This is a genomic window from Halomonas sp. TP35 (assembly GCF_052375975.1).
Lineage (GTDB): Bacteria > Pseudomonadota > Gammaproteobacteria > Pseudomonadales > Halomonadaceae > Vreelandella > Vreelandella citrativorans.
Map to the genome: position 1 here is coordinate 112,913 of NZ_JBQSUZ010000007.1, position 57,196 is coordinate 170,108.

Below are 57,196 nucleotides of genomic sequence, written 5' to 3' on the forward strand. Positions count from 1 at the left end.
AGTTTACCGCGGCGGGGCTGACAGCCGGTGAAGACTATCTGTGTGCAGCGGCACCCGGCACTGAAGACGCATTTACCTTCAACATTGATAGTCTAGCCATGTTCCGGGTGACGGATGACGGCGAGCGTGAGGCACAACAGGCATTGGCACGTTTGGTACTTGAACCTACTTTCCAGGAAGCCTTCAACCTGGCGAAAGGCTCAATCCCAGCGCGTCCTGATCTGGAGATGAGCGAGTTCGATAGCTGTGCCCAGCAGTCGCTGGCCGATTTTCAGCGCACCGCTGAAGAGGGCGGTTTAGTGCCCAGTATGGCGCACGGCATGGCCGTTCGTGCGGATGTACAAGGGGCTATTTTTGACGTAGTAACTAACTACTTCAATAGCGCTGATATGACCGCTGAAGAAGCCGCTGAACGTATGGTGAGCGCAGCGCAAGCGGCCTCATTCTAACGCACTTTTCGCTTGGCTTAGCCTGACTCAGGTAGGGGGCAGGCAATACCGCCAGGAAATGCTGTAGGGCGCCGCCGCAACGGCGGCGCTTGAGTTTACGGGTAAGCCACTTCTTTTTATAAGAGTTACCTCCCCATGAAAAATACCTCTGCGCTGCGCTTAGGGCCTGGTGCCAAGCGGTCAACATCTTCTGGTGGTTTGCAGGCGTGGCTTCCGCGCCTGGTGTTGGCGCCGTCGGTAGCGATTTCGCTGTTTTTTGTTTACGGCTTTATGCTGTGGACCTTCGTGCTCTCGTTGACCAGCTCGCGCATGCTGCCCAGCTACGATTTTGTAGGTTTTGGCCAATATGCCCGTTTAATGGCGAATGATCGCTGGTGGGTTGCCTCCACTAACTTGATGATATTTGGCGTGCTGTTTGTGGCCATTTGTCTGGTGATCGGTGCGTTTTTGGCCATTTTACTGGATCAAAAAATTCGCCAGGAAGGCGCACTGCGCACCATTTATCTCTACCCTATGGCGCTGTCATTCATCGTCACTGGCGTGGTGTGGAAGTGGTTGCTTAACCCGCAGCTGGGTATTCAAGCGATGGTGCAGAGCTGGGGTTTTGAGTCCTTTCGCTTTGACTGGATTATTGACCCGGATATGGCGATCTACACGCTGGTCATTGCTGCCGTATGGCAGGCATCCGGGTTTGTCATGGCGTTGTTCCTGGCCGGGTTGCGCGGCATCGACGACAGCATTGTCAAAGCGGCTCAGTTAGATGGTGCAAGCCTGCCGCGCATTTACTGGCGTGTGGTGATGCCCTGCCTGCGCCCGGTGGTATTTAGTGCCGTAATGATTTTGGCGCATATTGCGATCAAAAGTTTTGACCTGGTAATTGCACTGACCGGCGGCGGGCCTGGGTACGCGACCGACTTACCGGCCACCTTTATGTATGCCCACGCGTTTAATCGCGCCCAGATTGGATTGGGGTCTGCGAGTGCCATGCTCATGCTCGGGGGCGTGCTGGCGATTTTGATTCCTTATCTCTACTCCGAATTAAGGAGCCGTAAGCATGGATAATGTCATTCGTCGCCAAACCTTCGCGGCACGGTTGGGTCGTGTTGTGCTGTATGGCGTGCTGATTCTTGCTGCCCTGTTTTATATCCTGCCGCTTATCGTGATGCTGATGACCTCGGTGAAGCCGCTAAGTGAAATCAGCGCCGGAACACTTTTATCGTGGCCACAAAATCCGACGCTCGCGCCCTGGACAAAAGCCTGGGGAGAAGCCTGTACCGGCATGCGCTGCGATGGCGTCGGCGGTTATTTCTGGAACTCCTTTGCAATTGTTATTCCCGCGGTATTGATCTCAACCACCGTCGGCGCCCTTAATGGCTACGCGCTCACCAAATGGCGCTTTAAGGGATCCGAATTGGTGTTTGCGTTAATGCTGTTCGGCTGCTTCATTCCCTTCCAGGTGGTGTTGCTGCCCATGGCGCAAACCCTGGGTTGGCTGGGCATTTCCAGCTCACGTGCTGGCTTGATACTGGTGCATGTGGTGTTTGGTATTGCGTTTACCACGCTCTTCTTCCGTAACTTTTATGTGGGTATTCCCAACGAGCTTGTGTCGGCTGCGAAGTTGGACGGCGCCGGATTCTTCCGCATTTTCTGGCGAATCCTGCTGCCGGTTTCTGCACCGATCATCGTCGTCTCGGTGATTTGGCAGTTCACTCAAATCTGGAATGACTTTTTGTTTGGCGTGGCCTTTTCGGCCCACAACACTCAGCCCGTGACCGTAGCGCTTAATAATCTTGTCAACACTTCCACCGGCGTACGTGAATATAACGTCGATATGGCAGCAGCGATGATCGCAGCGCTACCCACCCTGGTGGTGTACGTACTGGCAGGCAAATACTTCGTGCGTGGGTTAACCGCTGGCTCCGTCAAAGGCTAGTTCTGAGAAGAGCCTGATAACAAAACAGGGTGTTTTTTATGTCGACATTAGAAATTCGCAACGTTCGTAAAGAATTTGGCAGCGAGCGAGTGCTGAAAGACGTCAGTATTTCGATTAATTCCGGTGATTTTTTGATTCTGGTCGGGCCTTCTGGCTGCGGCAAGTCCACGCTAATGAACGCGATTGCCGGGCTTGAGCCGGTGACCAGCGGCCATATTTTGATTGATGGCGAAGACGTCACCTTTAACACGCCTGCCGAGCGCGATATCGCCATGGTGTTTCAGTCCTATGCGCTTTATCCCAGCATGACCGTGCGCCAGAACATTAGCTTCGGGTTAGAGATGCGTAAAGTGCCCAAAGCCGAACGCGAAGCCTCGGTAGAGCGCGTGGCAGACTTATTGCAAATCACTCACCTGCTGGAGCGCAAGCCTGCCCAGCTTTCCGGGGGGCAGCGCCAGCGGGTGGCGATGGGGCGGGCGCTGGCGCGGGAGCCCAAGGTCTATCTGTTCGATGAGCCGCTTTCTAACCTGGATGCCAAGCTGCGCGTTGATATGCGCACTGAAATCAAAAAGCTCCACCAACGGCTGGGCACTACGATTGTTTACGTTACTCATGACCAGGTAGAAGCAATGACGCTGGCCGACTGCATTGCCGTCATGCGTGATGGCAATATCCTCCAGCTTGGCAGCCCTGATGAGGTTTATAACAATCCGGTCGATATGTTCGTGGCGGGCTTTATGGGGTCGCCCTCCATGAACTTTATTCGCGCGATGCTGGAAAAAGAGCATGACCGCTACCAGCTGCGAATTGCAACACCAGGTGAGACGGACTTGCTGCTTCCCTGGCCTGAAAACCGTGTGACGGCCGATATGGCCGAGCGTCTAAATCAACCGGTCATTCTTGGCCTACGCCCGGAACACTTCAGCGAAGAGGATGTACGTTTAACGGCGCAGGCTGAGGGCACACTGCTCAACGCAAATATCAGCGTGGTAGAGCCGACCGGCGCGGATATCCTGCTGCGGTTGCCGCTGGGCGAGCAGGAAGTTACTGCCCGCGTTGGTCCTAAATGCCCGGTTGTCGCCGGAACGCGCCTGGCGCTGCGTATTGATATGGAACAAGCCATTCTGTTTGATGCGGTGAGCGAGCAGCGAATCGCTTAGCCAGTGGCTACTCCCTGGTCCGTGTGGCCGGGGCAGGCTCTTTATCCAGCCGTTTGATCTGGCGCCAGAGGTCCTGGCGCAGGTCGGCCATTCTGGGTTGCTCTTCGGGTATGAAGGCTACCGGGCGGCAGAGGCGCTGGGCGCGTAGCCCCAAACGGGCGCTAAGCAGCCCGGTGGCCAGGCCTTGGCTTGCGCGAGTGGAAATTCGGCCAGCCAGGTGCAGCGAGAGCATATCCATACTGGCATCGGCGGCGAGTTCGCTTACGCCTGCAAACGCCATGTTGCGCAACACATTTCTAAACAGACGTAAGCGGCTGGCGTAACCAAGTTCCAGGCCGTAAAGCCGGCATAACCTGTCGACCATGGCGAGACTGCGCCAGGCTACCAGCGCCATATCCACCAGCGTAAGGGGGCTGATCGCCACCATAATGGCGGTTTCCCCAGACATACGGGTTATCAGACGCTGCGCCTCACGATCGCGGGGTGCCAGCAAGTGGTGGCGCAGCAGCGCCTGAACTTCCTCTCCGTTATGATGCGGCTCACAGGCGCGCTCAAACGCTTGCCAGTGAGGGTCGTCCGCTGAAAGCTTTAATTGCTGGCGAAGCGCTTCGGCCATTTTCTTTGCCTGATGGGGCGAGCGTTGGGGCAGTTCAGCTAAATCGCTACGCAGTCGATCATGGCGTTTCAGACGCCTTAATCGGCCGAGTTCTCTGATCAGTGACATGCCCCCTAAGCCAATCAGACTGATGCCAAACAGCTGCCACGCCAAATTCATCCACGCTGACTGGGAAAGCGCATCGGGAATGCCGGTGGCCAGTTCGATGATGCCCAGCGTGGCTCCACCTGCCAAGGCAAACATTAACCCCCAGCGGCGTTTGCGTGGGGCGCCCAGGCTGGTAGCGGGCAACGCCTGTTCCTCGGCCGCCGTTATAAGGGGCTGGTCATCGTCGGTTGCTTCAAAGCGCTGCTGCTGGCGTAGGCGGGTCTCCTGCTCGGTAGCCGTGTCGGGCGTATCGTGCAGGCGAAAATTACGCCGTGGCTGTGGGTCAGTCATGCGAGTTTATCTCCAATCAGCCAATCAATGGCGGCGTCCATTCGAATATGTGTCAGTGCATCCGATGTCGATGGCATGGGTCGAAAGCTGGGGAAGTCAAAGCCCTGGTGCTGCCAGAAGTCGGCATTGGGCAGGCGGGTCGGGACATCGCCTGGGTAAACCAGCACGTCTTCGCCCTCAAGCGTTGTGCCGCGTAGCGCCGAGGAGCGTTTTCCATCCTGCAATACTTCGCGTGCCTCGGTGGCCCGAATAGCCGCAAGCGACAGCGCTTTTACCGGCACGTTGGCAAAGCGTAAATCCTTCAGCGGTTCGGCTAGCAGCGCTTCCAGTAACTGTACAACATGGCTGTGCTGGTCTGGCGTTACGTGATCCGCTTTGGTGGCGGCGATGGCCAAACGGTCAATTTTGGGTGCGAACAGACGCGATAGCAGGCTGCGTTTGCCGTAGTCGAAGCTTTGCATTAATTGACGCAGTGCACGGGAAAGGTCCTCAAACCGTTCAGGACCGGCGTTCAGTGCACCCAGTACATCGACCAGTACAATCTGACGATCAAAACGCCTGAAATGATCACGATAGAAGGGCTTCACCACCTGTTGCTGATAGTAGCGAAAACGGGCAGCAAGTGTGGCGTAAAGGCTGCTTTGGGGCAGGTTGTTGAGCATTTCCCTGGAAGCATCAAGATGGGGCAGAGGGAAGAACTGCAGTACCGGGGCGTCCGCCAGCTCACCGGGAAGCAAAAAACGCCCTGGTTGAAGGTCCGAAAAGCCCGCTGCCTTGGCACGACGAAGCCCTTGCGCATAGGCATCAGCCAAGTGCGCCAGTTGCGCTTCGTCCGCTTCAGCAGCGGGGTCTAAAGCTTTCACCGCGTCTAACCACTCGCTGAAGAGTGCGCGCCGCTGCTCGCCTTCCAACAAGGGCTGGGCCTGGCACCAGCTGTAAAAATCGTGCTGCAGCAGCGGTAAATCGAGCAGCCATTCGCCCGGGTAATCAAACAGGTCCAGAGTTAAATGGGCGATATCCGGTGACAGCCAGCCGTTTTGCGCAGGCCGATAGCGCAACTGCAGGCGTAATTCGCTGATGCCCCGTGTCGGTTCGGGCCAGCGCGGCGGCGTATCGCGCAGTGCTGCCATGCCCGGGTCGTAGGGGAAGCGGGGGACGCCAAGATCGGGTTGATTAAGCCGCTGTGCGCCCAGTAAGCGGCCATCTCGGGCGGCGGGCAGTAAATCCAGCCTTGCCTCGACGCCCGCATGACGTAGCTGGTTCACCAACGAGGTTAAAAACGCCGTTTTGCCCGCTTGTGATAGCCCTGTTACCGCTAAGCGCAGCTGACGGTCTCGGCCTCGTTCCAGTAAGTTACTCAGTTCGCGGCTTAACGGCTGGCGCATCCTGGCGTTCCTTTTGTTAATCCTGAATTCAGAAGTCATGGGGCCGTGGCCGTAAGCGGCTCACGTAGTGAGCGAACATTAGTGGCTGGCGGCGTTGCAAACGTAATGGCTAATTTGGTTGCTAGCATAGTGAATAGCATAGCCAAGGGTTGATGAACCGTGCATTAACCGCGACTTAGCGTTGTCCCCAGCAGGTGCTGGGCGCCTGGTACCAGCCACACCGGGTCAAGGCGCGTGTTGGCGGCTTCAATGCACAAAAAATGGCGCGCGGCGTCAGCAGGTGTGTCGCCGGGAGGGTTCGCACCGGGGTGCCACACCACGGTTGAATCACTTGACTGCTTGGCAACGCGCAAGCGGCGCACGCCATCATCTAGAAGCACGGCTTCATTGCTGTGATAAATTCGGTCGATGCCGCCACGGATAGCCAGCGTGCCTTGTTGCTCGGACTCCGCAAAATCACGCAGCTTGTCCAGGTAACGGGCGCCCGCAAGACCTTCCACACGACACTGATGCACGTCATCAACGGCTAAATAGGTGTGCAGCGCACCGCTGGTTTTAACCGGCGTATCGCCGATATTTTCACTGATAAGCTCAACATTTAAGCGTTGCGCGTTGGCCTGAACCACCACGCGTGCGGTGAGTTGGTTGTGCAGAGGGTGCTCGGGAGAAAGGTGCACCTCAATTCCCTCTGCGTGCTCATCAACGGCGTCCAGCCGCCAACTGGCTTGGCGAGCCAAACCGTGGAATGGGCCGTCGCGTTCAGGACTTTCGTCGGCGTAGCGCTCGTCTGCAAACCAGGGCCAGCATAATGGGATACCGCCGCGTATAACGTCGGGCGTTGCGGGCGGTGTCGGTGTTACCCAAAGCCAGCCGGTATCATTGGCAGGTTTGAAGTGAAGCACTTGAGCGCCTTGTAGGCTAATGGCAAGCTCGCCCCAGGGCATATTGAAAAGAGCGACATTGCGTCCTTCCCACGTCGCTATTTGCTGGCCGTCTACGCTAGCCATAAGAGTTACGAGTGAATCAGGGGTCATCAGCGTTCCTTAAAAGGGTGTGTATCAAATCAGGCAGGATTGTCGCGCTGTGTGCTATGGTAGGACAAGCATAATGAGTAGGTAAAACGCCTAGGTTGGCAGGTAAGAGACATAGGTAAAACCCTGAAAAGTGGATATCAAGGAGGCACTATGGGCTTTATTGCGTGGTTAATTATTGGTGGTTTGGCTGGCTGGATCGCTGGCAATATCATGCGCGGCGGCGGTTTCGGCATCCTGGGCAATATCGGTGTGGGTATCGTTGGAGCCGTGTTAGGTGGCTTTTTGTTTAGTTTGCTAGGCTTGCAGGCGGGCGGCTTTATTGGCTCGCTAGTGACCGCTACGGTAGGGGCTGTCGTACTGCTGTGGGTTATTAGTAAAGTGCGAAGCGCGTAGCGTTAAATAAAAGACGTCGTGCTTAAGCGGCGCACTGGTTCGATATCATTTGCTGCCCGGCCTTGTGTCGGGCAGTGTCGTTTTGCACCAATCGGTCAGTTTAGCTATCGGTCTTGCCACCACTTTCCGTTACACTAAGGCGCTTTGCTCTAGCGCACTGCTGGTAGATTTTTTGTTTCGAGGTGTCTCTTGGTCGACGCGTTAAACGCTTGGTGGGCCCAACAGCTGGTGCTGTGTGATTGGGCATTTACCCCGCATCCGCTCTCGGTGGATACGCAAGCTGCTGAGCAGCGTTTGCTGCAACTGGGTATTACCAGCCGTAACGAGCTGGCCGAACAGCTTTTTCATGCGTTAGGCGCTTCGACAGGAGAAGCGGACCGCTTATTGGGCGCGCTTGAGTGGTCGGCGTTGGCCGGGGCAGCAGGGTGGTTAAATGCCGATCAGGCTCATGCCTGGGCGCACCATGTTATCCGCCGTATTACCGCTGACTACAGCGATTTACGTGGCTGGCTTTCAGAGCTGCGCCGGGTGCTGGGCGCCAAGGGCTGGGAAACCGGCGCGGATGATCGTTTTATTGACGCCTGCCAGGCACTCTCAGCACTGGAAAGCGAAGACGAAGGGATTACCTGGCAAAGGCTTGAGCATACGCTGGCACAGTTGCCCGCACCGGCGCCGTTATGGCCCCAAGCGGCAGAAGCGCAGGTGTGGCGTTTATGTGCGCTGTTTCGCCCCGTTATTAGCTACCCCGCAGACCGAGCCGATTGGCCGGAAGCCGGCCAATGGCTTGAACGCATTTGGCAGATCAATGACCGCGAGCAGCTACTCGAAGTGGCGCTATGGCTGAGCGCTCAGGGAGAGCGTCAGCGCTGGGATATTGAAGCCCGTGAGCTGCTGGGGATGGATAACGCCCAACGGCTTGCTTGGCAGCAGGATGAAATAGAAGACTCGCCCTACGCGGGTGTCCTCAACGCGTTTGTAAGCCAAGGGGAGCCGCTTGAGTGGGCCGCGTGGGACTGGCTACGGCTGGTGGAGATTGCCTGGGCCGGTGCTTGCTGTGGTTGGTTAAGTCAGGCAGAAGCGGATGATCTTGCATGCCACGCAGCGGACCTGATGAATCATCGCTACCACGACTGGCGCGCTATTCTAAAAGCCTATATGCGCGGTCAGAGCCTTTTTGAGGGTGTCGACCGACGCGATATGACGCCCAACCCTCATCACGTCTTACTGCTCAACGCCGCGCATAGCCCATGGGCCTGCCCGCCCTCTACACTGTTGAATGAGACGAGTCGCCAAGCATCACAACAGCGTGTCAAAGCGTGGCGCAATACGTCCCATCACTGGCTGCTGGCGTTAGCGGGGGTACGTGAACCCGATGTCATGCTGCGCCAGCTAAACCCCGGTGCACCCATTGCCGAGCAGCGCCGAGCAGATGCCGCGCTTTACCTTCAAGAGTCGCTTGGCCTGCATGCGGATGAGGGCCCCGCTGTTCTCGCCCGTTACTGGTTGCCTGCCCAGGCACATCATCTTAATCAGTTAGCGGCCGATGCGGTGCACGGCGTGTTGCCGCCATCACACACGCTGTTTGGTCAGCCCGCGTCAGACGAGTTGAAGCAGCGTAATGCGGTGAAGGGTGTCAGCCGTCATGCGGCAACGATCCATATGGCGGAAAAGTTTGCCTTCTATTTGCACATGTCGCTGGATAGCGGGTTATTCGAGCGTGAGCCGCTGCTTGCTTATGCCCGTGAACTGCGTAGCTGTTTGTGTCGTTTTTACCCTAACCCCAAGCGGTTGCTGGAAGCCTGGTTTGCCTGGGAAAGCTGCTTACCGGAGCCTGAGCATACCTCGTTAATTAACGAGATTGCTTGGCACCTGGAAGATCCAGGGAGCCTCTTTTACTGGCTGGACTGGCGCCCCGATGCCTGGTGCGAGCCAGGCGGACGGCCAACGCTTACCCATTTTACGGCCATGTCACTGGTTGGGCCGCTTAATAGTGCCGTGTGGAGTGAGCCTCAGCCAGAAAGCGCGCGCGAGTGCGCGGACATTAAAGAGTGGGTGGAGAGTCACTATCACTTGAGCAGTGCCGCCGATATGCAAGAGTTTCTAACCTTTATGTTGGAAGCTGGCGACCGCCAGGAGTATCAGATCAACTATGCGCCCTATACGCTGAACCCGGAGCGTCTAGAGGCGGAAATCGCGATTCTGGAATCGGGAGACTGTGCCGAAGAAGATCGTCACCATCTGCTTCGCCTACGGCGTGTGCAGGGTAATGAAGATAGCTGTAATGATGTTGACATGGCCGCATGGGATATTGCTCAGCTTGTCGATTTGGCGATCGCTGCCCGGCAGTTGGGTTGGCTGGAAAGCCAGGCATTTGCCGAGGTTCTTGACCGTGCGTGCCATTTGGCGGCTGATCACTATGCTGGCTGGCAAGAGTATGCCGCAGGAATGTATGCTGGATTCTCGTTTTTTATGGGTGAAACACCCGAACGTGACAGCTTTTTAGCCGGGTTTCGTCAAGCCATGGTGGCTTGGGTATGCGGTGCACCGATCCTTGCGGGCCCTTGGGCAAGCCTCGATTTTCCGGGTAATAAACCGCGCCATTTTGCGCCGCTGCATATCGACACCTTACCCGGTGATTCACGAACATTACATTGAGACTCGCCAACCATGCATTGTCTAGCTTATAGTTTAACGCGTGTTAATTACCCTACCTTCACCATAATAGTACGAGGTTAAGCGCATGGTTGCGTTGCCACACCCCGCTGTGACCGCTGTGACCGCTGTCCGTGTTGTAAGTGTTTGTGTTGTCATTGCTTTTCTGACTGGCTGTGCAGGCTCTTCGCATCAATCTATCGAGCCGCCCGAGGACTATTTCTCGATGACGCTGCCAGGAATGGCGAAAGGCGTTAGTCCTCAGATGTCACCCGTCAGTAATTCGTTAGACCAGTTACGTAGTTTTCAGACACCGCCACCGACTCTGGTGCGCCAGGCACTACTGGAACAGCACCAGCGATGGTCGGGGACGCCTTACCGCATCGGCGGGACGTCAGAACGAGGAATCGACTGTTCGGCGCTGGTACGTAATGTTTATCGCGATACGTTTAATTTAGAACTACCCCGTTCCACTTCGGGCCAGATACATGAGGGACGCTCGATCGACCGCCAAGAGCTGCAGGCGGGCGATCTGGTTTTCTTCCGTCCGCCAGGGCGTTATAACCATGTGGGCATCTATGTCGGAGATGGCTACTTTCTACATGCCTCTACCTCACAAGGCGTCATCATTTCCAGTTTGGATAACAGCTACTGGCAGCGTTATTACTGGCAGTCACGTCGGGCGCTGGAACCCACCAACCTTGCTTATTTAGGCAGTAACTTCACGCCGTGAAGGGGCAGGGCTGTTGGTGTTTCGCTTCCAGCCCCGCAAGTTGTCTACTCCTGGGAATGGCATGATTGAAGCCAAAACACGCGCTTGGTGGCGAGCAACAATGGCCCTGTGTTTAGGGTCATTTCTGGTATTTATTAATCTGTATGTTCCTCAACCGTTACTGCCCGAGCTTAAAACGGCCTACGAGGTGTCTACCTTAGGTGTCAGCCTGCTGATGTCGGTTGCTACGCTGTCGCTTGCCTTGTCCCTGTTGGTCTTTGGACCGCTTTCCGATGCGATAGGCCGTGAAGGCATTATGCGCATCACGCTACTGCTGGCGGGGGGCTGTTCGCTGGCGCTGGCATTTGCCCCGAACTTTGAAAGCCTGCTACTGCTTCGCTTAGTTCAGGGATTTGTATTAGGCGGCCTACCCGCCGTTGCCATTGCCTGGATGGGCGATGCCTTTGAAAAGTCTGCGCTGCTAAGCGCCGTAGGGCTCTATATTGGCGCCAATACGTTGGGCGGTATTAGCGGTCGGGTCGTAGGGGGTGCCGTCGCGGAGATAGGTGGGCCCTCCGCTTCCTTTATTGTGGTTGGGGCGATGACGCTGGTTGGCTGCGCAGTATTTTGGCGCTTATTGCCTAATAGTCATGCGTTTGAGCCCAAGCGTTTTCAGCTTCGCCGCGCGCTGGTAGACCTGGCTGGGCATTTGCGCAACCCGGTGCTGCTTGCAGCCTACTGCCTGGGCGGCATCAATTTTCTTATCTTTATCAATCAATATAGCTACATCACCTTTCGCTTGGCCGCTACACCTTATGCGCTGGCAGCGAGCGGGCTGGGGCTGATTTTCCTGACCTATTTGGGCGGCACTTTTGCATCGGCTATTTCTGGCCGACTGGCCGAGCGCACGTCTCCGGCTACCTGCATGATGGCAGGCGTGGCGATTCTGATGACAGGTACCGCCGTTACTCTGCATGATTCGCTGGTACTAATTATTGTCGGTCTAACGATTAATGCGTTTGGTTTTTTCTTAACGCACTCACTGGCGTCCAGCTGGGTGGGGCGTTATGCCCAAGGCGCGCGTGGCAGTGCGTCAGCCCTTTACCTGGTGTTTTATTACGTGGGCGCAAGTCTCGGTGGCTTCTGGCTGGAGCCTTTTTGGCAGGGAGCTGGCTGGCTTGGTGTGACCTGGGCTTCGTGGATTCTGTTAACGGTTACGTTAACCATCACGCTAGGAATGCGCTGTTTCGAGCGCCGTTGCTGCCTTTAATGAAGGCATAAAAAAGGCAGCCCGCAGGCTGCCTTTTTAGCAAACGTGGGCACTTAGTGCTCAACGCCACCTTCACCGTGCACATGGCCGTGCTCGGTTTCTTCCTGGCTTGCTTCACGTACGGTTGCAATCTCAACGTCAAAGTTAAGTTGCTGGCCTGCCAGCGGGTGATTACCGTCAACGATGACGGTATCGCCTTCGATGTTCTTAACGGTCACCATCAGCGGGCCACCTTGAGTCTGGGCTTGGAACTGCATGCCCGGCTCAATGTTTTCAACGCCCTGAAAAGCATCACGCGGTACTTCTTGTACCAGCTGCTCTTGGACTTCGCCGTAGCCCTCTTCGGGGGATACTTTAACGTTCAGCTTGTCGCCCGCTGCGCGGCCTTCCAGCTCTTTCTCCAGGCCCGGGATGATGTTGCCAGCGCCATGAAGATACGTGAGCGGCTCACGGCCTTCGGAACTGTCGAGCACCTCACCTTCATCGTTGGTCAGGGTATAGTGGAACGCGACAACCGAGTTTTGCGCAATTTGCATTGGATAACCTTTCGGTGAGTGCATGTCCCAATATGGTAACGCGTGAGGCGTGGCTTGTCAGGGGGTAAGCCGGGTTTTTACGCCTGATCGTTAATAGTGGTGTTGCGCCTTGCAGTCACCGGGGATACTCTAAGCCAACAACTTTTCCCTTTTTAAGATCACATTCACTGGAGCTTGCATGACAATCTTCTTTATTTGGCTTATTGCATTTGTCCTGATTGCCTACTTTGCCAATCAGAAGTGGAGCAATGGCCTCAGCCAAGGCCTGGACCGGCTTTTGCCTGGCGTGATGAAAAGCCACGGCGATAACCGCTACTTGTGGGTAACGACGCTGGCTGTATTAGGCGCAACAACGCTGGTTCGTCCGGTGGATATTTTGCTTGTGACTATTTTACTGGCGTTGGTTGGTTGGGTCATTGTGAAACTGGCCGGTTGGGCGAGCAATATGTCCCACTAATTAAGCTATCAAGCGGCGAATGTCATTGCCGCTATGAACATAAAAATGCCCGGCTAAAGATAGCCGGGCATTTTTTTGCGTTAAAACGAATAGCTCACTTAACGTGGTAAATGTTCATCTTACCTGGCGACAAGCCCGAGACCTGTCAACCCGAGCCTATCGGCGAAGCGCTATTAATACGGAGCGACGCTTACGTTTGAGCCACTACCGATCAGGCGAACACGCTGGCCTGCCTGGTAGGCGTGATCAGCTCCTTGTACCACCACCACGTCGCTGCCATCATCAAGGCGGATTTCCATTTCCAGTGCGCTGATGCGGTTGGCGCGGTCTTCAGCAGCGGTGCCCGCAATCGTACCACCCAGAGCACCGGCAACGGTTGCCAACTGACGACCTGAGCCGCCACCCACTTGGCTACCCAACAGGCCACCAATAATGGCGCCGCCGCCACTACCCAGCAAGCCTCCCGCACGGCTATCTGCCTGAATTTGTACGGGCCTTACCGCTACGATGGTTCCATAGGTAACGCTTTGGCTGGTTTTAGCTTGGTTGCCGCGATACACATCACCTGAGTAGGGGGCAGTGTTGGCACACCCGGCCAAGGTCAGGATGCTTAACGCAGCAACAGGTAGTAAACGTTTCATTAAAACCTCCAAGGTATGCAGCTTAAAAAAGTATAATCAGGTGCTTCAAGGGTAGTGCAATGTTTATAAAAAGTAACTGAATTGACTAATTAAGACCAGAGAATATCAAAAGGCCGTAAATCCCAGTGTAGACAGAGAATAAGAAAACAGTGTGCATATCTAACAATAAAAAAAGGAGGCTAAAAAGCCTCCTAAGATAAAGATACTTCGTCGTGGAGTGCGGGTACGGCTACATTAGCCAAACTGGTTCATTGTATTATCTTTGCCGCCCGCTTTAAGCGCTGCGTCGCCGTGGAAGAACTCCTTATGGTCATCGCCAATATTAGAGCCTGCCATATCTTGATGTTTTACCGTGGCAATTCCTTGGCGAATCTCTTCTCGCTGAACACCTTGTACGTAGGCCAGCATACCCTCTTTACCAAAGTAGCCCTTGGCCAGGTTGTCGGTTGAAAGCGCCGCAGTGTGGTAGGTGGGCAGCGTAATAAGATGGTGAAAAATACCCGCTTCACGGGATGAGTCACGCTGGAAATTGCGCGTCCATTCATCCGCCAACTGGCCAAGCTCGGTAGTGTCGTACTCGACACTCATTAGCTTGTCACGCTGATAGGCGGACACATCCTTACCCTCGGCTTGCCAGGCATCGAACACCTGCTGACGGAAATTTAGCGTCCAGTTGAAAGAGGGCGAGTTGTTGTAAACCAACTTGGCATCGGGCACTACTTCGCGGATACGGTTGACCATGCTGGCAATTTGCCCAACGTGGGGCTTTTCCGTTTCGATCCACAGCAAGTCGGCGCCATTTTGCAGGCTGGTAATACAGTCAAGAATGACGCGGTCTTCACCCGATCCAGCTTTAAACTGATAAAGGCCTGATGCCAAACGCTTGGGTTTGACCAGCTTGCCGTGTTGCTTGATAACCACATCGCCATTATTGATATCGGCAGCATTCTCGATAACGTCACCATCCAGAAAGCTGTTGTACTGATCGCCGAGGTCGCCTGGCTCATGGGTCACAGCAATCTTCTGGGTCAGCCCAGCGCCCAACGAGTCCGTACGAGCAACGATAACGCCATCTTCCACGCCGAGCTCAAGAAACGCGTACCGGACAGCGTTAATTTTGGCTAGAAAATCCTCGTGCGGAACCGTGACCTTGCCATCCTGGTGGCCGCACTGTTTCTCGTCAGACACCTGGTTTTCGAGCTGAATGCAGCATGCGCCGGCTTGAATAAACTTCTTCGCTAGCAGATAGGTGGCTTCCGCATTACCAAAACCGGCATCAATGTCGGCAATAATAGGCACGATATGAGTATCATAATTGTCGATTTTGCTAATGACTTCCTGCTCTTTGGCGCTGTCACCGCTGGATTTTGCGTCATCCAGCGCGCGGAAAAGATGATTAAGCTCCCAGGCATCAGCCTGCTTCAAAAAGGTGTAAAGCTCCTCAATCAGGTTAGCGACCGAGGTTTTCTCATGCATGGACTGGTCGGGAAGGGGGCCAAATTCGGAACGTAGGGCAGCGACCATCCAGCCCGAAAGGTAGAGGTAGCGGCGCTTGGTGGTGCCGAAATGCTTTTTGATGGAGATCATCTTCTGCTGACCAATAAAACCGTGCCAGCAGCCTAGCGACTGCGTGTACTGTGCCGTATCGGCATCGTAGGCAGCCATGTCATTGCGCATTATCTTGGCGGTATAGCGCGCAATATCGAGCCCTGTATGGAAACGGTTTTGAGCACGCATTCGCGCTGCATGTTCAGGCTTAATCGCCTCCCACTTGCCGCTTTGGGCCTCACGTAATTGAGCGATGGCTTTAATATCGTTGAGCAGTCCAGACATGAGCAATTCCTCCAGGGTTAAACAGCACTTCGCAAGGTTGTGTTTGTGCTGCGCTTGCGAAAACGTTATCAGCGTCTACCGGCGGTAAGGCGTGGTTTCTGTCTAGGCAGAGATACCTGGTAGCGCTGCAGTGCAATAACTATTGACGACAAGGAGGGATTCAACAATTGACACTTGGAGGCAGACGGGGTTGTAACTTGACGACAGAGGGTTAACAAAATGGCGTGTTTGTGTAGTCGTTTTTCGTCAGGCGCGTCACCGGCCCATAAAAAAACGCCATCCGAAGATAGCGTTTGGTGCTCAATATTGAGAGACGTTGGGTAGGTGTTGGATCTACTCTTCGTCCTCTTCTTCATCCATAAAGCCCATGCTGCCAGTGTTAACCAACTGGGTAAGTAACGCCGCCGCACCGTCAAGCTCAAGAACGTCTTCATAGAAGGGAGCCGATTCTGATAGGCGCTTGGCAAGTGCTTCAGAGCAGGAATGACCATCGCCATCGACAAACAGCGTGGTACCGCGCGAATCGCTGCGCCAGGCAAAGCGTGAACCGGGCATTGCAAAAAGCGGCTCACCCGCTTGCAGGTGCGCAACCAGCGCTGCTTCATCCAACGGCGACTCCAGCGGAGCGACCTGATCCATGTATTTGGGTTGCGTCATCACGCGGCCAAACCACTGTGCCATTTGCTCAGGGTTGTCCAGCGTTGACAGCATAAACTGGCGCATGCGCTCGATAGCCGCATCATCCAGCTCACCGGCCTGGCTTGCGGGCGCCATGCCCGCATCGCTGTAGCGCTTTGACGCGGGCAACTGCTCGCCCAGGTAATCCGCATAAGAGGTAATGGACTCATCGGCAGAGGGTGCGCGAAAGCCTACCGAAATCGTCATGCAGTCATCGGTCTGGCTGACGCCGTGATGTGCCCAACCCGGCGGAAGATACAGCATATCGCCTGGTGCCAATGTCCAGTCTGAGTCTGGTTCAACCTCAAAGGTTTCCAGGATACGCAGGTCAATGCCCTGAATAATCGGGGCGTCATCGGACTGCTTACCCCCCAGCTGCCAACGGCGGTGACCGCTGGCTTGTAGTAAAAAGACATCGTACTGGTCGATATGCGGGCCGACGTTGCCACCTGGCGGTGCATAGCTGATCATAATATCGTCTAACCGCCAGCGTGGCAGAAAGTCGAATTCATCCATCAGCGCAGCAACCGCCGGTACATAGTGGTCAACCGCCTGCACTAACAGGCTCCAGTGGCCTTCAGGCAGGCGCTCAAACGTAGCTTCATCAAGCGGGCCATGAGAAACCTGCCAAGCCCTGTCGGGGCCTTTCTCTTCTACCAGGCGCGCTTCTACACCCGGTTCACAAGCAAGGCCCGCCAGTTCATCAGGATCAATCGGGCTTAGAAAGTCAGGTATAGCGCCACGAATCAGCAGCGGTTTCTGTTGCCAGTAGTGGGCCAGGAAGTCCTCGGGCGTTAAATCGCCCAGCAGGGTAAGTGGCTTATCGTGTTGGCTCATGGCGGTATCCTAATTGAGTGGCCGCAGCGCTTATGACAAGCTGCCCAGGCGTTGAGTAAGTGCTTCAGCTTGCGCTTGTGCATTACCAATATAGCTTGCCGGGGAGAGCTCTTTAAGCGCTGCTTTAACGTCGTCTGGCAGCTCAAGGGTATCAATGAAGGCGGCAAAGCCTGCCTGATCAATACGCTTGCCACGTGTCAGCTCTTTAAGTTTTTCGTAGGGTTTTTCAATACCGTAGCGGCGCATAACGGTTTGAATCGGCTCGGCCAGCACTTCCCAGCTGTTATCCAGGTCGGCGGCCAGGCGCTCAGGGTTGGCTTCCAGTTTGCTGATGCCTTTTAAGCTGGCGTGATAGCCAATCAGGCCATACGCCAAACCTACACCTAAATTGCGCAGCACGGTGGAGTCGGTCAAGTCGCGTTGCCAGCGGGAAATGGGCAGTTTTTGCGCCAGGTGAGCAAGCACGGCGTTCGCCAGGCCGAGATTGCCTTCCGAGTTTTCAAAGTCGATCGGGTTAACCTTGTGCGGCATCGTAGACGAGCCGATTTCGCCTTCAACCGTGCGCTGCTTGAAGTAACCCAGCGAAATATAGCCCCAAACGTCACGATCAAAGTCGATCAAAATGGTGTTGAAACGGCATACCGCATCGAACAGCTCGGCAATGTAGTCGTGCGGCTCAATTTGCGTCGTGTAGGGGTTGAAGCTTAGTCCCAGCCCTTCGACGAAGGTGCGCGCATTGGCTTCCCAGTCGATGTCGGGGTAGGTGGTTAAGTGAGCATTATAGTTGCCAACGGCGCCGTTGATTTTACCCAAAATTTCAACGCGTTCGATCTGCTTGAGCTGGCGCTTTAAGCGGTAGGCCACGTTAGCCATCTCTTTGCCAAGCGTGGTGGGGCTTGCCGTTTGGCCGTGGGTGCGCGAGAGCATCGGCTGAGCAGCGTGGGTAATCGCGAGCTTGGCCACTTCATCGGCTACTTCGTGCATGGTGGGCAACAGTGCTTTAAGGCCATCGGCCAGCATTACACCGTAAGACAGATTGTTGATGTCTTCCGAGGTGCACGCAAAGTGAATGAACTCGGTCACTGCGTTCAATTCGGCGTTGCCAGCAATTTTCTCTTTCAGGAAGTACTCGACGGCTTTCACATCATGATTGGTCGTCCGCTCAATCTCTTTGATACGTTCGGCATCAGCAATCGAAAATTCACTCACTAACTGCTCAAGAAAGGCGGTCGCCTCGGCGGAGAGAGGCGGCACTTCAACGATTTGATGGTGCTCCGCCATGCGCTGCAACCAGCGTACTTCCACAATTACGCGGGCGCGTATCAGGCCAAATTCACTGAAGTGTTCGCGCAGCGCGGACGCTTTGGCGCTGTAGCGACCGTCAACAGGAGAGAGAGCAGTCAAAGCGGAGAGTTGCATGGCATCGTTTCCAAGTAGTTCAAGAACAGGTGAGTCGGGAAAAAGTAAAGAGGCGCAATATCCGCCATTTAAAAGCGTTAACCGAGGCTATCCAGCGCACGGCGCAGAGCTTTGCGCTGAAAAATCAACTTCCAGCGGCGTCCACCCTGCTGATGCCATAAGAGCCCAAACCGAATGCCTGACAATAAGCAGGCACGCACGCGTTCCGGCATCATACGGCTTTGCAGTAATGAGGGGTCACCCTGCACTACAATGCGCGTTTTAAACGTGGAAACCGTCTCCTTGTAAGCTTCGCCGAGGCTTGAGATGACGTTTTCATGGGTAGCGCTAAAGTGTTCGGCCTGACCCTGAATACGGGTAAGGTGCTGGCCCAGAGAATCCATCATGTCGTTGTTGGTGCGCAGCTTATTCATGACCAGTAAAATCGTAAAACCGTAGCGCAGCACTACCGGGTTGGCCTGCTTACGGCCTACCAGCGCCTCAAGCGTTTCAAGGCCACGGCGCAGGTTGTTGGGGTGGCCGCCATAGATCGCTTCAAAGCTTTCCGGGTTGGTATCCACGGTCGCTTCAATCAGCGTGTCCCAGGAGCGGGTATCCACTTGGCCGGTGCGCGCTAGCTCATCCACCAGGCTGGCTGCTTGAAACACACCGGCCAGGGCAAGTGCCTGGCGTATAGCGGGTGAGTCAGGCGCCCGGTGAATGGGAGTGGGGGTGCTCATGCGGCAGTCTCCGTGGCATTCCATGTCGCGCGAATAACGCCGCCGCCCAAACAGATATCGCCATCGTAAAGTACCAACGATTGGCCGGGCGTCACCGCCCACTGCGGGTCATCGAACGTCACTTCAACGCCGCCATCGGGCAACGTGCGCATTTCGCAGGGGCAGTCGCTCTGCCGGTAGCGGGTTTTGGCGGTAAACCGGCCTGACGCTGCGGGTGGTTCGCCTGCGACCCAGTCCATGGCCTCGGTGGCCAACGTATCCGAAAAAAGCAGCGGATGATGCTTGCCTTGTACCACGACCAGTACGTTGCGCTCTAAATCTTTTGTCGCTACGTACCATGGGTCTTCAGAGTAGTTGGCCAGCCCGCCAATCCCCAGCCCTTGGCGCTGTCCCAGGGTGTAGTACATCAGCCCCATGTGGTCGCCAATTACATCGCCTTCAGGTGTCTCAATCTTGCCGGGTTGCGCGGGTAGATACTGCTGTAAAAAGTCACGGAAGCGCCGTTCGCCGATAAAGCAGATACCCGTGGAATCTTTCTTTTTGGCGGTGATCAGGTCGTGTTCTTCGGCAAGCGCACGAACGGCGGGTTTTTCCAGCTCACCCACCGGGAATAGCGTGCGGGCGATAGCCGCTTCGGGCACCGCGTGCAGGAAGTAGCTCTGATCCTTGTTACCGTCCAGCCCTTTAAGCAGGCGCGGGCGAACACCGCTGGTGCCTTGGCGAACTCGTCCTTCACGCACATAGTGGCCGGTGGCGATCTTCTCGGCGCCCAGCATTTCGGCGTACTCAAGAAACACCTTGAACTTGATTTCCCGGTTGCACAGGATGTCGGGATTGGGCGTACGCCCGGCCTTGTACTCTTCCAGGAAGTGCTCAAACACGTTATCCCAGTACTCGGCGGCAAAGTTAGCCGTATGCAGCTTGATGCCCAGCTTGGCACATACTGCTTCGGCGTCGGCAAGGTCTTCCTTTGCCGTGCAGTATTCAGTGCCGTCGTCTTCGTCCCAGTTCTTCATGAACAGGCCTTCCACCTCGTAACCCTGCTGCTGCAGGATAAGAGCGGAGACAGACGAATCGACGCCACCCGACATGCCGACAATTACTTTGCCTGCGGCGGGCGCCTCGGTAGTGGGCGAGCCATTGGTGGATGTCATTGGCATCCTCGGTTGAAGTGGTATGCAATTAGGCGGTGATTATACACGATGGGGGGTTGGTGCTTCGAGTGCTTCACTCTTGAATGACGCTTAATGGATAGCTGCGTTCGCAGATAGCGTCCTCAATGCGTTTGAGTACCAAGGGGCTTCTTAAGCGGTTTTCGTCTTTTAATGCGCGAATTTCGTCAAGCGTTAGCCAGTGGGTCGCCACAATGTCACGGTCCAGTGGGGTGTTTAGCTGCTTAAGCGGCTCGGCAAGAAACCCGTGGCTGTGAAAGGTCTGGCCATTCTTTGCGTGAAAAACATATAGCCCCAAATAGCCCGTAAGCGTCACCTGCCAGGCCGTCTCTTCTTGCACTTCCCGTACTATTGCCGCCATAGGGCCTTCGCCCAACTCAATATGTCCCGCCGGTTGGTTAAAAACGGTATTTGGACCGCCCTTGGCTTCTTCAACCAGTAAAAAGCGGTCGTGACGTTGAATAACACAGGCGGCCGTGCTGTGAATGGCACTGCTTCGAGTAGCGCTCATGAGGGCTTTCGCTGGCGCGAGGCAGGCGGTTTGCCCGAGCGCTGGGGGCTTGGGGCATGCAGGGTTTCCTTGCGCCATTCACCAGGCTGTAAATCACCCAACTGCCAGGCGCCTATCGAGGCACGAATCAAGCGTAGCGTGGGAAACCCGACGTGGGCGGTCATTCGGCGTACCTGGCGGTTACGGCCCTCGCTAATGGTCAGTTCCAACCAGCTAGTGGAGGGGTGGCGCTTGGGGTCGATGGCCGGTTCGCGGGGGGCAAGTGCCGGTGGCGCTATTAGTCGAGCTTTGGCAGGGCGGGTAGGGCCATCCTTCAGCGTAATCCCGGCCCGCAACGCATTAAGCGCGGCGTCGTCGATCAGGCCTTCAAGCTGTACCCAATAGGTTTTGGGTTGCTTGTGGCGAGGGTGCGCAATTCGATGGATGAGCGCGCCGTCATCACTGAGTAACAGGAGACCTTCAGAGTCATAATCAAGTCGCCCAGCCGCATAAATACCGGGCACGTCAATAACATTAGCCAGGGTGGCTCGCCCTTCGTTATCGGTAAATTGGGAGAGCATGCGGTAGGGTTTGTGGAGTAAATATAGGCTGCTCATAAAGTCTCTTACATCGTGCGCCAGATTTGTCGACAATCTCTCATGCGGTTAAAGTGCAGCGCTGGTATACTCCTGCGTGACCGCTGGAGTCGTCGTCAACACCACCGAAGTGATATCAAGGCAGCCAGATTGAGCTGCTCAGCGCGCTTCGCGGCACGGTCTATCGTCGAATGAGCCGCGTAGCTTAGGATTTTATAACTAAAGCGACAGAGAAAAGAGGTTAACGCAAAAATGTCCCAAACGCCGAAGATCATTTATACGCTTACCGACGAAGCCCCTGCGCTCGCGACATATTCCCTGTTACCGATTATCGATGCTTTTACAGACCCGGCCGGGATTGAAGTCGAGACACGCGACATTTCATTGGCGGCACGTGTTCTGGCCCAGTTCCCTGACCTGCTTAACGACGAGCAGCGCGTTAGTGATGACCTGGCAGAACTTGGCAAGTTAGCGACTACGCCTGAAGCCAATATTATTAAGCTGCCCAATATCAGCGCCTCTGGCCCGCAGCTGAAAGCCACAATCAAAGAGCTTCAAGGCCAAGGCTACCCGCTGCCGGAGTACCCGGAAGAGCCTAAAAACGACGAAGAAAAAGCTATCAAGGCGGCTTACGACAAGGCCAAAGGTAGTGCGGTAAACCCGGTGCTGCGTGAAGGTAACTCTGACCGCCGTGCGCCGAAGTCGGTCAAGAACTACGCGCGCAAGTACCCGCATCGCATGGGCGAGTGGAGCGGCGACTCTCAGTCTCACGTGGCTCACATGAGCGAAGGCGACTTCTACGGCAGCGAGCAATCCGCCGTCATGGAAAAAGCGGGCAAGCTCAAGATCGAACTGCAGCAAAAAGATGGCACTAAAACGGTCTTGAAAGAAGGCCTGGCCGTTCTTGAAGGCGAAGTGATTGACGCTGCCTGCATGAGCAGCCGCCGCCTGCGCAGTTTTATCGACAGCGAAATCAACGATGCCAAAGTGCGCAACGTGCTGTTCTCGCTCCACCTGAAAGCCACCATGATGAAGGTTTCCGACCCGATCATGTTTGGCATCGTGGTTGAAGAGTTCTACAAAGCCGCACTTGAAAAGCACGCCGATGCGCTGAAGTCAGCTGGCTTTAACCCTAATAGCGGTATTGGCGATCTCTACAGTGCCATTGAGTCGCTGCCAAGTGACCAGCAAGACGCTATCAAAGGTGATATCGAAGCGCTTTATAAAGAGCGTCCGCCGATGGCAATGGTGAACTCCCACAAGGGCATTACCAATCTTCACGTACCTTCTGATGTGATCATTGACGCCTCCATGCCGGCGATGATTCGTGATTCCGGTAAAATGTGGGGCGCTGACGATCAACTGCACGACACCAAAGCGGTTATTCCGGATCGTTGCTACGCGACTATCTACCAGGCGGTGATCGAAGATTGCAAAAAGCACGGTGCGTTTGACCCGACCACCATGGGTAGCGTGCCTAACGTGGGCCTGATGGCGCAAAAAGCCGAAGAGTACGGCTCCCACGACAAAACCTTCCAGATCGCTGCCGACGGCACCGTAGTGGTTACCGACGAAAACGGCAATACGCTGTTTAGTCATGACGTTGAAGCGGGCGACATCTGGCGTATGTGCCAGGCCAAAGATGCGCCGATTCAGGATTGGGTGAAACTTGCGGTGACGCGTGCGCGCGAAAGCGGCGTTCCGGCTATTTTCTGGCTGGATGCTAACCGCGCTCATGATGCGCAACTGATCAAGAAGGTAGAAGCGTACCTTAAGGATCACGATACCAACGGCCTGGATATTCGTATCCTGGCGCCGGTCGATGCCATGGCCGTATCGCTTGAGCGTATCCGCAAAGGCGAAGACACCATTTCTGTCACCGGCAACGTACTGCGCGACTACCTGACCGACTTGTTCCCGATCATGGAGCTGGGCACCAGTGCGAAGATGCTGTCTATCGTTCCGCTGATGAATGGTGGTGGTCTGTTTGAAACTGGCGCGGGCGGTAGTGCTCCCAAGCACGTTCAGCAGTTCCTGGAAGAGAACCACCTGCGTTGGGACTCGCTGGGCGAATTCCTCGCGCTGGCGGCATCGCTTGAGCACCTGGGCAGCACCTTCGGCAACGCACGTGCCACCGTGCTGGCGAAAACGCTTGATGAAGCCAACGGCAAGTTCCTGGATAGCAACAAGTCGCCTTCACGTAAGGTAGGTGAGCTTGATAACCGTGGTAGCCACTTCTACTTGGCGCTTTATTGGGCAGAAGCGCTGGCCGCTCAGAATGACGATGCTGAACTGAAAGCACTGTTTGCTAAGTTGGCCGAGAAGCTGGAAGCCAATGAGCAAACCATCGTTGCAGAACTTAACGATGTTCAAGGAAAAGCCGTTGATATTCAGGGCTATTTCCGTCCGAACGGTGAGCTGGCAAGCCAAGCCATGCGCCCGAGCAAAACGCTGAACGATGCGTTAGCCGTGGTGGCAAAAGGTTAAGGCCAAAATGCCCTCGTTAATGGGGGCGTGAAAGCGAAACCCTCGTTCCAATAAAGAACGGGGGTTTTTGACTTTTGAAGTATGATATTTTGGATGCCATGTGAACCCTTGTAGAACTTAAGCGTCATAGTCTTTGACGGGTTACCCTTGCGGCTGCAAAGGTGGAGTCGTTCCGACTAGGTCGTTTTATGCGTCTTGAGAGAACCAACAGTGCGATCTATGTCTATTCCAATGTTTGATATGACAATGTTCGGTATGACGACGGTTGATGTAACCGCAATGTCATATGCGATGGCTGGCATGACGCGGCCCGAAATGCCTGATGATGGGGATGTAGCGACTCAGTCTGCTGAGCCCGCTTTAGCGCAACCGCCTCTTTACAAGGTCGTGCTGCATAACGACGACTACACGCCCATGGATTTTGTTATTGAAGTGCTGCAAGAATTTTTCAGTATGGATAGCGAAAAAGCGGTGCAAACGATGCTGGCGGTGCATACCCAAGGAAAAGCGACCTGTGGTGTCTTTACGCGAGACATTGCAGAGACCAAATGTCATCAGGTTAATGAGTATGCACGTGAGTGCGAACACCCGTTAATGAGTGATATTGAAGCCGCAAATTGAAAGGGTTGATAAAAATTTGTTGGTGAGGCTTGCAACCCTGCCATTTGTACCCGATGTTGAAAGTGCCGGTCGACTAAATTGATCCGACGCAAGTCCTAGGTGGCGAAATGCCCTAGGTAGTAGCGAAAAGGGGACTGCCATGCTGAGCAAAGAACTTGAACTGACCCTGAACACGGCTTTTACCGTGGCACGCTCAAAGCGCCACGAGTTCATGACCGTTGAGCACCTACTGTTAGCGTTGCTGGATAATGCCTCAGCAGTTGATGTCTTAAAAGCGTGTGGGGCAAACCTCGACAAGCTGCGGTCCGATCTGCAGGATTTTATTAATTCAACCACACCGCTTATTCCCGAAGGCAGTGGGGACCGTGAAACGCAGCCAACGCTTGGTTTTCAGCGTGTGCTACAGCGGGCGGTTTTCCATGTTCAGTCGTCAGGCAAAAGCGAAGTTACCGGCGCCAATGTATTGGTAGCCATTTTTTCTGAGCAGGAAAGCCAAGCGGTCTATTTCCTCAAGCAGCAAAGCGTTGCCCGTGTCGATGCGGTTAACTACATCGCCCACGGCATTTCCAAAGTAGCAGGCCATGGCCAAGCGCAGCCATCATCACCGCAAGAGGGTGAGGACGTTGAAGAAGGCACAAGTGAAGGTGGTGCACATCCGCTGACGGGATATGCCACTAACCTGAACGAGCAAGCCCGGCTGGGAAAAATTGACCCGTTAATTGGCCGCGACCACGAGCTTGAGCGCGTTGTACAGATTCTGGCGCGTCGGCGTAAAAACAACCCGCTGCTAGTGGGTGAGGCTGGCGTGGGCAAGACTGCTGTGGCCGAAGGCCTTGCCAAACGTATCGTTGAAGAAGATGTTCCAGACGTTATTGCAGACGCCGTGGTTTATTCGCTGGATATGGGCGCGCTGCTTGCCGGAACCAAGTACCGCGGCGATTTTGAAAAGCGTTTGAAAAGCCTGTTGAGCGAGCTGCGCAAGCAGCCCAATGCTGTACTGTTTATCGATGAAATTCATACGATTATCGGTGCGGGCGCCGCGTCCGGTGGCGTAATGGATGCCTCTAACCTGCTGAAGCCGTTGCTCTCCTCGGGCGAGCTGCGCTGTATTGGCTCCACGACGTTCCAGGAATTCCGCGGTATTTTTGAAAAAGATCGTGCATTGGCGCGTCGCTTCCAGAAAGTCGACGTACTCGCGCCCTCGGTTGACGATACGATCAAAATTCTTAAAGGCCTGCGCTCACGCTTTGAAGAGCACCATGAGCTTAAGTACACCGATGGTGCGCTGGAAAGCGCGGCACGCTTGGCTGACCGTTACATCAACGACCGTCATTTGCCGGATAAGGCCATTGACGTCATTGACGAGGCGGGCGCTCACCAGCGGCTATTGCCACCTGAAGTGCGCAAAAACACCATTGACGTAGAGCAAGTGGAAGCCATTGTGGCCTCTATTGCGCGTATCCCGCCGAAGAGCGTTTCAAGCTCGGACCGCAAACTGCTTGAGAAGCTCGATCGAGACCTGAAAATGCTGGTGTTCGGTCAGGACGAAGCCATTGATACGCTCTCTGCCGCTATCAAGCTTTCGCGTGCAGGGCTTAAATCCCCCGATAAGCCGGTAGGTAGCTTCCTGTTTGCTGGGCCGACGGGTGTAGGTAAAACCGAAGTGGCCAAGCAGCTTGCCCATATCATGGGTATCGAGCTTGTGCGCTTTGATATGTCGGAGTACATGGAGCGTCACACCGTATCGCGCTTGATCGGTGCGCCTCCCGGCTATGTCGGGTATGACCAGGGCGGGCTTTTAACCGAAGCAGTGACCAAACAGCCGCACTGCGTACTGTTGTTGGATGAAATTGAGAAAGCGCACCCTGAAGTCTTTAACCTGCTGCTGCAGGTAATGGATCATGGCCGCCTGACCGATAACAACGGACGTGAAGCCGACTTCCGCCATGTTATTGTCATCATGACGTCTAACGCAGGTGCCGAGCAGGCCTCGCGTCGCTCTATCGGTTTCCAAAGCCAGGATCACTCAACCGATGCGATGGAAGTCATCCGCCGTACGTTCTCGCCGGAGTTCCGTAACCGCTTGGACGGTATCATTCAGTTCCATGCGTTACCGACGTCTGTTGTGCGTAACGTGGCCGACAAGTTCTTGATTGAGCTGCAGGCGCAGCTGGACGAGAAGCGTGTACAGCTCGAGGTTGATGATGCAGCTCGGGATTGGTTGGCCGAGAAAGGCTACGATCCGGATATGGGTGCTCGCCCCATGGCGCGCTTGATTCAAGAGAAGCTGAAAAAGCCGCTTGCCGAAATGATTCTGTTTGGCGAGCTGGCCGATAATGGCGGTATTGTGCATGTCAGTCTGGAGGAGGGGGAACTGCATCTCTCCACCGAGACTGAGATGGCGGATGCGCCCTGAAAAGGGCGCTAAGATCGCCTTAATGTGTAGCGCCTAATCATACCGTAATGCACAGCGCCCTGTCTTCGACGGGGCGTTGTCGTAAACAGGTAACGGCGCCGTACTGCGTGCTGGCTGAAAAGGCGTTATAAAGGCTTAGCGCGAACGGTAGACAATGCGGCCTTTGGAAAGATCGTACGGCGTTAGTTCCACTTTCACTTTATCGCCCGTCAGAATGCGGATATAGTTTTTACGCATTTTTCCGGAGATATGAGCGGTTACAACGTGACCGTTCTCAAGCTCAACACGGAACATGGTGTTGGGAAGGGTATCAACGATAACACCTTCCATTTCAATATGATCTTCGCGTGCCATATAGGCAGATCCTCACTTATTTAACGTAGTTAGCAAACCAAAACCGTTTCAGGTTTTAAGGGCCAAAGGGCTGGCACTTAAGAAACAGCGCTATATTGTGCCGTAAGCCCGTCGTCAAGGCAAAAAAGCTGGCTTAATTTGCTCGCTTTAGCGAATTAAAGGCCGCCAATAACGCCCATCCAGTACTTCAATGGGAGAAAAATCCTGCTTGTAGCGCATTTTACGACACTCTTCGATCCAGTACCCTAAATACAGGTGGGGCAGGCCTTTTTCACGCGTCAGCGCAATGAGCTGAAGGATAGCAAGTGTGCCTAACGAGCGCCTGTCTAGAGCATCGCCAACGCCAAAAAACGTGTAAATGGCCGAAAGACCATGCTCTAGCTGATCAAATGCCGATACGGCCACTAGCTCCGAGCCTGCATACAGCTCCAGCAGGTAGGCATACGGCTCCTCCAGGGTTAAAAACGTGCGGTACTGTTCACGATTGGGTGGGTACATGTCACCATCGGCATGGCGATGGCGAATATAGTGTGCATAGAGCTCATAGTGTCGCGCCTCATAGCGTGCAGGAACGACGCGGGTGGTGATATCTGCGTTACGTCGCCATACCTTGCGCTGGGAGCGGTTGGGCGCAAAGGGCTCAACAGGAATACGCACGGACTGGCAGGCATTACAGTTTTCACAGTGGGGCCGGTAGAGATGCCGACCGCTGCGCCGAAACCCGAGTAGCGCAAGCGAGTCATATACGCCCCGAACGGGAGACTCTTGCGGGTCAAGAAAAAGCGTTGTCGCTTCTTTGCCGGGTAAATAGCTACAGGCATGAGGCACGGTAAGGAAGAAGCGCAGATCCCGCACCGGTCGACGCGGAGTATTACTACTCAAAGCTTGCCCTCCTTGATAAATTAACCCAATCCAGCCAGCATCACGGGGTGTTATAGCGCGATATCGCTTCGAGCCAAGGTGATGCAGGCACTGACAATGCCTCATGTGATGACACATTAAACGCCGCTTCGGGCAACCACTGTTCAAGATAGTTGATGAACGTCTCTCGGGCGACTGTTGTCGCACCCATGCTTGCAAGGTGCGGTGTGTGCATTTGGCAATCAATCAACTTGCCGCCATGTGCCTGCATAGCGCCCGCCAAGTGAGCAAGGGCCACTTTAGAGGCATCGGCGATGCTCGAAAACATCGATTCGCCGAAAAATACCGGTCCCATCGCTAAACCATAAAGACCGCCTACCAATTGGCCGGCGTGGTGGACCTCAATACTGTGTGCAATCCCTAGACGGTGAAGCGCTACGTAGGCATTGTACATATCAACGGTGATCCAGGTGCCTGCGTCTTCATCGCGTGGCGCAGCACAGGCATTAATGACATGTTCAAATTGTTGATTAACGGTGACGTCAAAGCCCCCATTGCGCAGTCGTTTTGCTAAGCTACGCCGCAGCTTGAACTGTTCAGGACGTAGTACCATGCGCGGATCGGGGCTCCACCATAAAATGGGGTCGTCATCGCTGTACCATGGGAAAATACCGTGCCGGTACGCTTCCACCAACCAGCACGGAGAAAGCTCACCACCTGCTGCCAGCAGCCCATTGGGCGAGTCCATGGCAATGCGGGTAGGCGGAAATGTTGGGTATGGCGAAGAAAGCCAAGGTAGCATTACTTGCTCCTGTTACTGAGCACTTGATGAGAAGCTCTGTGACGGCGCAAGGATGCTCGGTATGATGCAAACTCGCAAGTGGATTAAAGACACCATTGAGGTGTAAAGGGAGAATCGCTTGAAAGTGAATAAGGCGGTAGACAAGCGAACGCAGCGTAATTCGCGTCAAGCACCATCTTCGGCCTCTTCTACGCGGGTTAAAGCCGCGAAAGATAAAGCTCGCCGGTTCGGTCTGCGCTTGCAAGGCTCGGTGCGTGAAGGTGTAGTAGTGGTACTGCTGGCGCTGTGCGTTTTTTTATTATTAGCACTGTTTAGTTATCACCCGGAAGATCCTGGTTGGTCTTACCAGGGGCCTGAATCGGATGTTCGTAATTGGATGGGGCCGGTCGGCGCTTGGCTTGCGGATGTACAGTATTCGCTGCTGGGGGCAAGTGCTCTGTGGTGGCCTGGCATGTTTGGCTTTTCCGCATGGTGGCTAATGCGCTCGCGCCAGGTACGCTTTGAGCTCGACCCCGTGGCGGTTGCCGTGCATGCCGGTGGTCTGGTGCTGCTTATGTTTGGCACGACCATGCTGGGTGCGCTGCACTTTTATCACCCTGCCAGTATTTTACCCTATGCCTCCGGCGGTATTTTGGGGGAAGGGTTAGTCAATACCCTCAAACCACTGGTCGGCAGTGGTGGTGTGGGGCTAATCGCTGCGGCCTTGATACTGATAGGCTTCCCGCTGTTTAGCGGTACGTCCTGGCTGCAGGTGGCGGATGAAGTAGGTCGCCGCTTATGCCGTATTGGTGGCTGGTTGAGTGCCCGCCGGGAGAAAAGTCGTGAGAAACGCCGCGAGCGCGCTGCGCTGCGCGCCTCTTTAAAGCCTGCGCCAAAAGCGGAAGAGCCCCCACGAGCACCTAAAGCCAAAACCAGCCGCGATACGCATCGTGAACGTCGCGAGCCCGAGTTCTCGGCGCCGTCTGCCGCGCAAGAAACGCCTGAGGCGACCACAAACGATACGTCGATCCCTTGGGAAGCGAGCGCTTTTTCAGCGGCAACGACGGCTGCCGAAACACAGACCAAGCCAGCGGTGGTAACGGCCACTGAGCCTGACTCTGTACCGCAGCCAAAAGCCGCACCAGAACCCGCGCAAGCGCCAACGCCTGAGGCGGTGAGCCCAGCAACAGCGGAGAGTGATGAATCAGTATCGATCAACACTGAGCGCACTTCGGGGCTATCCAAAGCGCTTGAACCTGAGATCATCCCTGAACCAGCGCCTCACAACGACGCTGCTCCAGCCGTTGAGTCATCAACACCTGAATCGCCGATGTCGTTACGCGCTTCTCGTGAAGACGATACCGCAGTGCCCGCTGCCTCACCCTTCTTTCGCCAAGAAGAGGACGCCGACGAAGCGAGAGACGATGAGCAGGGCAGCGCGCAAGATGATGAGCGGGGCAGTGAACAGGGCTTGAAAACAGAGGACTCGAAAACAGAGGGCTCGAAAACGGAAGAGTGGCAGTACGATGGCTGGGATGAGAAAGAGCAGGCGGTTCAGGAAGACACGCCGCTGCGCCCTGAGCCCAGGCTAAGCGCGTTTGATCAGCCTGAGGCGGCGCCTCAAAGTGAGCCTTCACTTACCGCTACGCCTTCGGTGAATCCCGTGCCGCGCCAAGAACGGGTGCCTGAAGTCGTTCCTGAGCCGGTATGGGAAGAGGATGAAGATGAGCCTTTGCTTAGCCCTACGCCTTTGCCAGCCAGTGCCGCACGCCATGAGCCGACCTTCTCTGCGGATAACGTGGTCAATGAAGCTGACAGCGGGCCAACGCTCTGGACCGTTGAGCACCTCCAAAATCAGCGGCCTGCCTTTGAGACGTTTCCAGAGCCGGAAGGCGATGTGCCAAGTCTTCAACTGCTAACGCCTGCTGAGCCACATCAGCCGAACTACACAGACGAACAGCTGGCCAATATGGCAGAGCTGCTGGAAGTGCGGCTGCGTGAATATGGTGTAAAAGCAGAAGTAGTCGATACATGGCCAGGTCCCGTCATCACGCGATTTGAAATCAAGCCGGCGGCAGGGGTGAAAGCGTCCAAAATCAGTAATCTTTCCAAAGACCTGGCCCGCTCGCTAATGGTAAAAAGCGTGCGCGTGGTTGAAGTGATTCCAGGGCGGCCTACTGTTGGGATCGAAATTCCCAACCCGCATCGGGCAATGATTCGCCTGCGTGAAGTCATCGACTCCGAGCGCTATCAGCAGGAAACCTCGCCGCTGACCATGGCGCTTGGCCAGGATATCGGTGGTGGGCCCGTGATTGCCAACCTTGGCAAGATGCCCCACCTGTTGGTGGCGGGCACCACCGGTTCAGGTAAATCAGTAGGCGTTAACGCAATGCTGATTTCGATGCTGCTGAAGGCCACGCCAGATGAGCTCAAGCTCATCATGGTGGACCCTAAAATGCTGGAGCTTTCGGTCTACGACGGTATTCCGCATCTGTTGGCGCCGGTCGTGACCGATATGAAAGAGGCCGCTAACAGCCTGCGTTGGTGTGTCGCTGAAATGGAGCGCCGCTATAAGCTGATGGCCGCCATGGGCGTTCGTAATATTGCCGGCTTTAACGGCCGATTGGATGAAGCCGAGCGCGCAGGAGCTCAGGTAGCCGACCCGCTTTGGGAGCCGCAACCCTGGGAAATGCACCAAACGCCACCAGTGCTTGAGAAGCTGCCCTATATCGTGGTGGTCATCGACGAATTTGCCGACATGTTTATGATCGTCGGCAAAAAGGTGGAAGAGCTGATTGCCCGCTTGGCGCAAAAAGCGCGGGCAGCCGGTATTCACCTGATCCTGGCCACCCAGCGCCCCTCGGTGGACGTGGTAACGGGCTTGATCAAGGCGAATATTCCTTCGCGCATGGCATTTCAGGTCTCTTCACGGATCGATTCTCGTACGATTTTGGACCAGGGCGGCGCTGAAAGCCTGCTGGGGCATGGCGACATGCTATATTTGCCTGCGGGCTCCGGTCCGCCTAATCGAGTGCATGGCGCGTTTGTTGATGATGACGAAGTGCACCGTGTGGTAGAGGATTGGAAGCGCCGCGGCACTCCTGAATATATTGAGGAAATTTTGTCGGGCGGCGTCTCGGCTGATGCGTTAACGGGGCTTGAGGCCGAAGGCAGTGACGGCGACGATGCTGAACAGGACGCCCTTTATGATGAAGCGGTTCAGTTTGTGACCGAAACCAAAAAAGCCTCGATTTCTGCGGTACAGCGGCGCTTCAAGATTGGTTACAACCGAGCCGCGCGCTTGGTCGATGCCATGGAGGCGGCACAGATCGTTTCTGCTATGGGCAGTAACGGCGCCCGCGAAGTATTGGCGCCACCGCCGGTGGGGCATTAATGCCGCAATTAGTAATCCTGCATTTAGTAATCATGCAAGAAGCGTGAAAGTCGCGCCGCGGATGAAACCCCGTGGCGCGTTTCGCGTCTGAAAAACCACATGGACGTTGTTGAAAGTCCTCAGCACTGGTTTATCTGTACTGGTTTATCTGTACTACTTTTATCAGCTTCAATCCGGCAGCGTATGTCTATTCAACCCGACAACGTATGCCCAGGGAGAACACTATGCGCGACACGCAAACACTGCTTTCTTCACCCTTGTCATTGGCAGCGGCCGCTCTTGGATTGACGTTTGCTACCCCCGCCGCATGGGCCAATGATGCCGCTGAGCGTTTAACCGAGCGCCTGGAACCCCTGGAAAGCTATCAGGCGACCTTTGAGCAGCAGATTCTTGATGGTAGTGGCCAGCGATTGCAAAGTGCGCGTGGCGAAATGTGGCTCTCACGCCCAGGTATGTTGCGTTGGGAAGTCGAAGCGCCTTATACGCAGGTCGTCGTGTCCGACGGCAACGATGTTTATCTCTACGATCCGGACCTTGAGCAGGTAACGGTTCAGCCGATGGATGACCGCGTAACGCACACGCCTGCGCTTCTGCTCTCTGGCAGTATCAGTGACCTGACGGCAAGTTATGATGTGGTTTATGAACAGGAGAGCGGTGAAGATGTGTTCACGCTGATCCCAAGCTCGGCAGACACGCTGTTTGAAGAGTTGAGCATGGTGTTTGACAATGACACGCTCACTGAGCTTTGGATGATGGACAGTACTGGTCAAAAAACGCTTATTCGGTTTAGCGATATCACCCAGAATGGGTCTATTGACCGTGGCCTGTTTAACTTCGAAATTCCGGAAGGCACCGACGTTATTCGTGAAGAGCTCTAAAACGTCGGCGGTTTACCCGTGAATGATCAGGCGCCTTAGGGCGCCTGATCTGCTTCCTGGTCACGATTTTCCCGCCATGCCATTATCTCGCCGAAGCGCTTCTCCTGGCCAAACTGGCTAGGCTCAAAAAAGCGTGCTTTGGGCAAATCCTCTGGCCAGCAGTCGTGAGCGCTACCAGCGGGATAGCCATCAGGCTCGTTATGCGCGTAGCGGTAGCCTTCGCCATGGCCTAGCTGCTCCATAAGCTTGGTGGGCGCATTGCGTAAATAAGTGGGTACCTCTATTTGGGGCTGCTGACGCGCGTACTGTTTTGCAGCGCTCCAGGCGCGGTCAATTCGGTTACTTTTGGGCGCCACGGCCAAATGGATGGCTGCATGGGCAATGGCACGCTGGCCTTCGTAGTCCCCCAGGCGAAGGTAGGCGTCCCAGGCAGCAATCACCAGTGGAAGCGCACGTGGGTCGGCATTACCAACATCTTCTGACGCAATGGCGCTAAGCCTGCGAACAACATCCAAAGGATCACCACCGCCCTGAATAAAGCGCGCCATATAAAGTAGCGCTGCGTCAGGGCGTGAAGAGCGTATGGATTTATGAATTGCCGAGAGCAGGTCGTAATAAGCGTCGCCCTGCTTATCAAATGCGCTTGCCTGATGGCCGACAACGTCTGCCAATACCGACATGTGAAGCACCTCTTGGCCATTCTCTGGCTGGGTAAAGTCACAGGCGGTTTCTAAAAGTCCCAGCGCGCGCCGGGCATCGCCCGCACTTGCGTGCGCCAGGGCAGCAAGCACATCGTCCTCCACGGCAATCGTACGTTTGCCAAGGCCGCGCTGCTCGTCAGTCAGCGCTTGGCGCATGACGGCTATCAGCTCCTCTTGCGAGAGTGCTTTCAAAACGTAAACTCGAGCGCGAGATAGCAGGGCAGAGTTGACCTCGAAGGAGGGGTTCTCCGTGGTGGCGCCAATCAGGGTTAGCAGCCCCGACTCTACGTGAGGCAGCAAAGCATCCTGCTGGCTCTTGTTTAAGCGATGGATTTCATCCAGAAACAAAATAACTGGAGAGGCATGCTGCTGGGCGCGCTCAACCACGGCGCGTATCTCTTTGACGCCTGCCATCACCGCGCTTAAATGCTCCAGATGTGCGCTGGATGCGCGCGCGAGTAGCTCGGCCAGTGTTGTTTTGCCAACACCTGGAGGCCCCCACAAAATCATTGAGCGTACCAGGCCTGCTTCGGCCATGAGACGAAGCGGCTTGCCTTGACCCACCAGCGCCTGCTGCCCGACGTAGTCCTCAAGCGTCTGCGGGCGCATCCGGTACGCCAACGGCGCGTCATCGCTGGGTGTTGCACGCTGAGAGTCGAAAAGATCCATGTATACTTCCGTTGTAAATTGAGACATTGAGTAACGAGGTAATCATAAGTGCGTATGGCAAATGGCGTATTGCCCGACTACCTTTTGCATAGCTCCCATAAAAACTGATACAAACGATATGCTTGTCAGGGTGGCGCCTTAAGCGCATGGTGATATCTAATTATAATACGTAGCGGTACCTTCTTGACGATAGCGCTTAGCCATCGCCCATAGGCGTAGTGTAGTAATACCCGCTTATGATTGCGTGCCCAACGCCACTTCAGGGTTAAGGCGGCAGGCATGACACCACAAAGGAGACGGCACGATGTTAAACCAACTGCGTCTAGATCATGCCAACATGGCACGAATACTTCATGTCTTGCAGCTTAAACAAAAGACCCTGGCTCAGGGTGAACGACCCAATTTTCAGCTGATGCGTGAAGTCGTGGATTACATTTTGTCTTACATGGAAGGTTTCGCGGCCCCGTTAGAGCGTATATGCGTTGATCGTTTGGAAACCCAAGCGCCCGAGCATCTGGAATTAATGGAGAAAATGACCAGCGATTATCTTGAGCTCAAGCCGCGCCTTCAACTTTTGTCCGACAACATCGATACGATTCTGATGGACAACATCTTGCCGATGGATCGTTTTGCCGAGGATTTAAAAGCTTACCTTGAGGCGCATAGGGCGTATCTACGCCAAGAGCGAGAAGGCCTTTTCCCTCTTATTGATCAATATTTTAGTGAGGAAGATATGCAAGAGCTGCTGCACGCGCTGCCAGAAGGCGCTGAGCAGGAGCTTGAGCGCCTGCAACAGGATTACCCAGAGCTTTACGCTGAACTACGCGGCGCGGAAATACCCGCGATCTAATCAGCAGAGCGTTCCTTTGGCTGCCAGCGGGGCGTGTTAAACTAGCGCCCCGTGAACGAGCGGCTGATGGAGAAGCAGGTGTGCTTATCAAAGCAAACGGCAAAGGGGCAGTAATGGCTGGCCCCGTGCTGATTTTTGACTCCGGCGTGGGTGGGCTTTCGGTCGCCCGGTCACTGCGTCAGTATTATCCTGATACGGCGATGTGCTACGCCTGCGATAACGCGTGGATGCCTTATGGACTGCGTGATGACGTAACGCTTTCTGCTCGTATCGTGTCGGTTTGCCAGGCCGCCGTTCAGGCCTGCCAGCCAAGCGTGCTGGTCGTTGCCTGCAATACGGCCAGCACACTCGCGCTGGATGGTTTGCGCAACGCTTTGACGATCCCTGTGGTCGGCACGGTGCCCGCCATTAAACCCGCCGCCGCCATTAGCCAAACGCGCCATATTGGCCTGCTGGCTACTCGCGCTACTGTGGGTAGGCCCTACACGCAAAAGTTGATTGAAAACTTTGCCAGCGACTGCCTCATCACCCGGGTAGCCGCCGATGCGCTGGTGCTGGAAGCCGAGGCGCTACTTGGCGGCGGCCAGCCTGACCGCCAACGGCTTCAGCAAGCCCTGGCGCCTCTTTGGCAAACGTCGAGTACTCAGCCGCCAGTGGATACCGTTGTGCTGGGCTGTACGCATTTCCCCCTGTTAAAACCCTGGCTTGAAGCACTCGCCCCCACACCCGTGAATTGGATTGACTCCGGTGATGCTATCGCTCGGCGCGTAGGCCAAATCGCGCCGCCGTTAGAAAAAGGGCAAGATGGCCGATTTTTTACCACTGCTTCTGCCGATGCGCTAAGCCCAGGTTTTGCGCAGTTTGGATTTTTTGTTCCTGGCCGGTTGGCGTTAAGCGCTTAGGGCGCGTATTTTCAGCCTGAGCTGACACGACTGTTATTAGCATCGATATTAATACCGTTTATGAAAAAAGAGGCGCCGACTTGGCTATCCCCGTGATACAACCCGAACGTTATGACGAGCAGCTTGCCGAGAAGCGTGCTTACCTGGAAAGCACCTTTGCGGTGTTTAATCCGCCCGCACTTGAGGTCTTTGCCTCACCGCCCAGTCACTATCGCCAGCGCTGTGAGTTTCGTATCTGGCATGAAGGCGATGATCTTTACTACGCCATGTTTGAGGTTGACCCAGCCGATCCTAAAAACAAGCAGGTCGTGCGGCTTGATCAGTTTGACGTTGCAAGCGAGTCCATCAATGCGCTAATGCCGCGTCTGCGCGAGGCGTTTCTGGCCAGTGACGAACTGCGTCGGCGCCTATTTCAGGTGGAGTTTCTCACCACGCTGTCAGGCGAGGCGCTGGTAACGCTGATTTACCACCGCCCGCTAGGTGACGCTTGGGAGCAAGAAGCTCGCGCCTTGGAAGCTGAGCTTGGCATTATGATCATTGGGCGCTCACGCAAGCAGCGCCTGGTGCTTACCCGTGACCACGTGTGGGAGCGTTTAACGGTTGATGGGCGCCCGCTTGACTATCAGCAGGTCGAAAACAGCTTTACCCAGCCAAATGCGCATATCTGCCAAACAATGCTGAGCTGGGCGCGGGAAGTGACTGCCGGACGTCAGGATGAAGACCTGGTCGAGCTTTACTGTGGCAACGGCAACTTCACCATAGCCTTGGCTGATAATTTTCGGCGCGTACTGGCCACTGAAATTTCGCGCACGTCGGTCGCCAGCGCTAACGTCAACCTTGAAGCCAACAAGGTCACTAATGCCCATGTAGCCCGTATGTCAGCCGAAGAGTTTGCGCTGGCGCTTAAAGGCGAAAAAGGCGGGCGGCGCGTGGCTGAAATGGCATTGGACGAATATCGCTTCTCCACGGTGTTGGTTGACCCGCCCCGCGCTGGGTTGGATGCGCAGAGCTGTCAGCAAATCAGTGAATACGATCAGATCGTCTATATTTCATGCAACCCGGCAACACTTGCCGAGAATCTGGCGCTGCTCACCAAAACGCACCAGATAGAACGCTTTGCCCTATTTGACCAGTTTCCATTCACCGACCATTGTGAATGTGGCGTATGGCTCACGCGGCGCAAGAATGGTCAATAGGGCGCATAATGCGAAAGAGGTATACACCATGAAGAACATGTCAGATGGATAGAGTGATGATCCTGGGTGGCGTAAGCTAGTCGTTATATTGGCCTAAAGGCCTATCGTTCCACGTTTTTTGGCCAAGTGTGGCCCCGGCAGTCGAGGTGATGGATGCAATACGTTGCGAGTGAAGAGAGTCGGCAAGACCTTTTGAAGCAGCTATTTGAGCGCTTGGAAGCGCGGCTGGAACCGGAGCGAGCAACGGCGATAGAGACGTTTGCACGACGTTTTTACGCGAGCGTGCCGTTAGAGGATCTTGTTGATCGCCGTTTGGACGATCTGTACGGCGCCACACTATCCATTTGGCAGTTTCTACAGCACCACGATGCGAAGCGCCCTAAAGTGCGCGTTTTCAACCCTGACTTTGAAGAGCATGGCTGGCAGTCGACGCATACATTTGTGGCGGTACTGCATGAAGACATGCCTTTTTTGGTCGACTCGATACGAATTGAACTGAATCGCCAAGGGCTTACCGTCCATGCGATCCAAAATACCGTGTTTGCTGTGGCCCGCAATGAGCAGAATCAGCTGCAAACGCTGGCCTCACCTCGTGATGCCAACGCCCCAGAGGCGCGTGAGTCGCTCATCGTTATCGAGGTTGATCGTCATACTGATCCTGACGCGCTGTCGAATATCGAGGAAAAGCTCTATCAAGTACTGCGTGATGTACGTACCGCGGTTGATGACTACCACGCGATTACCCGCCAGATCACCGCCGCGATCCAGGAACTTGAAAAGAACTGCCCCCCGCAAATCGACCCGGACGATCATGAAGAGGCCATCGCCTTTTTAGAGTGGCTTGTTAAGGATAATTTCACCTTCCTGGGGTATGACGAATACCTGTTGGAAGGCGATGAGCTGCAGCGCGACCCGAATAGCTTACTTGGGGTCTTCCGCCTGGATGATCCGCGCTACGATGAGCGCATTCGTGCCGAAGAGGGCATTGACGAGCACGGCAATTATGAGCTGGTTCCTCAACTGCTCACGTTTGCCAAAAGCGCTCACCATTCGCGGGTACATCGCCCGACCTACCCGGACTACATTACCGTTGACCGCTATGACGACGACGGTAATGTGATTGGCGAGCGTCGCTTCTTTGGCCTGTTCACCTCGACGGTGTACAACGAGTCACCGCGCAATATTCCGCTGCTGCGCCGTAAACTAAAAGCTGTCTCGGATGTCGCCGGGTTTAATCCCCAAGGGCATAACGGTAAGCAGCTTCTACAGGTGCTGGAAGTTTATCCTCGCGATGACCTGTTCCAGATCAGTACGGATTCACTAGCGCATACGGCGCTGGGCATTCTTGATATTCGGGAACGCCGCCAGGTACGCCTGTTTATCCGTGCCGATGTTAGCGGCAAGTTCTACTCGTGCCTGGTGTTTGTGCCTCGCGATGTGTTTTCGACCGATCTGCGTCAACGCATTCAAAACCTGCTGTGTGACGAGCTTGACGCGCACTTTGGCGATTTTAATACCTACTTGTCAGAGTCGGTTCTGGCGCGTATTCAACTGATTCTGCGCTTTAACGGCGATGCACCCAGCCAGTACGACCTTAAGCGCCTGGAAAGCAAGGTTGCCCGCTTGGCACGCAGCTGGCGTGATGAGCTGATGGCCGCGATGATTGAGGGTTTTGGAGAAGAGCGCGCCAATCATCAGATGGAGAAGTTCCAAAGCGCCTTCTCGGCAAGCTATCGCGAAGACTTCAATGCGCGCACCGCAGTATTCGATGTACAGCACTTGCTGGCATTGGATAACGGTGAGGCGCTGTCGCTGTCGCTTTATCGGCCGCTGGAAGAGCAGGGCAGTGGCGTAAACCTGAAGCTTTTTCATCGTGGTTCGCCAATCCCGCTATCGGATGTGTTGCCCATGATGGAGAACCTGGGGCTTCGGGTTATTGGTGAGCGCCCCTACGACATTAATGCGCCGCAGCAGCATTACTGGATTCACGACTTTGAGCTTGAGCACAGCAATAAAGATGTCAGCCTGGGTGAAATGCGTGAAACCTTCAGTGACGCGTTTAAACGTATTTGGGCGGGCGAAGCGGATAACGATGCCTTTAACCGGCTGATTATTGCGGCAGGGCTGGATTGGCGCGAAGTCGCCATGCTGCGTGGATACGCACGTTATCTCAAGCAAATCCGCTTTGGCATGTCTCAAAACTACATTGCCGCGACCTTGGCCAACTACCCGGCCATTACTCAGTTACTGGTGGAAATGTTCCGTCTGCGCTTTGACCCTGCGCTGGACTCACACGATACCGACGAGTGCATCACGCGGCTTAATGAGCAGTTGGAAGCCGTTGCCAGCCTAAACGATGACCAACTGTTACGTCGTTTTATGGAGCTTATTCAGGCAACACTGCGCACCAACTACTACCAGCGTGCTGAAGATGGCCGCTTTAAAGACTACATCGCCTTTAAGCTTGAGCCTTCCAAAGTCACCGGAATGCCCAAGCCACGGCCGATGTTCGAGATTTTTGTCTGCTCGCCACGCGTGGAAGGTGTCCACCTGCGCGGTGGCAAAGTAGCCCGCGGTGGTTTGCGCTGGTCTGATCGCCATGAAGATTTCCGTACCGAAGTGCTGGGGCTGGTAAAAGCGCAGCAGGTCAAAAACGCGGTGATCGTGCCGGTGGGCGCCAAGGGTGGTTTTGTATGTAAGCGCATGCCTGAAAATGCTGACCGCGAAACGAAGCAGAACGAAGGCATTGCTTGCTATAAAACGTTTATCCGTGCGCTGTTAGATGTGACCGATAATCTGGATGGCAGTGACGTTGTTCCGCCTAAAAACGTGGTGCGCCACGATGAAGACGATGTCTACATGGTGGTTGCCGCCGATAAAGGGACGGCCACGTTCTCGGATATCGCCAACGAAATCTCTATCGAGTATGGCCACTGGCTAGGGGATGCGTTTGCCTCCGGCGGGGCGAACGGATATGACCATAAGAAAATGGGCATTACCGCGCGCGGTGCCTGGCAGTCGGTTAAACGTCACTTTAAAAACCTCGGCGTAGATACCCAGCGGGATCTGTTTAGTGTCGTTGGTATTGGTGATATGGCGGGCGACGTGTTTGGTAACGGCATGCTGCTTTCCGACAAGATTCAACTGGTGGGTGCGTTCAACCATCTGCATATCTTCGTCGACCCCAACCCTGATGCTGAGGCGGCCTTTGCCGAGCGTACAAGGCTGTTTAACCTGCCGCGCTCCAGCTGGGAAGATTACAGTGCCGAGCTGATTTCGCAGGGTGGCGGTATCTTTAACCGCAGTGCCAAGTCCATCGCGATTACTCCTGAAATGCAGCAGGTCTTTGGTATTCAGGAAGAGCGCCTGTCGCCAAATGAATTGATTCGCGCCATGCTCCAGTCAAAGGTCGACCTGGTCTGGAACGGCGGTATCGGCACCTACGTGAAAAGCTCGGATGAAACCGATGCCGATGTCGGCGATAAAGCTAACGATGCGCTGCGCATTAATGGCGAAGACCTTAACTGCCGCGTAGTGGGCGAAGGCGGCAACCTGGGGATGACTCAACGTGGCCGGATGGAAGCTGCCGCCAAAGGTGTGCGCGTTTACACTGACTTTATTGATAACGCAGGTGGCGTTAACTGCTCTGACCACGAGGTCAATATCAAAATATTGATCGATGATGTGGTGAAGCGTGGCGACATGACCGACAAGCAGCGCAACGACCTGCTGGCAGAAATGACCGATGAAGTTGCCGACCTGGTGATACTTGATAACTACCGTCAGGCCCAAGCGCTGGATCTCTCCGAAATACTGTCTTGCCAAGGCATCGGGCCGTATCGCCGCTTTATCAGCGAGCTGGAGTCTGCCGGGCAGATTGACCGTGAGCTTGAGTTCCTGCCCGCAGATGAGACCTTAAAAGAGCGTGCCGCCAATCAGCAGGGTATGCGCTTGCCGGAGCTTTCGGTACTGATTTCCTACGCCAAGAGCACGCTAAAAGGTGACCTGATCACCTCTGATGTGCCCGATGATACGTATATCCACCGCCATCTTGAGCGCCTGTTCCCGTCTGTGCTGACAGAGCGCTACCAGACCGAGATGTATGAGCACCGCCTGAAGCGTGAAATTGTGGCAACGCAAGTCGCGAATGATCTGGTTGATCACATGGGGGTTGTGTTTGTCCGTCGGTTGCGCGATTCCACTGGCGCCGGACGGGCAGATATTGCGCGTAACTATGTCATTGCGCGGGATAGCTTCAACCTGCTGTCACTTTGGGCACAGATTGAAGACCTGGATAACCAGATCCCCAGCGACGTGCAGCACTCCATGATGCTGGACCTGATGCGCCTGATCCGCCGCTCGACACGCTGGTTCCTGCGCCAGCACATGGGACTTTCGACTCAGGATACCATTGAGTACTTCGCGCCTCGGTTGGCGCAGCTGCAAGAAGAGATGGGCGAACTGTTAAGCGGCGAAGAGCTTGATGCCTGGCGCCAGCGTCGGGATGAGCTGCAGGACGCGGGCGTGCCGGAAGCGCTGGCATCTACCGTTGCCGCCGCGCCTAGCCTCTATGCCGGGTTGGGGATCATTCAGGCTGCACGGGTTACCAATGAGAAGCCCCAGCGAGTCGCCGAAGTGTTTTACGAAATTGGCAGCCGTTTGGAACTTCCCTGGATGAGCCAGCAGGTAACGCAGTTGGGAGTGCGTGACGCATGGCAGGTGCAGGCCCGGGAAACGTTCCGGGATGATATCGACCGGCAGCAGTTGGCCTTAACTACCAGCGTACTGAAGTTGGAAGCCGGTAGCCGCGATACTCAGGAGCGTGTGGACCAGTGGCTTGAGCAGCATGCTGACCTGCACCGCCGCTGGTGCCGTTTGATTGATGAGGTGCGTGGCGGTAGTGAGGGTGGATTTGCGCTGTTTGCCGTCGCCGTACGCGAACTGGTAGACCTTGCAGAAAGCGATAGTGAAGTATAAACGCGTAAGCATTCGCTAACACAACGCATACTTGTTGTAAGAAGTAACCGTGCTTGAGGTAACTCAGGCACGGTTTTTTTGTGCGCGGTTTCTGGTTAAGCTCAAGCGCGGTGCGCTAAATGGGCAGGATGCGCTATACTCTGCGCCGCCCATTCTCCCAGAGAGACTCTGTCGATGTATTCACTCGCGCGTTCGCTGTTCTTTCGTATTGACCCCGAAACCTCACACGGGCTGGCGCTGGGGGCGTTAGACACATTACAACGCGTGGGCGGTATACGCCCTTGGGTGGGCAAGCCAATAGAGGATCCTGTTGAATTGATGGGGTTGCGCTTTGCCAACCGCGTGGGGCTTGCTGCGGGGCTTGATAAAAATGCCGATCACCTGGATGCGCTTGGCGCGCTGGGCTTTGGTTTTGTCGAAGTGGGCACGGTGACCCCCAAGGCGCAGCCGGGTAACGCCAAGCCGCGCTTGTTCCGTTTGGCGAGCCATGACGCCATCATTAACCGCTTTGGGTTTAATAACAAAGGGGTTGAGCATTTAATTGAACAGGTGAAAAAGCGCCACTATAAAGGCGTGGTGGGCATTAATATTGGCAAAAATCTGACCACCTCGGTTGAAAATGCCCTGGAGGACTATTTAGCCTGCCTGAATGCCGTTCACCCGGTCGCCGATTATATTACCGTGAATATTTCTTCACCCAATACGCCGGGGCTTCGTACGCTGCAGTTTGGCGAGCAGTTGGATGCATTATTAGGCCCGATTCGTGAGCGTAGCCGGGTGCTGGATGCTGAAGCGAACCGCAAGGTACCGCTACTTATTAAAATCGCCCCGGATATGAGCGAAGAGGAAGTCGCGCTCGTGGCCGGTAGTATTGCTCGCAACGAACTGGACGGCGTCATCGCGACTAACACGACCGTTTCCCGTGAAGCGGTCAAGAGTGACCCTCAGGCGGAAGAAGCGGGAGGGCTATCGGGAAAACCCGTTTTTGAACCCTCTAACGTGATTATTCGTCTGCTGCGACAGCATCTACCAACGCTACCGATTATTGGCGTAGGCGGTATTGATAGTGGTGAAACCGCAAAAGCCAAAATCGCGGCGGGTGCTGATTTGGTTCAGCTCTATTCAGGCCTAATTTACCAAGGCCCTGCGCTTGTGAACGAATGTGCCAGCGCGCTAAAACGCAGTAATTCGCGTGGTTTTGATGCTAAAAAGCCCGCTTAAGAGCGGGCTCCATGTTCCAAAATGTAGATTAAGGAAGTTATAACCGGTTAGGTCATGACCATGGGATTCTTGTGGATACCGGAAACGCCGGTCATACCGTCCCATTGGTCTCCGCGACCTTCACGCCAACCGCTCATCCAGTACTCGCGTAAATTAACATCTTGACTGGGACATTCATCACGGGAGCGGCCGATAACACCTGCTTTGTACCCGTGAACATAAGCCCGCTGGAAGCGGTCACGTTTTTGTCGTTTCATTGGCTAACCTCTTTTCATGAAAGCCTTTAATAAGAAATAGTGCACTATGCCTTAGTGGCGTCAGGCTCCTATTTCGAGAGCTAACCTCAAGAGCAGGCAGCCAGCATGGTACTTTTGTCTAGCACTCACGTGCTGAACCGACCAAGCGGCGCCCCAAACAAGCCATAGGTCATAAATGGCCTAGACAAGCAACGCATGCGTTTTTAGTAGCTACTCTCTTATTCTTAGATCAAGATGGGGGCACTTGTCGACCCCCAAATTGTCATAAGATGTAAATACATTTGCCATATATAGGAATATCGCGCGGTTACGCGCTGCCATGACTATGACCGAAACGAGTCAAAACGCCCCCTTGAACCTGTTGGCGACCTGCCCGAAAGGCATTGAAGGCCTGCTGGCCGATGAGCTGGCAGCGCTAGGCGCGACGCTTGGAAAGACCACGGTGGCAGGCGTGTACTTCACCGCCAGCCAGTCCATCGCCTACCGTGTATGTTTGTGGTCACGGCTTGCCAACCGGGTCATTCTGCAGCTCGTTCGCGAGCCGATGATTGAAACGCCCGAGCAGTTACGCGATGTCGTTGCCCGTATTGCCTGGACCCAGCATTTGGCCGTGGGCAAAACCCTTGCCGTAGATTTTCATGGCCGCAGCGACCACATTCGTCATACCCGGTTTGGCGCGCAAACGGTGAAAGACGGCGTGGTAGATTCGTTGCAGCTTGCCGGGCAAGAGCGGCCATCTATTGATACTAAAACGCCCGATTTGCGCCTGTACGCACATTTGCACCGGGCGAATCTCACGATTGGTATCGACCTCTCGGGCGAGAGTCTTCATCGCCGAGGGTATCGTCGCGACGTAGGCCATGCACCGCTGAAAGAGAACCTGGCGGCCGCGCTACTCATACGCGCGGGCTGGCCCGAGCGAGCCAAGGCTGGCGAGCCGTTGATCGACCCACTGTGTGGCGCGGGCACGCTGTTGATTGAAGCGGCGCTAATGGCCGCCGACCAGGCGCCTAACCTGGACCGCGAACGCTTTGGCTTCAAGGGCTGGGCTGGGCACGATGAAGCGCTCTGGCTTGAGCAAAAGCGCGAGGCCGAAGCGCGTGCTTCTATTGGCCGCAAGCGGTGTAAAACGCAGCTGCTGGGCTTTGACCAAAGCCCAGCGGCGCTTTCTGCGGCGAAAACCAACGCGATGCGTGCAGGTATTCCAGCGCTGATTACCCTGCACGGGCAAAGTCTTGCCCAGCTAACCCGGCCCGAGACCCTCACCGCATCAAGCGGGCTGTTGATCACCAACCCGCCGTACGGCGAGCGGTTGGGCGAGCTTCCCGAACTGGTGCGCCTTTACGCCCAGCTGGGCGAAAAAGCCAAGGCACTGTTTCCAGGTTGGACGCTGGCAATGTTTACCGGTAACCCCGACCTGGGCCACCGTTTGGGGCTGCGGGCACACAAGCAGTATGCGTTAAAAAATGGTGCGCTGGATGCCAAGCTGCTGCTGATGGATATCGGCACGCCGGTTGCCAATAATGATGCTCAGGCAGAAGGGCAGCCTACGGATCAAGCGCCTGTTGCTCCACAGCAAGCGTCGCGTGCGGTGTCCGAAAACGCCCAGATGTTTGCTAATCGCTTGGTTAAAAACCAGAAGCGCCTCAAAAAATGGTTAAAGCAGAGCGGTGAAACCTGCTACCGGCTCTATGATGCCGACATGCCTGAGTTTGCGCTGGCGATTGACCGCTATGGCGACCGTGTACACGTTCAAGAGTACGCCGCGCCGAGCTCTATCAACCCGGCTCAGGCACAAAAACGCCTGTTTGACGCCCTGGAGGTATTGCCTGATGCGTTGGGCATTGATCCCAGCAAGGTGTATATCAAGCGTCGTGAGCGGCAAACCGGCACCGCCCAGTACCAAAAGCGTGATGCCAGCGGCGAGCGTTTTGACGTGCGTGAAGGCGATGCGCGGTTGTGGGTTAATCTGCGTGACTACCTGGATACCGGGCTGTTCCTGGACCATAGGCCAGTGCGCCGCATGTTGGGTGAAATGGCCAGCGGCAAGCGCTTCTTAAACCTGTTTTGCTACACCGCCACGGCCACGGTACAAGCCGCGCTGGGCGGCGCCAGCGACAGCGTTAGCGTGGATATGTCTAACACCTACCTTGAGTGGGCAAAAGACAACTTTACGCTGAACGAACTCGACCTGCGGCTGCACCGCGTGGTGCGCGATGATTGTTTCCGCTGGCTGGAAACCGCTAACGCCGAGTTTGATTTGATCTTTATGGACCCGCCGACGTTCTCCAACTCGAAAAAAATGCGCGATACACTCGATGTACAGCGCGACCACCCACGGTTGGTAGAGCTGGCTATGGCGCGGCTTGCGCCCGGAGGGACGTTGGTATTCTCGAATAATCAGCGTCGCTTCAAGCTTGATGATGCACTTAGCGAGCGCTATGCGGTGGAGGAGATTACCTCGCGTACCTTCGACCCTGACTTTCAGCGGCGCACCAATATGCATCACGTATTCCTGCTGCGTCACCGCAGCTAGGGCGTAAGGGCTTGCGGCGGTGATCTCGCTTACGCTCTACACCACGCTGGGTTGCCATCTGTGCGCCCAGCTGGAAGGCCTGCTGGCAGCGCTTGCCAATCAACCGGTGGTGCTGCAACGCATTGAAATCAGTGATTGTCCGGAGTTGCTAGCGCGCTATGGCGAGCTTATTCCGGTTGTGGCGGATAGCCAGGGGCATGAGCTGATACGCGGTTTTGAGGTAGAGCGCTTAAGCGGTTGGTTGCGTCAGCGCGGCTGGCTAAGTGAGCACGCGCTAACACGCCTGATGCAACCTGATGAAGTGCCGCCAAAAGGGCGTTATGTTCACAACGGGCGGCGCTTTCTGGGTGAGTGATGACTTACTGGGGGGCGATTAAAGCAGATCAAGCAGCGAAAGCTGGCGCATCGCTTCCTGGCCCTCTGGAGTATGGTCATCAACGTCCAATACTTTATGAAACCCGCGTGACTTTTGAATGGTCGTCTCATCTTCCAGCCACATCTGAGCCTGCTCAAGCGTGTCGGCCAGTTGATGTTTTAAGCCGCCAAACTGCGTGCCGATTTGCCCCCAGGCGCGACTAAAAATCCAGTCGCCAAACATATCCTGGTGAATATGAACCAGCACATAGTCGTGGTCGGTTTCCCACCTTACGATCACAAGCTTACTCCCACGGTTGTTCTTGACACTGGCTTACCCATTAGGCACTCCTTGTCCTGAATACTCTTTTCCAATTTGATGCGGCGGGCGGTATTGTAAAGCGCGTTATCGCAAACGCCTATCTTTGCTTATGAAGCGTTTTTCTGTGAAGAGGCTTGCCTGTCCTGCGGACTAGAAGGATCACGTTGTGAAGCTGACTGTAGATGCCAATATACCCGCCGCCGAACGCTGCTTTGGTGATTTTGGCTCGATTACCCATCTGCCAGGGCGTGAAATAAGCACGGCACACGTCAAAGACGCTAATGCGCTGATTGTGCGCTCCATCACCCAGGTCACTGCCGCGCTATTGGCAGACAGCGCTGTACGCTTTGTCGGTACCTGTACGATTGGCACCGACCATATTGATCACGCCGCCCTGGCCGAGCGTGGTATTACCTTTGCAAGCGCGCCTGGTTGCAACGCTGAAGCGGTGGTGGACTATGTGCTCAGCAGCTTGCTAACGCTTGCTGAGCGCGATGGCTGGTCGCTGCTCTCACGAACGGTGGGCATTGTGGGCGTCGGCAATGTAGGCAGCCGCTTGCTTGCCCGCCTTAATGCGCTGGGCGTCAACACACTTGCCTGTGACCCACCCAGAGCAGAGCAGGAGGGAGAGCAAGGCTTCGAGCCGCTGGATACGCTGATCGATCGTTGCGATATTCTCTGCCTGCACACGCCGCTGGTGTCAGATGGGCCGCACGCCACGTATCAGCTGCTGAATGCTCAGCGCATCAATGAATTAGCGCCTGGCACGGTATTGCTAAACGCAGGGCGGGGCGACTGTATTGATGGGTTAGCGCTGCGTGGTCGGTTAGCGGGTAAAGGGGATATTACCGCCGTGCTGGACGTGTGGGAGAGCGAGCCGGACATTGACGCAGGGCTGCGCGACCTGGTGGCACTTGCCACGCCGCATATTGCCGGGCATAGCCTGGACGGCAAGCTGCGCGGTACCTGGATGATTCAGCAGGCGTTAGCCAGCCATCTTGGTACTCCCAACCATGATGCGTTTGCCGATATCTGCCCGCTGCCAGCGTTGGCGTCATTGCACTTGCAGGACGCACTGCCGGTCGAGGATGCGCTGCGTGTGTGCATGCGTGCGGTGTATGATGTACGCCGAGACCACGACAGCCTGCAGCGCCAGGCGCTTGTGGAGGGTATCAAGCAGGGCTTTGATACTTGCCGAGCCAATTATCCGCTGCGCCGTGAATTTGCCACGCTGAACGTGCAGCTATCGGGCAGTGCGGTTGAGCTTGAAGCGCTTTTGAGTGCCGCGGGCTTTCGCGTCTCGCGGTTATCCTGACGCGCAAAAAGAACAGGCCCGCATAAAGCGGGCCTGATACGTCTGATGCGTGCGGATGTTTCTTATTGACGGTAAGCGGCTTCTTTTAGCGCACGAATACGGTCATCCAGCGGCGGGTGGCTGGCAAAAAGCTGCTCTACCAGTGAGCGTGTTTGGCCTTTGGTGATCGCCATGGCGCGTAGAGTGTCGGGCATTTGGTCCGGCATTTCTGTTTCCGCCTTCAAGCGGGCCAGGGCATTCACCATGGAGCCCGTCCCTGCTAACCGTGCACCGGCCTCATCGGCACGGTATTCACGGTAGCGAGAGAACCAGGCAACGATAGCCGACGCCACAATCCCGAACACAATTTCAGCGACAATCACGACCGCGAAGTAACCCATAAAGCCCAGGCCGCCTTCGCCGCCGCTGCGGCTTTTAAGAAAACTATCTACCAATTGCGCCACCACACGGGCAAAGAACATCACAAAGGTGTTCACCACGCCCTGAATCAGCGCCAGCGTTACCATGTCGCCATTGGCAACGTGGCCAATTTCGTGGGCAAGCACTGCGCGCACTTCGTCGGGGCGCATCCGGTTTAACAGCCCGGCAGAAACCGCCACCAAAGCGTCATCTTTATTCCAGCCGGTGGCAAACGCGTTTGACTGCTGGGCGGGGAAAATGCCCACCTCCGGCGTTTTAATACCGGCCTCGCGGGCAAGCTCAGCCACGGTATCGACCAGCCACTGCTCGGTGGCGTTGGAAGGAGACTCAATAATCACCGTGCCGGTACTGCGTTTCGCCATCCACTTGGAAATAAACAGCGAGATCAGCGAGCCGACCATGCCGAAGATAAAGCAGAAAATCAGCAGGCTGGTAAAGTTGATTCCTTGGCTGCGTAAATAACCCTCAACACCAAACAGGCGCAGCGTAATACTAGCGACAAGCAGCACCGCCAGGTTGGTGGCTAAAAACAGCACAATTCGCATCATGGTGCAGGTTCTCCCTAAGAGGACAATAAAGCGTTACTAGAATGCTTGCTTAGATACGTACACTTCATGGCAGTTTCAAGTCACCGCCCGCCTTATTGACGGTAGCGGGACAAGAAATTACCGAACCTGTCCAGAGCGTCGCCCAATTGATCCGCCCAGGGCAGTGTCACGATGCGTACATGATCAGGTTCTGGCCAGTTAAACGCCGTGCCTTGAACCAGCAGAATTTTCTCTTGAAGGAGCAAATCAAGAACCAGCTTCTGGTCATCTTGAATATTGAAGACCTTGGGGTCCAAACGAGGAAACGCATAGAGGGCGCCTTTGGGCGTGACACAAGAAACGCCAGGAATCGCGTTGAGCTTTTCCACCGTGATGTCGCGCTGAGCCAGTAAGCGGCCACCTGGTAGAATCAGGTCATTGATCGACTGATAGCCACCCAGTGCGGTCTGAATGGCGTGCTGGGCAGGCACGTTAGCACACAGACGCATGGAGGCCAGCATGGTCAGCCCCTGGATGAAATCCTTGGCGCGCTGTTTGGCAATCGTGCCAGAAATCGTCATCCAGCCGGAGCGAAAGCCCGCACAGCGGTAGCTTTTCGATAGCCCGTTCATGGTAATCACTAGTTGGTCATCGTCGGCCAGAGCGCCGGTCGCGGTATGTTCTACGCCGTCATAAAGGATCTTGTCGTAGATCTCGTCAGAGAACACCACCAGATTGTGCTCTTTGGCCACGGCCAATACATCGCGCACCACGGCCGGTGGATAAACCGCGCCGGTCGGGTTATTGGGGTTGATCAGCACAATCGCGCGGGTACGGCTGGTAATCTTGGCGCGGATATCGGCAATGTCCGGCGTCCAGTCGGCCTGCTCATCGCACCTATAGTGCACGCCGTGGCCACCAGAAAGATTGGCTGCCGCTGTCCACAGCGGGTAGTCCGGCGCGGGAATCAGCACTTCGTCGCCATCGTTTAATAGCGCCTGCATGCACATCACAATCAGTTCGGACACGCCGTTTCCGATGTAAATATCTTCGATGCCAACGCCTGGAATCTCCTTGCGCTGGCACTCCTGCATAATCGCCTTACGCGCCGAGTAGAGGCCTTTGGAATCACAATAGCCTTGTGCCGTGGGCAGGTTGCGCATCACATCCTGCAAAATCTCTTCTGGTGCTTCAAACCCAAAGGGCGCCGGGTTGCCAATATTCAGCTTTAAAATCCGCTGGCCTTCATCCTCAAGCCGCTTGGCATGGTCAAGGACCGGGCCACGGATGTCGTAGCAGACGTTATTGAGCTTGTGAGATTTTTTGAGTTCAGTAGATGGCGGCTCGGCATTTTGTGAGTCCGTATCCTGAAGTTCAGTAGGCGTTTGAAGCTGAGAGGTTTCCATGAGTGATTTATCCAAAAGTGTCCAAAGGCCGTGCGGCGGCGCCGGTCGATTTATCCATTATGCGTCGGAAAGTAGCTGATTGTCTTCGTCGTTTTGCACAATGGGCGGCGGAATATCGTCAGGTGTTTCCAGCGTTAAACGGCCAAGCTTGCCGTCACGCAGTTCGTGTAACAGCACTTCGGCGCCACGATGTAAATCTACCTCGCCACCCGCGCGCAGGCCGCCCCGTTTACCGGCAATTTCTTTCAGGATGGCATGGCCATCAAATCCGGCGATCGCCAGGAAGTCGGGCTTCTTCGGGCCATCGGCGTCCACGTCATTATCGACCGGCGCTTCATACGTGGGCAGTGTTTTGAGTTTGTAACGTGCGGTCAACTCTTCAGGGTAGCGCTTAGCAAGCTCGGCGCTGGTAACAATACCCACGTCGGTATACTCAATGGCGGTATCGCGAATAGCGCCGCTGGCCGCCAGCCGGTAGGCGCTGGCCTGGTCTTCAATCTTGGGCCACAGCACGCCGGGCGTGTCGATCAGCGCCACGCGGCCATCAATACGCACTTTCTGCTGGCGCTTGGTGACCGCCGGTTCGTTACCGGTTTTAGCAATTTTGCGCCCGGCCAGGCCGTTAATCAGGGTGGATTTACCCACGTTGGGAATTCCCATCACCATCACCCGAACGTCGCGGTCAGCACGTACGTCGCCCGCTAACTCGTGGCAAAGTTTGGGGATTTTCTTTAACTCACGCGTGTTGGTTGTGGTGATCGCGAGTGCCCGGGTATCGTCCTGGGCATCAAAAAAGGCCACCCATTCAGCGGTGCGCTCAGGGTCTGCCAGGTCCGCCCGGGAGAGTATTTTCAATACCGGCTTATGGCGGGTCAGCTCGGCCAGCATCGGGTTGGCGCTGGAGTAGGGCAGGCGTGCGTCAAGTACTTCAATGACCACGTCAATCTCCGGCAGCGCATCCTTTATCTGGCGGCGGGCCTTGTTCATATGTCCGGGGAACCAGCCGAGCATGAGTTTCTCCTACAAGCACAAAAAACGGGCATAAAAAAAGCGAGCAACCATTCTACCAGATGGCGCCCGCCTTGCTGCGATTCGTTAAGGGGTTAGAGGTAGCGTTTACTCGTCAGGATGAAACTCTAGCGATACTGAGTTAATGCAGTAACGCAATCCTGTGGACTCCGGCGGCCCGTCGGGAAACACGTGCCCTAAATGGGCATCGCAGTGGGAACACACAACTTCTGTGCGCACCATGCCGTGCGTGGTATCGCTATGCTCCTCAACGCTGTTTCTGCCAAGCGGCCTGTCGAAGCTGGGCCAACCGCAGCCCGCATCAAATTTGTGCTCGTTTTCAAACAGCGGCGCGTGGCAACAAATGCAGTGGTAAATGCCTTGAGCATCGCTTACCTGGTAGTCGCCTGTAAAAGGGCGCTCGGTGCCTTTCTCGCGTGCTACCCGGTACTGTTCAGGCGTCAGTTGTTCACGCCACTGATCGGAGGGTTTTTCAATTTTGGCCATTTAGTGTCTCCTTTCCCTTTATGACTTGCAGGCTAGCGTACTCTTTTCAATTAAGACAGCGTAGTTCGTGCTTGAGTTCGGAAGGTGAATAGGGTGTAACTACCCGCTTGAAAGGGAGTTAAGTAGTAGGAGTAAACGAGATTGGCGTATAGATAGAAAGCAGAGCGATATCATAGGGCTTGACAGAAATGCGTGCTCTGAGTAATATACGCGCCACCTCGACGAGGCAATGAAACGTCCCATTCGTCTAGTGGTCCAGGACACCGCCCTTTCACGGCGGTAACAGGGGTTCGAACCCCCTATGGGACGCCAATTACATCGTTAAGGTATCGGAGTGCGGGAATAGCTCAGTGGTAGAGCATCGCCTTGCCAAGGCGAGGGTCGAGAGTTCGAATCTCTTTTCCCGCTCCAATTTGGTCGTGTGGTTAAGCAAGTGCAGGTCGAGAGCTGGAACGCCAGCCCGGTCGAATCTCTTTTCCCGCTCCAAAACGTCCCATTCGTCTAGTGGTCCAGGACACCGCCCTTTCACGGCGGTAACAGGGGTTCGAACCCCCTATGGGACGCCAATCCGATGGCGAGAAATTGATTAAGCGGGAATAGCTCAGTGGTAGAGCATCGCCTTGCCAAGGCGAGGGTCGAGAGTTCGAATCTCTTTTCCCGCTCCAATCAGTTAATTGATGGTGTGGTTAATCAAGTGCAGGTCGAGAGCTGGAACGCCAGCCCGGTCGAATCTCTTTTCCCGCTCCAATCAATAAAATAGATGTTTATACGTCCCATTCGTCTAGTGGCCTAGGACACCGCCCTTTCACGGCGGTAACAGGGGTTCGAACCCCCTATGGGACGCCATCTAGCAAGTGCATGTTTACGTTGCGGGAATAGCTCAGTGGTAGAGCATCGCCTTGCCAAGGCGAGGGTCGAGAGTTCGAATCTCTTTTCCCGCTCCACGTAATCAGTCTTATCTAGCATGGCAAGGGTCGAGAGCTGGAGCGCCAGTCCGGCTGATGGCAGCCCCGTAGAATCTCTTTTCCCGCTCCATGTAAACAGCCTCATTTCGTTATCCTTCCTGTTTTACCTTTCCTTCTTGTTATACATATTGCTATCTATCTACCGTCCTTGTTGGCGGCGTTTTGCTGTGCGTGTGTTTTAGAGGCGCGTTTTGAGTGGCGGCTTACGTCCAGGCAGTGCTGCCTGGACGTAAGCCGGTAATACCCTGCGTTAACTAAGGGTGAAGTGATTTACAACGCTGCTAAGCGACTGCGAGCGCTGTTTCAGGTCGTGCGCGGAGTTAGCCGTTTGCTGAACCATAGTGGCGTTATCCTGAGTTGACTGGTCAAGCTGTGCGATGGCCACGTTGATCTGCTCAATCCCCTGGGTTTGCTCATGTGTCGCGGCTGTAATGTCGGCAAATAGGTCGTTGATGCGTTGGATCTGTTGGTCAATCTGCTGCATCCGCTCTTTAGCGGTAGTCACCAGTGAGGCGCCGTTATCCACCTGTGCATTGGAGGTGTTAATCAGCGTTTTGATCTCGTGAGCGGCGGTTGCCGAACGGTTAGCCAGCTGGCGCACTTCACCGGCTACCACGGCAAAACCTCGACCATGCTCACCCGCGCGGGCAGCTTCAACCGACGCATTGAGGGCCAAAATGTTGGTCTGGAAAGCAATGCTGTCAATCAGGGTAACAATATCGGAAATTCTGGCGGCTTCAGCGCTAATTTCCTGCATGGAAGTAACGGCCTTGCCAATCGCTTGCTGGCCAAACTGAGAGGTTTCGCCTGCACTGCGCACAAGCTCCTTGGCTTGTTCCACGTTTTCGGCATTTTGGCGCACCGTCGCGGTCACTTCTTCCATGCTGGCAGAGGTTTGCTGAAGGGCGGCTGCCTGCTGCTCGGTGCGTGATGAAAGCTCCTGATTGCCTGCGGCAATATCGCCAGAGTTATGGTCTACCGCGGCGCTGGTGGCGTGAATTTCCTGCATCGTTGCGTGCAGCTTGTCACGCATTTGCTGAATATCGTAAAGCAGGCTGTTGGTATCGTTGGCACCCAGGTGAACCCTTGCCGTTAAGTCGCCTTGGGCAATACGTGCTACTACCTCTGCCGCGTAGTCAGGCTCGCCACCCAAGCGGCGCAGAATCAACGAGATCATGCCCCAAAAGGCCAGCGTTACCAGTATGCCGCCCACCAGGCCGACCAAAATGGTTTTGGTCAATTGGGTCATAATGGTTTGGCTGATATCGCCCATAAAAATACCGCTGGCAACATACACATTCCACGGGGCGTAGGCTTCGGTGTAGGTATGCACCAGGGGTAATTTGTCGTTGCCGCGGGCGAAGTTGGAGTAGTAGTCGGCAAAGCCGTGGCCTGACTCGCGGGCGCTTTCCCTGATCAATTGGAAGATCAGCGTGCCCTTGGGGTCAGTCACCTGGGATAAATCCTGCCCCGTCGGACGTTTGGGGTGGGCAAGCATCTTCAGGTCGCCGCTGAGTGCAAACAGGTAGTTGTCATCGACGCCAAAGCGCACGTCACGAATGGCTTCAAACGCCTGGGTTTTGGCTTCATCAAGCGAGAGCTCGCCCCGCTTGGCTCTTTCATCAAAATGCTCAAGGGTAGAAACGGCAATGTCCACGGCGGTAACCATGCGCTGCTCACGCTCATGATAGAGCAGCGTTCGGCTTTGTAGGGCATTCACCGTAATCATGATGGCGAGTATCAGCCATAAAACGGCTACGCCAATCAGCCGTTGGCGGCGCAGGGGAAGCGCTGCCAGGCCGCGTCGGGCGGTGGACGTTGAATGTTCGGTAGTAGAGCCTGGTTGGGCAAAGGTAGCAGGGGGCTGGGCGATCATGGTGCTCACTATGGCTTTTTCTCGTTTATAAAATACGTATTCCCTTGTATGCCGTGCTATTAATAGCGCAAGGGAATGCGGGTAATACTAAAGTATTAGCCTGCGAGTCATGCGCGACAAAACGCCGCGAATACTAATTAAAGTGGACGGGTTGGTTAGCGGTTTAACGAGATAGCCATAGGCGCCATGTTACGCTGGCTTGAAAAAACGACCGAATGCCCCGATATCGTTGCTTCTCACGTATTTTTTGTGCCCCTATTTTTTGCTGACAGGACATCTTTATGGCCGAACCGGCATTGTCTATCCGTGGCCTTACCAAGGTGTACGGCAACGGCTTTCACGCGTTAAAAGGGATTGATCTCGATGTCCAGCAGGGCGATTTTTTTGCCTTGTTGGGCCCCAATGGCGCGGGTAAATCCACCACCCTGGGCGTGGTGTGTTCATTGGTGCAGAAGTCAGAAGGCAAGGTGTCGATTTTTGGTATCGACATCGACAAGGACTTCGCCAAAGCCAAGTACCAGCTGGGCGTGGTTCCTCAGGAATTCAACTTCAACCAGTTCGAGAAGGTGCTTGATATCGTGCTGGCGCAAGCAGGCTATTACGGCATGACGCGCCGTGAAGCGCTGCCGCGTGCCGAGCAGCTGCTGCGCGACCTGGGCCTGTGGGACAAGCGCAATGGCAACGCTCGCATGCTTTCTGGTGGTATGAAGCGCCGCTTGATGATTGCCCGGGCGCTGATGCACCGGCCCAAGCTACTGATTCTGGATGAGCCCACCGCGGGTGTGGATATCGAACTGCGCCGCAGCATGTGGGAATACATGCGCCGCATTAATCAGGATGAAGGCACCACGATCATCCTGACCACCCACTATCTGGAAGAAGCCGAAAGCCTGTGCCGTAATATCGCCATCATCAATCACGGTGAAATTGTGCGTAACACCAGCGTGCGCGAGCTATTGGCCGAGCTGAATACCGAAACCTTCCTGCTGGATCTCGCTGAGCCTGTCACAGCACCGCCGGTGATCGAAGGGTTTGAGATCAATCAGATCGAACCTACGCAACTCTCGTTGGTGATTCATCGCGGGCAGCAGTTAAACGATGTGTTCAGTGTGTTAAGCGAGCAGGGCATGCAGGTGGTTTCCATGCGCAACCGCGCTAACCGGTTGGAAGAGATGTTTGTGTCAATGGTAGAGGCGGGCAATAAAGCCATCGATCAGCGCGCCGAACCCAACAAGGAGACGCAGGCATGAATGCAACACAAACGTTCGTCGCGCTATGGACGCTAGTACTTAAAGAGATCAAACGCTTTACGCGTATCTGGCCGCAAACGCTGCTGCCGCCTTCGATCACCATGGCGATGTACTTCATCATCTTTGGCAACCTGATCGGCTCGCGCATAGGGGATATGGATGGCTTCTCCTACATGGACTTTATCGTCCCCGGCCTGATCATGATGTCGGTAATTACCAACAGCTACTCGAACGTGGCTTCCAGCTTCTTCTCGAACAAGTTTCAGCGTTCAGTAGAAGAGCTAATGGTATCGCCCATGCCCAACTGGGTGATTCTATCCGGGTTTATCCTCGGCGGTATGGCGCGCGGTTTGGGTGTGGGCCTGATCGTTACTATTGTGTCGCTATTTTTCACGCGCTTAACCATCGAGCACCCGCTTTTAACCCTATTGGTGGTGGTGCTAACCTCGGCGCTGTTCTCCATCGGCGGCTTTATCAATGCCCTGCTGGCCAACAAGTTTGACGATATTTCCATCGTGCCGACCTTTATTTTGACGCCGCTGACCTACCTCGGCGGGGTGTTTTACTCCATTTCCATGCTGCCCAATTTCTGGCAGGGCGTGTCAATGCTCAACCCGATTCTGTATATGGTGAACGTCTTCCGCTATGGGTTTTTGGGCGTGTCGGATATTCCCGTTGGCTGGGCGCTAGCGGCCATTTTTGGGTTTATCGTAGTGCTGTTCTTC

At 55.2% G+C, this 57,196-nt stretch carries 47 protein-coding genes and 6 tRNA genes (2 of these 53 cut by a window edge); 30 read left to right on the forward strand and 23 right to left on the reverse strand.

Annotation, left to right across the window (positions count from 1 at the left end; all coding sequences use genetic code 11):
- The 4 genes from ACT3RU_RS10565 to ACT3RU_RS10580 form a co-directional block, all read left to right on the forward strand.
- Nucleotides 1–449, forward strand: partial view of an ABC transporter substrate-binding protein gene (locus ACT3RU_RS10565; protein WP_087106245.1) — the end only. The gene continues 811 nt to the left of window position 1, outside the view; only the last 449 of its 1,260 coding nucleotides appear in the window; the start codon falls outside the window, past its left edge; its stop codon occupies nt 447–449.
- A 135-nt stretch (nt 450–584) separates the two neighbouring features.
- Nucleotides 585–1,511 carry a carbohydrate ABC transporter permease gene (locus tag ACT3RU_RS10570; protein ID WP_192527813.1) on the forward strand — a complete coding sequence of 309 codons (927 nt, stop codon included), beginning with the start codon at nt 585–587 and terminating at the stop codon, nt 1,509–1,511.
- On the forward strand, nt 1,504–2,382 hold the full coding sequence (locus tag ACT3RU_RS10575) for a carbohydrate ABC transporter permease (protein WP_087106241.1): 879 nt from the start codon (nt 1,504–1,506) through the stop codon (nt 2,380–2,382). The genes ACT3RU_RS10570 and ACT3RU_RS10575 overlap by 8 nt, the downstream gene beginning before the upstream one ends.
- A 38-nt stretch (nt 2,383–2,420) precedes the next feature.
- Entirely contained in the window at nt 2,421–3,542 is a 1,122-nt protein-coding gene (locus ACT3RU_RS10580; protein WP_192527812.1) for an ABC transporter ATP-binding protein, read from the forward strand.
- A gap of 7 nt (nt 3,543–3,549) precedes the next feature.
- On the opposite strand, the gene ACT3RU_RS10585 is transcribed toward ACT3RU_RS10580, so the two are convergent.
- From ACT3RU_RS10585 to ACT3RU_RS10595, 3 genes are all read right to left on the reverse strand, one after another.
- Entirely contained in the window at nt 3,550–4,596 is a 1,047-nt protein-coding gene (locus tag ACT3RU_RS10585) for a YcjF family protein (RefSeq protein WP_192527811.1), read from the reverse strand.
- The gene (locus ACT3RU_RS10590) at nt 4,593–5,981 is read right to left on the reverse strand and encodes a YcjX family GTP-binding protein (RefSeq protein WP_192527810.1); all 1,389 of its coding nucleotides are present in this window, start codon (nt 5,979–5,981) and stop codon (nt 4,593–4,595) included. The genes ACT3RU_RS10585 and ACT3RU_RS10590 overlap by 4 nt, the downstream gene beginning before the upstream one ends.
- A gap of 164 nt (nt 5,982–6,145) precedes the next feature.
- Nucleotides 6,146–7,015 carry a D-hexose-6-phosphate mutarotase gene (locus tag ACT3RU_RS10595; protein WP_192527809.1) on the reverse strand — a complete coding sequence of 290 codons (870 nt, stop codon included), beginning with the start codon at nt 7,013–7,015 and terminating at the stop codon, nt 6,146–6,148.
- Nucleotides 7,016–7,165: 150 nt separating this feature from the next.
- Between ACT3RU_RS10595 and ACT3RU_RS10600 the strand changes: the two genes are divergently transcribed.
- The 4 genes from ACT3RU_RS10600 to ACT3RU_RS10615 all read left to right on the forward strand — a co-directional run bounded on the left by ACT3RU_RS10600 (nt 7,166) and on the right by ACT3RU_RS10615 (nt 12,042).
- A complete protein-coding gene (locus ACT3RU_RS10600; protein ID WP_192527808.1) occupies nt 7,166–7,408 on the forward strand; it encodes a GlsB/YeaQ/YmgE family stress response membrane protein in 243 nt (80 codons plus the stop codon).
- A gap of 189 nt (nt 7,409–7,597) precedes the next feature.
- Complete coding sequence (locus tag ACT3RU_RS10605; protein WP_192527807.1) at nt 7,598–10,063, forward strand: DUF1266 domain-containing protein; 2,466 nt, start codon at nt 7,598–7,600, stop codon at nt 10,061–10,063.
- Between the two features lie 85 nt (nt 10,064–10,148).
- Nucleotides 10,149–10,793: a C40 family peptidase gene (locus ACT3RU_RS10610; protein ID WP_192527806.1), complete on the forward strand. Its 645-nt coding sequence runs from the start codon at nt 10,149–10,151 to the stop codon at nt 10,791–10,793.
- Between the two features lie 61 nt (nt 10,794–10,854).
- A complete protein-coding gene (locus tag ACT3RU_RS10615) occupies nt 10,855–12,042 on the forward strand; it encodes an MFS transporter (RefSeq protein ID WP_192527805.1) in 1,188 nt (395 codons plus the stop codon).
- A gap of 53 nt (nt 12,043–12,095) precedes the next feature.
- On the opposite strand, the gene ACT3RU_RS10620 is transcribed toward ACT3RU_RS10615, so the two are convergent.
- Nucleotides 12,096–12,578 (reverse strand): FKBP-type peptidyl-prolyl cis-trans isomerase, encoded by a 483-nt coding sequence (locus ACT3RU_RS10620; RefSeq protein ID WP_172117189.1) that lies wholly within the window; start codon nt 12,576–12,578, stop codon nt 12,096–12,098.
- Between the two features lie 178 nt (nt 12,579–12,756).
- On the opposite strand from ACT3RU_RS10620, the gene ACT3RU_RS10625 reads away from it, so the two are divergent.
- Nucleotides 12,757–13,035, forward strand: coding sequence for a hypothetical protein (locus ACT3RU_RS10625; protein ID WP_192527804.1), 279 nt, complete (start codon nt 12,757–12,759; stop codon nt 13,033–13,035).
- A 173-nt stretch (nt 13,036–13,208) separates the two neighbouring features.
- On the opposite strand, the gene ACT3RU_RS10630 is transcribed toward ACT3RU_RS10625, so the two are convergent.
- The 8 genes from ACT3RU_RS10630 to ACT3RU_RS10665 all read right to left on the reverse strand — a co-directional run bounded on the left by ACT3RU_RS10630 (nt 13,209) and on the right by ACT3RU_RS10665 (nt 21,441).
- Nucleotides 13,209–13,676, reverse strand: coding sequence for an outer membrane lipoprotein (locus tag ACT3RU_RS10630; protein WP_087106221.1), 468 nt, complete (start codon nt 13,674–13,676; stop codon nt 13,209–13,211).
- Between the two features lie 234 nt (nt 13,677–13,910).
- Nucleotides 13,911–15,509 carry an isocitrate lyase gene (locus tag ACT3RU_RS10635; protein WP_172117187.1) on the reverse strand — a complete coding sequence of 533 codons (1,599 nt, stop codon included), beginning with the start codon at nt 15,507–15,509 and terminating at the stop codon, nt 13,911–13,913.
- A gap of 333 nt (nt 15,510–15,842) precedes the next feature.
- Nucleotides 15,843–17,024, reverse strand: coding sequence for a cupin domain-containing protein (locus ACT3RU_RS10640; protein WP_172117186.1), 1,182 nt, complete (start codon nt 17,022–17,024; stop codon nt 15,843–15,845).
- 30 nt (nt 17,025–17,054) lie between these two features.
- Entirely contained in the window at nt 17,055–18,443 is a 1,389-nt protein-coding gene (purB, locus tag ACT3RU_RS10645) for an adenylosuccinate lyase (RefSeq protein ID WP_193054835.1), read from the reverse strand.
- 77 nt (nt 18,444–18,520) lie between these two features.
- Nucleotides 18,521–19,162, reverse strand: coding sequence for a high frequency lysogenization protein HflD (hflD, locus tag ACT3RU_RS10650; protein ID WP_087106212.1), 642 nt, complete (start codon nt 19,160–19,162; stop codon nt 18,521–18,523).
- Nucleotides 19,159–20,316, reverse strand: coding sequence for a tRNA 2-thiouridine(34) synthase MnmA (mnmA, locus tag ACT3RU_RS10655; protein WP_172117184.1), 1,158 nt, complete (start codon nt 20,314–20,316; stop codon nt 19,159–19,161). The genes hflD and mnmA overlap by 4 nt, the downstream gene beginning before the upstream one ends.
- Nucleotides 20,317–20,389: 73 nt before the next feature.
- Nucleotides 20,390–20,845 carry an NUDIX domain-containing protein gene (locus ACT3RU_RS10660; RefSeq protein WP_483392669.1) on the reverse strand — a complete coding sequence of 152 codons (456 nt, stop codon included), beginning with the start codon at nt 20,843–20,845 and terminating at the stop codon, nt 20,390–20,392.
- Entirely contained in the window at nt 20,842–21,441 is a 600-nt protein-coding gene (locus ACT3RU_RS10665) for a pseudouridine synthase (RefSeq protein ID WP_483392670.1), read from the reverse strand. The genes ACT3RU_RS10660 and ACT3RU_RS10665 overlap by 4 nt, the downstream gene beginning before the upstream one ends.
- Before the next feature lie 231 nt (nt 21,442–21,672).
- Between ACT3RU_RS10665 and ACT3RU_RS10670 the strand changes: the two genes are divergently transcribed.
- The 3 genes from ACT3RU_RS10670 (at nt 21,673) to clpA (ending at nt 26,944) form a co-directional block, all read left to right on the forward strand.
- Nucleotides 21,673–23,907: an NADP-dependent isocitrate dehydrogenase gene (locus tag ACT3RU_RS10670; RefSeq protein ID WP_483392671.1), complete on the forward strand. Its 2,235-nt coding sequence runs from the start codon at nt 21,673–21,675 to the stop codon at nt 23,905–23,907.
- Between the two features lie 315 nt (nt 23,908–24,222).
- A complete protein-coding gene (clpS, locus tag ACT3RU_RS10675; RefSeq protein WP_087106453.1) occupies nt 24,223–24,528 on the forward strand; it encodes an ATP-dependent Clp protease adapter ClpS in 306 nt (101 codons plus the stop codon).
- Between the two features lie 139 nt (nt 24,529–24,667).
- On the forward strand, nt 24,668–26,944 hold the full coding sequence (clpA, locus tag ACT3RU_RS10680; RefSeq protein ID WP_483392672.1) for an ATP-dependent Clp protease ATP-binding subunit ClpA: 2,277 nt from the start codon (nt 24,668–24,670) through the stop codon (nt 26,942–26,944).
- Between the two features lie 135 nt (nt 26,945–27,079).
- Here clpA and infA read toward each other — a convergent pair whose 3' ends face one another.
- The 3 genes from infA to aat all read right to left on the reverse strand — a co-directional run bounded on the left by infA (nt 27,080) and on the right by aat (nt 28,961).
- Nucleotides 27,080–27,298 carry a translation initiation factor IF-1 gene (gene infA, locus ACT3RU_RS10685; RefSeq protein ID WP_007111068.1) on the reverse strand — a complete coding sequence of 73 codons (219 nt, stop codon included), beginning with the start codon at nt 27,296–27,298 and terminating at the stop codon, nt 27,080–27,082.
- 147 nt (nt 27,299–27,445) lie between these two features.
- Nucleotides 27,446–28,180, reverse strand: coding sequence for an arginyltransferase (locus tag ACT3RU_RS10690; RefSeq protein WP_087106198.1), 735 nt, complete (start codon nt 28,178–28,180; stop codon nt 27,446–27,448).
- A 40-nt stretch (nt 28,181–28,220) separates the two neighbouring features.
- Nucleotides 28,221–28,961, reverse strand: coding sequence for a leucyl/phenylalanyl-tRNA--protein transferase (gene aat / locus ACT3RU_RS10695; protein ID WP_087106196.1), 741 nt, complete (start codon nt 28,959–28,961; stop codon nt 28,221–28,223).
- Nucleotides 28,962–29,079: 118 nt separating this feature from the next.
- On the opposite strand from aat, the gene ACT3RU_RS10700 reads away from it, so the two are divergent.
- The gene (locus ACT3RU_RS10700; protein ID WP_483392673.1) at nt 29,080–32,334 is read left to right on the forward strand and encodes a DNA translocase FtsK; all 3,255 of its coding nucleotides are present in this window, start codon (nt 29,080–29,082) and stop codon (nt 32,332–32,334) included.
- A 224-nt stretch (nt 32,335–32,558) separates the two neighbouring features.
- Nucleotides 32,559–33,212, forward strand: a complete 654-nt coding sequence (gene lolA / locus ACT3RU_RS10705; RefSeq protein ID WP_087106192.1) for an outer membrane lipoprotein periplasmic chaperone LolA — start codon at nt 32,559–32,561, stop codon at nt 33,210–33,212.
- 35 nt (nt 33,213–33,247) lie between these two features.
- Here lolA and ACT3RU_RS10710 read toward each other — a convergent pair whose 3' ends face one another.
- Nucleotides 33,248–34,582, reverse strand: a complete 1,335-nt coding sequence (locus ACT3RU_RS10710) for a replication-associated recombination protein A (RefSeq protein ID WP_483392674.1) — start codon at nt 34,580–34,582, stop codon at nt 33,248–33,250.
- A gap of 304 nt (nt 34,583–34,886) precedes the next feature.
- On the opposite strand from ACT3RU_RS10710, the gene ACT3RU_RS10715 reads away from it, so the two are divergent.
- The 5 genes from ACT3RU_RS10715 (at nt 34,887) to ACT3RU_RS10735 (ending at nt 43,728) form a co-directional block, all read left to right on the forward strand.
- Entirely contained in the window at nt 34,887–35,432 is a 546-nt protein-coding gene (locus ACT3RU_RS10715; protein ID WP_483392675.1) for a hemerythrin domain-containing protein, read from the forward strand.
- Nucleotides 35,433–35,545: 113 nt separating this feature from the next.
- The gene (gene murI, locus ACT3RU_RS10720; RefSeq protein ID WP_483392677.1) at nt 35,546–36,334 is read left to right on the forward strand and encodes a glutamate racemase; all 789 of its coding nucleotides are present in this window, start codon (nt 35,546–35,548) and stop codon (nt 36,332–36,334) included.
- A gap of 80 nt (nt 36,335–36,414) precedes the next feature.
- A complete protein-coding gene (gene trmA / locus ACT3RU_RS10725) occupies nt 36,415–37,530 on the forward strand; it encodes a tRNA (uridine(54)-C5)-methyltransferase TrmA (protein WP_087106185.1) in 1,116 nt (371 codons plus the stop codon).
- Nucleotides 37,531–37,683: 153 nt separating this feature from the next.
- Entirely contained in the window at nt 37,684–42,507 is a 4,824-nt protein-coding gene (locus tag ACT3RU_RS10730; RefSeq protein ID WP_192527791.1) for an NAD-glutamate dehydrogenase, read from the forward strand.
- A gap of 174 nt (nt 42,508–42,681) precedes the next feature.
- A complete protein-coding gene (locus ACT3RU_RS10735; protein ID WP_192527790.1) occupies nt 42,682–43,728 on the forward strand; it encodes a quinone-dependent dihydroorotate dehydrogenase in 1,047 nt (348 codons plus the stop codon).
- A 47-nt stretch (nt 43,729–43,775) separates the two neighbouring features.
- Here the strand turns inward: ACT3RU_RS10735 and rmf are convergent, their stop codons facing one another.
- Nucleotides 43,776–43,985 (reverse strand): ribosome modulation factor, encoded by a 210-nt coding sequence (gene rmf, locus ACT3RU_RS10740; RefSeq protein WP_087106179.1) that lies wholly within the window; start codon nt 43,983–43,985, stop codon nt 43,776–43,778.
- Nucleotides 43,986–44,310: 325 nt separating this feature from the next.
- Between rmf and rlmKL the strand changes: the two genes are divergently transcribed.
- Both rlmKL and ACT3RU_RS10750 read left to right on the forward strand, forming a co-directional pair.
- Nucleotides 44,311–46,521 (forward strand): bifunctional 23S rRNA (guanine(2069)-N(7))-methyltransferase RlmK/23S rRNA (guanine(2445)-N(2))-methyltransferase RlmL, encoded by a 2,211-nt coding sequence (gene rlmKL, locus ACT3RU_RS10745; RefSeq protein WP_192527848.1) that lies wholly within the window; start codon nt 44,311–44,313, stop codon nt 46,519–46,521.
- Between the two features lie 19 nt (nt 46,522–46,540).
- Nucleotides 46,541–46,876, forward strand: a complete 336-nt coding sequence (locus tag ACT3RU_RS10750) for a glutaredoxin family protein (protein ID WP_192527789.1) — start codon at nt 46,541–46,543, stop codon at nt 46,874–46,876.
- An 18-nt stretch (nt 46,877–46,894) separates the two neighbouring features.
- Here the strand turns inward: ACT3RU_RS10750 and ACT3RU_RS10755 are convergent, their stop codons facing one another.
- The gene (locus ACT3RU_RS10755) at nt 46,895–47,176 is read right to left on the reverse strand and encodes a hypothetical protein (RefSeq protein WP_018916661.1); all 282 of its coding nucleotides are present in this window, start codon (nt 47,174–47,176) and stop codon (nt 46,895–46,897) included.
- A gap of 187 nt (nt 47,177–47,363) precedes the next feature.
- Between ACT3RU_RS10755 and pdxB the strand changes: the two genes are divergently transcribed.
- Nucleotides 47,364–48,512, forward strand: coding sequence for a 4-phosphoerythronate dehydrogenase PdxB (gene pdxB / locus ACT3RU_RS10760; RefSeq protein WP_192527788.1), 1,149 nt, complete (start codon nt 47,364–47,366; stop codon nt 48,510–48,512).
- A 62-nt stretch (nt 48,513–48,574) separates the two neighbouring features.
- Here the strand turns inward: pdxB and htpX are convergent, their stop codons facing one another.
- The 4 genes from htpX to msrB form a co-directional block, all read right to left on the reverse strand.
- Complete coding sequence (gene htpX, locus ACT3RU_RS10765) at nt 48,575–49,480, reverse strand: protease HtpX (RefSeq protein WP_192527787.1); 906 nt, start codon at nt 49,478–49,480, stop codon at nt 48,575–48,577.
- Between the two features lie 92 nt (nt 49,481–49,572).
- Nucleotides 49,573–50,865 carry a pyridoxal phosphate-dependent aminotransferase gene (locus tag ACT3RU_RS10770; RefSeq protein WP_225733846.1) on the reverse strand — a complete coding sequence of 431 codons (1,293 nt, stop codon included), beginning with the start codon at nt 50,863–50,865 and terminating at the stop codon, nt 49,573–49,575.
- A 57-nt stretch (nt 50,866–50,922) separates the two neighbouring features.
- Nucleotides 50,923–51,876, reverse strand: coding sequence for a ribosome biogenesis GTPase YlqF (gene ylqF / locus ACT3RU_RS10775; RefSeq protein ID WP_192527786.1), 954 nt, complete (start codon nt 51,874–51,876; stop codon nt 50,923–50,925).
- Between the two features lie 105 nt (nt 51,877–51,981).
- A complete protein-coding gene (gene msrB, locus ACT3RU_RS10780) occupies nt 51,982–52,380 on the reverse strand; it encodes a peptide-methionine (R)-S-oxide reductase MsrB (RefSeq protein WP_087106167.1) in 399 nt (132 codons plus the stop codon).
- A gap of 236 nt (nt 52,381–52,616) precedes the next feature.
- Between msrB and ACT3RU_RS10785 the strand changes: the two genes are divergently transcribed.
- The 6 genes from ACT3RU_RS10785 (at nt 52,617) to ACT3RU_RS10810 (ending at nt 53,324) form a co-directional block, all read left to right on the forward strand.
- Nucleotides 52,617–52,692, forward strand: a tRNA-Glu gene (locus ACT3RU_RS10785).
- 24 nt (nt 52,693–52,716) lie between these two features.
- Nucleotides 52,717–52,791, forward strand: a tRNA-Gly gene (locus ACT3RU_RS10790).
- A 79-nt stretch (nt 52,792–52,870) separates the two neighbouring features.
- Nucleotides 52,871–52,946, forward strand: a tRNA-Glu gene (locus ACT3RU_RS10795).
- A gap of 24 nt (nt 52,947–52,970) precedes the next feature.
- Nucleotides 52,971–53,045, forward strand: a tRNA-Gly gene (locus ACT3RU_RS10800).
- A gap of 105 nt (nt 53,046–53,150) precedes the next feature.
- Nucleotides 53,151–53,226: transfer RNA gene (locus ACT3RU_RS10805), tRNA-Glu, on the forward strand.
- 23 nt (nt 53,227–53,249) lie between these two features.
- Nucleotides 53,250–53,324 (forward strand) — tRNA-Gly (locus tag ACT3RU_RS10810).
- Between the two features lie 271 nt (nt 53,325–53,595).
- Here the strand turns inward: ACT3RU_RS10810 and ACT3RU_RS10815 are convergent.
- A complete protein-coding gene (locus tag ACT3RU_RS10815) occupies nt 53,596–55,221 on the reverse strand; it encodes a methyl-accepting chemotaxis protein (protein ID WP_192528659.1) in 1,626 nt (541 codons plus the stop codon).
- 281 nt (nt 55,222–55,502) lie between these two features.
- Between ACT3RU_RS10815 and ACT3RU_RS10820 the strand changes: the two genes are divergently transcribed.
- Together ACT3RU_RS10820 and ACT3RU_RS10825 are read left to right on the forward strand one after the other, a co-directional pair.
- A complete protein-coding gene (locus ACT3RU_RS10820) occupies nt 55,503–56,471 on the forward strand; it encodes an ABC transporter ATP-binding protein (RefSeq protein ID WP_087106874.1) in 969 nt (322 codons plus the stop codon).
- Nucleotides 56,468–57,196: the 5' portion of an ABC transporter permease gene (locus tag ACT3RU_RS10825; protein ID WP_192528658.1), read on the forward strand. It continues 45 nt past the right edge of the window; 729 of the gene's 774 nt are visible here — the first part of the coding sequence; its start codon is at nt 56,468–56,470; its stop codon lies off the right edge, out of view. The genes ACT3RU_RS10820 and ACT3RU_RS10825 overlap by 4 nt, the downstream gene beginning before the upstream one ends.

What these genes read in the sequence shown, in the direction of transcription:
- ACT3RU_RS10620 (WP_172117189.1), bottom strand. Translation starts at nt 12,578, where the DNA reads ATGCAAATTGCGCAAAACTCGGTTGTCGCGTTCCACTATACCCTGACC.
- ACT3RU_RS10710 (WP_483392674.1), bottom strand. Translation starts at nt 34,582, where the DNA reads ATGGATCTTTTCGACTCTCAGCGTGCAACACCCAGCGATGACGCGCCG.
- ACT3RU_RS10570 (WP_192527813.1), top strand. Translation starts at nt 585, where the DNA reads ATGAAAAATACCTCTGCGCTGCGCTTAGGGCCTGGTGCCAAGCGGTCA.
- ACT3RU_RS10575 (WP_087106241.1), top strand. Translation starts at nt 1,504, where the DNA reads ATGGATAATGTCATTCGTCGCCAAACCTTCGCGGCACGGTTGGGTCGT.
- ACT3RU_RS10610 (WP_192527806.1), top strand. Translation starts at nt 10,149, where the DNA reads ATGGTTGCGTTGCCACACCCCGCTGTGACCGCTGTGACCGCTGTCCGT.
- ACT3RU_RS10630 (WP_087106221.1), bottom strand. Translation starts at nt 13,676, where the DNA reads ATGAAACGTTTACTACCTGTTGCTGCGTTAAGCATCCTGACCTTGGCC.
- ACT3RU_RS10820 (WP_087106874.1), top strand. Translation starts at nt 55,503, where the DNA reads ATGGCCGAACCGGCATTGTCTATCCGTGGCCTTACCAAGGTGTACGGC.
- ACT3RU_RS10670 (WP_483392671.1), top strand. Translation starts at nt 21,673, where the DNA reads ATGTCCCAAACGCCGAAGATCATTTATACGCTTACCGACGAAGCCCCT.
- rmf (WP_087106179.1), bottom strand. Translation starts at nt 43,985, where the DNA reads ATGAAACGACAAAAACGTGACCGCTTCCAGCGGGCTTATGTTCACGGG.
- murI (WP_483392677.1), top strand. Translation starts at nt 35,546, where the DNA reads ATGGCTGGCCCCGTGCTGATTTTTGACTCCGGCGTGGGTGGGCTTTCG.
- ACT3RU_RS10635 (WP_172117187.1), bottom strand. Translation starts at nt 15,509, where the DNA reads ATGTCTGGACTGCTCAACGATATTAAAGCCATCGCTCAATTACGTGAG.
- ACT3RU_RS10640 (WP_172117186.1), bottom strand. Translation starts at nt 17,024, where the DNA reads ATGAGCCAACACGATAAGCCACTTACCCTGCTGGGCGATTTAACGCCC.
- ACT3RU_RS10770 (WP_225733846.1), bottom strand. Translation starts at nt 50,865, where the DNA reads ATGGAAACCTCTCAGCTTCAAACGCCTACTGAACTTCAGGATACGGAC.
- clpS (WP_087106453.1), top strand. Translation starts at nt 24,223, where the DNA reads ATGCCTGATGATGGGGATGTAGCGACTCAGTCTGCTGAGCCCGCTTTA.
- infA (WP_007111068.1), bottom strand. Translation starts at nt 27,298, where the DNA reads ATGGCACGCGAAGATCATATTGAAATGGAAGGTGTTATCGTTGATACC.
- ACT3RU_RS10660 (WP_483392669.1), bottom strand. Translation starts at nt 20,845, where the DNA reads ATGAGCGCTACTCGAAGCAGTGCCATTCACAGCACGGCCGCCTGTGTT.
- ACT3RU_RS10590 (WP_192527810.1), bottom strand. Translation starts at nt 5,981, where the DNA reads ATGCGCCAGCCGTTAAGCCGCGAACTGAGTAACTTACTGGAACGAGGC.
- ACT3RU_RS10730 (WP_192527791.1), top strand. Translation starts at nt 37,684, where the DNA reads ATGCAATACGTTGCGAGTGAAGAGAGTCGGCAAGACCTTTTGAAGCAG.
- ACT3RU_RS10715 (WP_483392675.1), top strand. Translation starts at nt 34,887, where the DNA reads ATGTTAAACCAACTGCGTCTAGATCATGCCAACATGGCACGAATACTT.
- clpA (WP_483392672.1), top strand. Translation starts at nt 24,668, where the DNA reads ATGCTGAGCAAAGAACTTGAACTGACCCTGAACACGGCTTTTACCGTG.
- lolA (WP_087106192.1), top strand. Translation starts at nt 32,559, where the DNA reads ATGCGCGACACGCAAACACTGCTTTCTTCACCCTTGTCATTGGCAGCG.
- htpX (WP_192527787.1), bottom strand. Translation starts at nt 49,480, where the DNA reads ATGATGCGAATTGTGCTGTTTTTAGCCACCAACCTGGCGGTGCTGCTT.
- hflD (WP_087106212.1), bottom strand. Translation starts at nt 19,162, where the DNA reads ATGAGCACCCCCACTCCCATTCACCGGGCGCCTGACTCACCCGCTATA.
- ACT3RU_RS10585 (WP_192527811.1), bottom strand. Translation starts at nt 4,596, where the DNA reads ATGACTGACCCACAGCCACGGCGTAATTTTCGCCTGCACGATACGCCC.
- mnmA (WP_172117184.1), bottom strand. Translation starts at nt 20,316, where the DNA reads ATGACATCCACCAATGGCTCGCCCACTACCGAGGCGCCCGCCGCAGGC.
- ACT3RU_RS10595 (WP_192527809.1), bottom strand. Translation starts at nt 7,015, where the DNA reads ATGACCCCTGATTCACTCGTAACTCTTATGGCTAGCGTAGACGGCCAG.
- ACT3RU_RS10665 (WP_483392670.1), bottom strand. Translation starts at nt 21,441, where the DNA reads ATGAGCAGCCTATATTTACTCCACAAACCCTACCGCATGCTCTCCCAA.
- purB (WP_193054835.1), bottom strand. Translation starts at nt 18,443, where the DNA reads ATGCAACTCTCCGCTTTGACTGCTCTCTCTCCTGTTGACGGTCGCTAC.
- aat (WP_087106196.1), bottom strand. Translation starts at nt 28,961, where the DNA reads ATGCTACCTTGGCTTTCTTCGCCATACCCAACATTTCCGCCTACCCGC.
- ACT3RU_RS10580 (WP_192527812.1), top strand. Translation starts at nt 2,421, where the DNA reads ATGTCGACATTAGAAATTCGCAACGTTCGTAAAGAATTTGGCAGCGAG.
- ACT3RU_RS10815 (WP_192528659.1), bottom strand. Translation starts at nt 55,221, where the DNA reads ATGATCGCCCAGCCCCCTGCTACCTTTGCCCAACCAGGCTCTACTACC.
- msrB (WP_087106167.1), bottom strand. Translation starts at nt 52,380, where the DNA reads ATGGCCAAAATTGAAAAACCCTCCGATCAGTGGCGTGAACAACTGACG.
- ACT3RU_RS10600 (WP_192527808.1), top strand. Translation starts at nt 7,166, where the DNA reads ATGGGCTTTATTGCGTGGTTAATTATTGGTGGTTTGGCTGGCTGGATC.
- ACT3RU_RS10615 (WP_192527805.1), top strand. Translation starts at nt 10,855, where the DNA reads ATGATTGAAGCCAAAACACGCGCTTGGTGGCGAGCAACAATGGCCCTG.
- ylqF (WP_192527786.1), bottom strand. Translation starts at nt 51,876, where the DNA reads ATGCTCGGCTGGTTCCCCGGACATATGAACAAGGCCCGCCGCCAGATA.
- ACT3RU_RS10625 (WP_192527804.1), top strand. Translation starts at nt 12,757, where the DNA reads ATGACAATCTTCTTTATTTGGCTTATTGCATTTGTCCTGATTGCCTAC.
- ACT3RU_RS10735 (WP_192527790.1), top strand. Translation starts at nt 42,682, where the DNA reads ATGTATTCACTCGCGCGTTCGCTGTTCTTTCGTATTGACCCCGAAACC.
- rlmKL (WP_192527848.1), top strand. Translation starts at nt 44,311, where the DNA reads ATGACCGAAACGAGTCAAAACGCCCCCTTGAACCTGTTGGCGACCTGC.